Origin of the sequence: Streptomyces sp. NBC_00316, assembly GCF_036158715.1 — a bacterium.
Taxonomy (GTDB): domain Bacteria; phylum Actinomycetota; class Actinomycetes; order Streptomycetales; family Streptomycetaceae; genus Streptomyces.
Map to the genome: position 1 here is coordinate 804,217 of NZ_CP108023.1, position 57,488 is coordinate 861,704.

Here is a 57,488-nt window from a genome sequence, read left to right on the forward strand (position 1 = left end):
CTGACGATGGTGTTCTCCGCGTTCGCTTCGCCCGCGGTGTCGATGAAGACCGGGGTGCCCTGTGGGGCTGCGCCGGCGAAGGGGGCGGTGATGCCGAGGTCGCGTGCCTGCTTGACGATGAGTCCTGCTTCGACCTCTTCCGAGCCGAGGAAGATCGCGTCGGGCTTGGACTGGCGGATACGGGAGAGCGAGGCGCTGAAGTCCTTCTGGTCGGTGGTGACGACCTGGTCGGTGACCGGGGTGATGCCCTTCTCCTTGAGGGCCGCGGTGAACGCGTCGTGCTCACCCTTGCCGTAGGAGCCGTTGTTGGAAATCATCGCGATCTTCTTGAACTTCTTGGTCGTGACCAGGTACTCCGCGAGCGTGGAGTCGTACGTGGTGCTGGTCGGGCCGTTGAGGAAGAGGAAGGGGCTCTTCACCTCGACAAGGGCGGTGGCCTGCCCGGAGGTTATGTTGGGTATCCCGGCCGCCTTGAGGGTGGGTGCCATGGCCACGGTCACCGCGCTCTCGGCGGTGCCGATCATCGCGATGTAGTTCCCGCTGTCCAGCTTCCGGGCGATGTTGGTTCCGGTGGTCGGGTCGCCCTGGTCGTCGAAGACGGTCAGCTCGATCTTGCGGCCGTTGATACCGCCCTTCTTGTTCCACTCGCTGACGGCGAGTTTCGCGCCCTTGGCCTCCCAGTCTCCGAGCGAGGCGAGCTGGCCGCTCTGTGCATCCACGACAGCGATCTTGATGGGTCCGCTGTCGCTGCCCTTGTCGGATCCGGAGTCCCCGGGGGCGGAGCAGGCGGTGGCGGCGAGAAGCACCCCGAGGGCAGCAGCGGTCATGGTGGACGTGCTGCGGGTTCTGACGTTCATGGGAATCATCCTTCTTCGGGGAAGCGGCCGTTGTAGATGTCGGTGATGTTCCAGTGGCCGGGCGTGGGGACCGGTTCGTTGACCATGGGAATGTCGATGACGGCGGGGCGCCGCCGTTCGACGGCGGTGGAGAGCACCTTGGACAGGTCCTGCGCGGAGGTCACTTCGTAGCCGTCGGCTCCGCAGGACCTGCCGTACGCGGCGAAGTCCGGGCTGTAGGGCAGTCCATCGGGACCGGTGAAGTCACATCCGTAGCCCCGGCCGTAGTTGGAGCGCTGCAGGTCGGAAATGGTGCCGTGGGCACGGTTGTTCATTACGGCGAAGATGACAGGCAGTCCCTGCTCGACGGCCATCGGGACGGCCGGCAGCTGGGCGCTCATGCCGCCGTCGCCGATGAGGGCGACGACCGTGCGCTGCGGCTGGGCCATCTGGACGCCCACGGCGGCGGCTGGTCCGAAGCCCATGGTGGAGGCGCCGCCCGGGGTGATGAATCGTCCCTCTGGCGGCAGGTCGTAGGACTGCGCCACGCCGTTCTTGTTCCAGCCGACATCGGTGACCAGGATGGCGTCGGCCGGCAGGCTCGCCCGCAGATCGGCCAGAATGCGCTGGGGACGGAGCGGGAAGGTGTCGTCGGCGCCGTTCTCGATCGCGGTGTCGAACAATGCGGCCCGGTTCACCGCGATGGTCTCACGCAGTCCCGGACGGGTCACGGGCTCGGGGTGAGCGGCACGCACGGCCACCTCGATTGCGCGGACCGAGTGCTCGACATCGGCCACGGCGCCGATTTCGACGGGGTAGTTGCGGCCGATTTCGGCCGGATCGATGTCGATCTGGATGAGGTTGCTGAGCGGGAAGTTCCAGGTGTAAGCGGCTTCCCAGGAGCTGGCGTCGGTCTCGGCGAAACGAGTGGCCAGGGCCAGCACCACGTCGGCGTCCTTGGTGTGGGCGTGCGTCGAGTCCAGCCCCCAGAAGCCGGGCATGCCCAGCAGCAGGGGGTGCCGGTCGGGGATGGCGCCCTTGCCCATGAGGGAGTGGGCCAGCGGGATGTCGAGATGCTCGGCCAGGTTGAGGAGCGCCTGCTTGGCCGCCGGGGAGCGCAGTCCGCCGCCGAAGTAGATGAGGGGACGCTCGGCGTTCAGCAGTGCCTGGGCGATGCGTTCGGCCGTGGCCTCGGTCAGACCGGGCAGGGCGCTGTCGGGCACCGGGTGCGAGCCGGACTCATAGGGAGCGATCTGGCGGGAGAACAGGTCCATGGGCACGTTGACGAGCACGGCACCGGGGCGCCCGGAGGTAGCCGTCCAGAACGCGCGCTCCAGGGTGCGGTGGAGGTCGGACGTCCGCTGTACCGGCCAGGCACGCTTGCAGAACGGCCGGTAGATGGCGGTCTGGTCCGCGTCCGCATGGAGGTTGACCTCCTGGTGCGGGTGGCGACCGTAGTAATAGGAGGGGATGTCTCCGGAGATCACCACGAGAGGCACGGAGTCCATGGCGGCGGTGGCCACGCCGGTCACGGCATTCATCATGCCGGGTCCGACGTGGGTGAGCAGCACGCCGGGCTTGCCCGAGGCGCGGGCGTAGCCGTCCGCCGCGTGGGCTGCGGCCTGCTCGTGGCGGGCAATCACGAAATGTATGGAGCTTGGGCCGAGAGCATCGAGCAGAGCGATGTTGGTGTGGCCGCAGGTTCCGAAGACGTACTCGACGCCATACGACTCAAGTTGGGCAACGAGGGCTTCTGCCGCGGTAACGGTGGTCACTGGCTCTCTTTCGTGAGGTCCTGGCGCTCGCCCCAGATGGACAGGCCGCGGAGCATGAGGGTTTTGACGACGGTGTAGTCATCGATGAGCCAACGGGGCGATTCCCGCCCGAAACCTGAGTCCTTGACGCCGCCGAAGGGGACATGGTCCAGGCGGTAGTTGGAGGTTCCGTTGACGATGAGTCCGCCCACCTCCAGGCGGCGCCAGGCGGTGAAGATGCGGTTGATGTCGTGGGTGAACAGGCCCGCCTGCAGGCCGTAGCGGCTCGCGTTGCACTCGTTGATGACGGTGTCGAAGTCGTCGTACGGCATGACGGCGACCAGGGCACCGAAGACTTCATGGACCACGACCGAGGCGTGGGGCGGCGGTCCGGCGACGATGGTCGGGGTGGCGGTTGCGCCGTCACGGGTGCCGCCGCGCAGGACCTCGGCACCCAGCCCGGCTGCCTCCGCGGACCAGCGGACCACCCGTTCGGCCGCGTCCTCGTCGACCATCGAGCCGATGTCGGTGCCCGGGTCCAGCGGATCGCCGATCACGAGGGTGTCGACTGCCGCGGTGAACGCGTCGAGGAAGTCGGCATAGCGGCTGCGGTGCACGTAGACCCGCTGGACGGAGATGCAACTCTGTCCGGAATTGCTGTAACCGGTGCGGGCACAGGCCTTTGCCACGACGGGGATGTCGGCGTCCTCGCAGACGATGGTCGCCGCATTGCCGCCCAGTTCCAGCGCCAGGCGTTTGGCTCCCGCCGCCCGGGCGACGGCGGCGCCGGTGGCGGCACTGCCGGTGAAGCTGATCACGTCGACCTCTGGGGCCGCGCACAGAGCTGCCCCGACGTCGCCGCCGCCGTGGAGCAACTGCACGGCCTGATGGGGAAGTCCGCTGTCCAGCAGCAGCGCCACCAGCGCTGCCGAGATCCCGGGCGCCTGCGGGGGTGCCTTCACGAGGGTGGTGTTCCCCGCGGCGAAGGACGCCCCGAGCTTGTGCGCCAGCAGATTGGCCGGGGCGTTGAACGGGGTGATGGCGAGGGCGATTCCGGCCGGCGCGCGGTAGGTGAAGGCACTGTTGCCGACGCCGGTGTTCCAGCCCGCAATTGGCAGGGTCTCGCCGTCGATACGACGGGCCTCGGCGGCACATACCTCGAACGTCGAGGCCACCCGCTCGATTTCGATCCTGCTGTCATTGACCGGCTTGCCGAGCTCCAGGGCCAGCAGCATGGCCAGTTGGTCACGGTTGGCCAGGGCGGCGGCCGAGGCGCGCTGCAGGATGTCGGCGCGAGCTGCGGGTGCGAGTGAGGCCACCTGCGGTGCATACGTACGGGCTCGGGCAACCGCCCGTTCGATCTCGGCAGGCAGCGCGGTGGGGGCCCGACTGACCGTACGGCGCAGGTAGGGGCCGATGCGTTCCTCGGGCGGGCCCTCTCCGGACCAGGAGCCGGACAAGAAGGGAAGGACGTCGACGACTTCGGAGTCGGCAACGGATTTGAGGATGACTTCCAGCATCACGTCTCCAGACAAGCCATCTAGCGGTTTTCATAGACCGCCTTGTGGACTGGCGTGTAACGTACGGGCGCCGGTGAGGCTTGGCAATAGGCCGGGCGAAAGAAGTTGAAACCTTCAGGTTTCCCGCTGAATCGGAGCAGCTCGGCACAGTCGGTGCAGCTGCCGACAGTGCCGCCTGGCAGGCTCTTTCGACACACACGCGATCTACAGAGGAGAGAACATGGAATCCGAACAAGGACACGGCGGCGTCCGCAGTGTGCGCCGGGCGCTGGACATCCTGTCGCTACTGACCGAGGACCAGCCCGTCGTCTCACTGAGGACGATCGTGGAGGCGACCGGCCTGGCGAAGACGACGGTGGTCCGTCTCGTCCAGACCCTGGAGCAGTACGGTCTGCTGTGGTCGACCGAGGCGGGCTACACGGCCGGGCCGGGGTTGTGGCGCTGGGCCCATCTGGCCCATGGCAGCTGGGAGCTGCCGCCGGAGACACGGAAGCTGCTGCGCGAGCTGGCCGACCGCCGCGGCGAGACGGCGAACGTGATGATCCGGCGCGATATCCACCGCGTCTGCGTCGCCCAGCAGGAAAGCCCGCAGCCACTGCGGCATGTGGTGCGGGTGGGTGACGAACTACCGCTGTGGGCGGGCGCCTCGTCGAAGGTCCTGTTGAGCGGGGCCGGCGATGGCCTTCTGCAGCGGATCGCGCTGGCCTCGCCGCACGGAAGGCCGCATGCCGAGCGGCTGCGGGAGTGGGCCGACGAGGCGGCGGCCCGCGGCTACGCCGTAAGCCACGGCGAGCGCGACATCGGCCTGACAGCCGTGGCCGTGCCGATCACCACCACGTCCGGAGTCGTGGTCGCGGCCCTCTCCCTGAGCGGCCCCACCGCGCGCATCCCACAGAGCGCGGTCGAGGACTTCGCACAGGATCTGCTGCAGGTGGCGGCACAGATCATGACCCAGGGATTCGACCACCCCATGGGACCGCGGAGCTGACAACCATGCCGGACAGCGGTGCCGTCAACGGCACCGCGAAAGGAGTCATCATCTATGCATGCGCGACCGCTCGACGGTATACGTGTCCTGGACCTGACAAATGTGCTCGCCGGCCCCTATTGCAGTTATCACCTCATGCTTCTCGGGGCGGAAGTCATCAAGATCGAGCGCCCCGGGCAGGGGGACCTGGCGCGCAACCTGGGACCCGACCCCGATCTGAACCGGGCCGGGATCGGCGCCTCCTTCCTCGCTCAGAATGCGGGCAAGAAGTCCGTGGAGCTCGACCTCAAGGACACTGCCGATCGCACGGTGTTCGAGGACATGCTGAGCGGTGCGGACGTCCTGTTGGAGAACTTCCGCGCCGGGGTCCTCACGCGGATCGGATACGGCCAGGAACGGCTCGACCAGATCAATCCCCGCCTGGTGTGCTGCTCCATCTCGGGGTTCGGGCAGAGCGGGCCCATGAGCGACGCGCCGGCCTACGACCAGATCATCCAGGGACTGTCCGGGATGATGAGCGTCACCGGCACCGCCGGCACCGCGCCACTGCGGGTCGGCTTCCCGGTGTGCGACACCACCGGCGGCCTGGCCGCCGCAATGGCGGTCAGCGCCGCTCTGCTGCACCGGGAGCGCACCGGGCAGGGCAGCCGGCTGGACGTCTCCATGCTGGAGGCGTCCCTCTCGGCAATGGGCTGGGCGGTCTCCAATTACCTGGTCAGCGGCGTACCCCCGCAGCCGATGGGCGACCAGAACGCGACCGCGGCCCCATCCGGGACCTTCCATGCGGCCGACGGCCCGCTCAACATCGCGGCCAACCAGCAGCGGCAGTTCGAGACTCTGTGCCGACTGGTCGGAGCCCCCGAACTCATCACGGACCCCCGTTTCAACGAGCGCGAGCGGCGCAAGACGCACCGCGAGGAACTGAATGCAGCGCTCAACGACGCGCTCGGCGCGCGTCCGGCCGGCGAATGGGAACACGTACTGACCGCTGCCGGGGTACCCGCCGCCCGGGTCCTCACCGTCCCGCAGGCTCTGGCCCAACCGCAGCTGCGCCACCGCCGGTTCATCACTGATCTGGAGCGCCCGGACGGATCCGGACAGCCACTGCAGGTACTGGGCAGTGGCGTGCTGTTCGACGGTGAGGCATTCCTCCCCACCGCCCCACCGCCGCTACTGGGCGAACACAACCACCAACGGGAGCAGCTCGCCGCGCGCTGGTCGTCCGCCGCAGCCGAGGAGGCACCGACTCCATGACCACACCCGCCCATGACGAGGCCGCACAGTGGTGGGCCACCGCCGTCAGCCATATCGAACCGGGAAGCATCGAACTCCGCGACCGGCCCGTACAGGAGCTGATCGGGTCGGTGGGGCTGGTCGACATGGCATGGCTCCTGCTGCGCGGAGATCTTCCCTCATCGGGGCAGTCCGCGCTGCTGGAGGCCGCATTGGTGGCCGGCGTCGACCACGGCCCGCAAGCTCCGTCCATCGCAGCCGCACGCATGGCCGCGACCTGCGGAGTCGGCCTGAACAATGCGATCGCCACTGGCGTCAACATGCTCGGCGACGTGCACGGCGGGGCCGGGCAGCAGTGTGTAGAGATGCTCGGCGAGGTACGCGCCCGCCACGGCGCCGGCCAGGAATGGGACGACGCCGCCCGCGAGGTCATGGCCGTCTGGCAGAACCGTTCCCGCTATCTGCCCGGCTTCGGCCACCGCTTTCATCCGCTCGATCCGCGCCGCGATCCGCTGCTGGGACTGACGGAGCAGGCCGTTGCGGCAGGCGTGGTGTCGGGCGAGTACCTCAACGCGGCTCTCGCCATCGAGCGCGTGCTGCACAAACGCCGCGCCGGCGCGCGACCCGTTCCGATGAACATCGACGGGGCAACGGCTGTCATCTACGCCGAACTCGGTTTTCCCGCACCGCTGGCCAGAGGGCTCTTCGTCCTGAGCCGGTCGATCGGCATCCTCGCCCACGCCTGGGAGGAGACCGGGCAGGGCCGGCGGAACAAGGGCCCTCTCCCCCGCTCGGTACTGCCGGCCCGCCTGACCCCCACCGATTCGGCCCGCGTCAACGAATCCTCGTCATAACCCTTGTCAGGCCACTGCGACGTCCTTAACGTATGGAACCGCCTCCTGGCGACCATCGTGCGGATCCATCAAACCGCACAGCGGACCATGATCCGCACTCTCCCACTCTCTCTTCCCTCGTCCCGCTCAGGGGACCACCTGGTGGCCCTGCGCCCGGACGGGCCACGTCACGAAAGAGGGTTCATGGACAGACGCAGTTTTCTCGCAACTGCCGCGGCCGGCACGACCGGCACTGTTGCGTTGCTCAACACGCCGGCCCAGGCCACCGAATCCCATTCGCTGGGGCTACCGGTTCCCAAGCAGTCGTTCAAGGCCACCGAAGGCAGCTTCCCCAAGGCTGGTGGCAACCTGGCCAACCAGAACTACTCCGCCCTCAAGAAGATCACCACGCACAACGTCAAACAACTGAAGGGCGCGTGGCACATCAACCTGGAAGGCGGCGATACCGGCTCGGCCCAGCAGTGCGCCGTCGTCGCCCAGGACGGAGTGCTCTACCTCGCCACCACGCAGCAGAACATCTTCGCCCTCAACGGCCGTACCGGCGCCGTGAAATGGAAGACCAACGTCGGCCGCGAGACCACCAACATGCGCGGGGTGGCCCTGGGCGAAGGCCTGGCCTTCACCATCTCCGGCTCCAACACCGTCTACGCACTGGAGCAGAAGACCGGTGCCGTGGTCTGGAGCAAGGACATGCTCATCGAGGATCAGGGCGATCCCGGCTGCGATCCGGCCAGTGGGCAGTGCGGCGGCAGCAAGGGCGGCCTGGCCGGCGCCGTCGTCTACTGGGACGGTCTGATCTACGTCGGCACGCAGGGCAGCACCGCCGGTGCCCGGGGCCGCGGCTACGCCCTCAAGGCATCCACGGGTGAGCTCGTCTGGACGTTCTGGGGTACTCCCGGGCCCGGCGAGTTCGGACACGACACCTGGGAGGGGGACACCTGGAAGACCGGCGGTGCGGTGTGCTGGATCCACCCGGCCGTCGACCCCGAACTGGGTCTCGTCTACTGGACCTTCGGCAACCCCTATCCCCGTACCGACGGTTCGACGCGCGGCGGGGACAACCTCTTCGCCAACTGTCTGGTCGCCATCGACGCCAAGACCGGCAGGCGGCGCTGGCACTTCCAGTCCGTCCACCACGACATCTGGGACTACGACGGCGTGATGTCGCCGGTGCTGGCCGACGTCCTCATCGCGGGCCGGAAGCGCAAGGTCGTCGTCTACGGCAGCAAGACCGGCATGTACTACATCCTCGACCGCGAGACCGGCAACCCGATGCACGGGATGGAGGAGCGTCCGGTGCCGCAGCACGCGGCACAGAAAACCGCGCCGACCCAGCCGTTCCCCGGCGGCGAGCCCTTCGTGGAGACCGAGCCGCGGATCGACAAGGCAACTCGTCCGGTGCCGTTCTATGCGACTGGGGGACTCTTCGAGGTGCACTGGGACCGCCCCACCATCCTCTACCCCGGCGCGGGCGGCGGGGCCGACTGGTCGTTCCCGTCCTTCAGCCACCGGACGGGGCTCGTCTATGTGGGCTACGGCCTGATCAACTCGGCGTACTCCAACACCCATGGAGGACGCGTCAATACCGCCCGCCCGCTGGGAGAGTACTTCGCCGGCGGACTCGCGGCGGTCGACCCACGGACCAACACCGTCACCTGGCGGCAGGAGGGCGACTGGTCACTCGCGCACGGCAATGGCATCCTCAGCACGGCGGGAGGCCTCCTCTTCCAGGGGCGTCCCGACGGTGTGCTGACCGCCCTCGACGACAGCGACGGCAAGGAACTATGGACCTGGCAGTGCGGAGCGGGTGTCAACACCAGTCCACTGACGTACGAGATCGATGGTGAGCAGTACATCGCCGTGCTGGCCGGCGGAAACGGTCTCCCCTACCCGGACATCCCGCGCGGCGACCACCTGTGGGCGTTCAAGATCGGTGGAACCGTCGGTCCGGCCACGGCCCCCGTACCGCCCTCGCGGCGCAACCAGGTCCGCACCGCGGCCGTCACCGGCGAAACGGCGGGCAACACGATCACTCTCGGCCGGATCTGGGACAGTACCAAGAAGGCTCCCGGCGCCGCGGAGAACCTGGTCGCCCAGAACGCCATGTCACCGCAGCACCTGCACATCCCCAAGGGCACCACGGTGACGTTCACCAACCCGGCGGACAACCAGTCGGCCCACGGCGCGGTGTCCTTCTTCGAGGCCGAGTTCGACACCGGGCTGCTCATGCCGGGCCAGTCGTACACCTACACCTTCGGCACGCCGGGCGAGTTCTTCTACAACGACCCGATCGCCCCACAGAACACCGGCAAGATCGTCGTCGAGTAGAGCCCGCGGCGGCGCACCACGCGGGCCGCCCAGCGCACGCGTCGCGCCCATCCGCACCGCGCGGAGCCCGCGACGCGACAGAAGGCCGGACCACATCCGGGCGCTCGATCCGCGCCGATCCGCGCTCCCCGTACGCCGATGCAGTCCGGCATGCCCGGACCCTCCGGCCACCCCGTGTTTCTTGAACCTTCCGTGTACGGGCGCGGCCGTCGCGGCGGCGCGCCACCCAACCAGTGAAGGAAGCACACTCATGTCAGGAAGAACCCTCCGAGGAAGAACGCTGAGCGCCCGCTCGGCCGTCCTCACGACGCTGGGCACAGTCATGGCCCTGGTCGTGGCCCTCATCGCCACCGGCACGCTCAGTGTGGCCCAGGGCCGGGTCGGCACCGGCGCCCGGGATCTGGGCGACCCGGACTACGGCGTCTGCCGGGGAACCGACCCCGGCTGCTACCACGACTGGGACAACTTCGACACCAGCAAGGGCTACAGAGTCCTGCTGTACACACGCACCGCAGGCCCGCGCCACGCCAACCTGGGCCCGGCCCTGGCCCCCGGCATGAACCCACCGCTCACCGACGCCAACGTGGTGCAGAACGCCATACGCACGATGGGTGCGGCAAACGGTTTCCAGGTGGACTACACCGAGGACGTCGCGCAGCTCGCCTCCCCGGCGACCCTGTTCAAGTACAACGCCGTCATCTTCTTCTCCACGAGCCGCGACGCCCTGGACGACGCCGCACAGACCTCGCTGCGGCAGTACATCCGTGGCGGCGGTGGCTTCGTCGGCATCCATAACGCCTTCGGAACCGAGTACAACTGGCCTTGGTACGAAGGCCTGTTGGGTAACGCCAACTTCTACGACCACGGCGCCGCGCAGAGCGGCACGGTGAAGACGGTGGACCGCAAGGACGTCTCCACCAAGTCGCTGCCGGGCTCGTGGAACTTCACTGACGAGTGGTACAACCTGGTACCCGCTCCGACCAGGGTGCGCGTGCTGGCCAAGGTCGACGAGTCCACTCTGGCCAGGGGTGTCACCGGCAACTACAACCACCCCGGGCACGGTGACAACCACCCGGTCGCCTGGTGCCAGTACTACGACGGGGGCCGTTCCTGGGTCACCACCCTGGGCCATGATGCCAAGGCGTTCACCACCGACGGCTCCTTCGCCGGCGCGGCCGAGTACCAGCAGCTGATCCTGGGCGGCATCGAGTCGGCCATGGGCAAGGCGCCGTTCTGCAGGTAGGAGACGAGGACTGTCCTTCCGCCACCCCCCTGACGCTCTGTCATCGGGACCGGCCGCACCGGACGGGCCGGTCCCGCTCGTCGCAGGTCTTGTCAGCCCAGCACCTCGTGTCTAACGTATGGACCGGTTCAATGGGGTCCATCTCTCGGACCAAATAAACCACACAGCGGACCATTCCATGGTGGTCGGCTCCCAAAGAAAGGCAGTTGACCATGCTCAACTCCGCCAAGACCGAACAGCAGACCGAGTCAACGCAGCCCGCCTGCGACAGCACCTGGCAGTCGCCGGACTTCACGGTCGTCGATACGGCCATGGAAGTGACCGCCTACTCGCTCAGCACCCTCTAGCACCCCACCCATGCTGCTGCGAACTCTCGGCACGGCAGCGGGTGGAGGGGTTCCTCAATGGAACTGCGCGTGCCCCGGTTGCACCGGGGCACGCCGCCACCCGGACCGACGCAGAAGGCACGACTCCCTCGCCGTCCTGAGCGAAGGTGCCGCCACCTGGTGCCTCGTCAACGCCGGCCCCGACACGGCGGAGCAGATCGAGGCGCACCCCGAGCTGCGTCCCGGCTCGGGTCAACGGCGGACGCCGGTGGTGAGGATCATCCTCACCGATGCCGAACTTGACCACACATTGGGCCTGTTGAGGTTGCGCGAGGCCGAGCACCTGGAGATATTCGCAACCCGGCCGGTCAGGGAGGCGTTGCGCGAACGATTGGGTCTCGACCACGTGCTGACGCCGTACACGACGGCCACCTGGCGGGACCTCCCGCTGCCGGGCATGGCCCCGGCCACCGAGGTGGCCGGCCTCCGGATCAGCGCGATCCCGTTGTCCACCAAGCGTCCGCGCTATGCCTGTGATGCACCGGTGGACGATTGCTGGGTGGTCGCCGTACGCATCGAGGACCCGGGCCACCGCACGACCGCCCTGTACGCTCCTGCACTCGCGACATGGAGCGACGCCTTCGAAAAGGCAGTCGCGGAAGCCGACTGCGTCTTCCTCGACGGAACCTTCTGGGACAACGAGGAACCACGACACACCGGCATTTCCGGACGCACTGCCACCAGCATGGGGCATCTGCCCGTCGCCGGGGCGGAAGGCACGGCCGAACGGCTGGCACACGTCGCTGCCCGCTGCCTCTACACCCATCTCAACAATACGAATCCTCTGGTCGATCCCACCGCACCCCAGCACGCGCAACTCGCCGCACTGGGGCTGGAAGTGGCCCAGGACGGGATGCTGATCTCCCTATGACCACCGCACTCGCAGGGCATATCGCCGATCCCTTCGGTCCGGCTGAATTCGAATCACAACTCAGAGACTTGGCGCAGCGCCGCTACCACGACAGGCACCCGTTCAACATCCGCATGCATGAAGGTTCGCTGAAACCGGCGGAGTTGCGCACCTGGGTCGCCAACCGCTTCTACTACCAACGGCACATACCAGTGAAGGACGCCCTGATCCTCGCCAAGCTTCCAGAGCCCGCGATGCGGCGCGCATGGCTGCGCCGCATCCAGGACCACGACGGGCTGCGCGAGGGCGAGGGCGGCATCGAACGCTGGCTCCGGCTGGGCGAGGCGGTCGGTCTGGACCGCGCCGCGCTGCAGTCCGGCGACACCGTGCTTACGGGTGTGCGATTCGCCGTCGACGCCTATGTGAACTTCTGCCGGCTGCACTCACCTCTGGAGGCAGTGGCCTCCTCTCTGACCGAGCTGTGTGCGCCGGACATCATGACGACGCGTCTGGAGGCCTTCCCCCGTCATTACCCCTGGATCGAGGAATCCGGTCTCGCCTACTTCCGCAGCAGGGTGCCCCAGGGGCGCCGCGATGGGGCGGAGGCACTGAGCTGGGTAGTGGACTGGGCACGTACCCGTGCGGACCAGGAGAGGGCGCTGGCCGCGCTCTCCTTCAAATGCGATGTCCTGTGGGCCCTGCTGGACAGTGTGGAGCCGGCGGGGCGGACGGAGTCCGTCCGATGACCGCGCCCACCGACGAACAGTGGCGTCCGCGGCTGGCCCCGGCCCTGGTACTGCGCCACGACCGCACCCGGGGCAAGGACGTGCTGCTCCTGCCCGAGCGGGTGGTGGTTCTGCAGGGCGGCGCCGGCCCGATCATGGAACTGTGCGACGGTTCGCGCAGCGTGGCGCAGATCGTCGAGGAGCTCTCGGAGCGGTTTCCGGCCGCGCCCGTCCGCGACGAAGTGGGCCCCTTTCTCGACCGACTGCTGAAAGAAGGCTGGATACGGTGACCGGGACCGCGCCGCCCTGGGGCCTGCTGGCGGAGCTCACGCACGCCTGCCCCCTGCACTGCGGATACTGCTCCAACCCGCTTGAACTGACCCGGCGTTCGCAGGAGATGTCCGCCGCACAATGGGTGGATGTCTTCAGCCAGGCAGCGGACCTCGGTGTGCTGCAGACGCATCTGTCCGGTGGCGAACCCCTTCTGCGCAAGGACCTGGACTTCATTGTCGCGGGTGCGGACGCCGCCGGTGTGTACACCCAGTTGGTGACCAGTGGATCAGGCCTCACCGGCACTCGTCTCGACACACTGGCGGACGCCGGACTGCGCAGCGTCCAGCTGTCGGTGCAGCACTCCGACCCCGCCGCCTCCGACCGCCTGGCCGGCAGCCGCGCGTTTGCGGCCAAGGAGACGGCCGCCGCGCTCGTCGGGAAGGCCGGGCTGCCGCTGGGCGTCAACGTGGTGCTGCACCGACACAATCTGGACGCCCTGGACGACCTCGTGGAACTCGCGCTGCGCTGGGGGGCGGACCGTATCGAGCTCGCCAACACCCAGTTCTACGGATGGGGGCTGCTCAACCGCGATGCCCTGCTGCCCAGCCGCGACCAGCTCGGCCGGGCGGCCGAATCGGTATCCCGCTGGCGCGAGCGGCTGCAAGGACACATGGAGATCGTGTGGGTCGCTCCCGACTACTTCGACGGCACGGCCAAGCCCTGCATGGGCGGCTGGGGAGCGATCTCCCTCACCGTGACGCCCGACGGCACCGTCCTGCCTTGCCCCGCCGCCGCGACACTGCCCGGGCTGGACCCCGTCAACGTAAGGGACCACGCACTGCGCTGGATCTGGGAGGAGTCGAAGTCCTTCAACCTGTACCGCGGCACCGACTGGATGACATCGCCCTGTCGCAGCTGTGACCGGCGCGAACAGGATTTCGGCGGCTGCCGCTGCCAGGCCTTCGCACTGACCGGCGACGCCACCCGGACCGACCCGGCCTGCTCGCTCTCCCCCGACCACGGCGCCCTGACCGCCCTGACCCTGACCGGGCACGTACCCGGGAAACCGCTGGTTCCCCGGCGGCCGACGGTCAGGGCCACCACGGCGACGTCCCGTCCCTGACGGCCCGAGGCTACTGCGCCAGCTGTGCGGCCAGCCGGACATGGGCGCTCTGTTCCCCGAATCCCCGGTAGTCCTCGTCCCGCTGCACGATCTCGAAGAAGACGTTCCCGATCGTGCGGGTGTAGCAGTGCCGGAACTGGCCTTTCTCGTCACGGTCGTAGAGGATGCCCAGTTCCCGGTACGTCTCCAGCTCACCGGGGCCGAATTCGAACCGGGCGGCCAGATCGTCGTAGTAGTTGTCGGGGACCGGCAGCAGCTGGCCGGCGTCGCGCAGCCTCCGGGTGGCGGAGACGATGTCGTGCGTGGCGAGCGCGATGTGCTGGGAGGCGGCGGCGCTGTCGGTGGGCGCCGGTTCGATGCTCAGGGCGATACGGACGCCACCGTCCGGGGTGCTGACGGCGCGGCTGCGCCGGAGTCCGTACGGGTCGGGGACGTCCACGCTGTCGTGGGGCTGCAGCCCGATCACGCTGCGGTAGAACAGGATCGCCTCGTCGTACTGGTGCCAGGGCTGGGTGAGCGCGACATGGTCGACGCCGACGACGCACCCGCCGCCCGGCCGGTGGGGCACCTGCTGGAAGTCGTTCAGCCAGTTGGGCAGATTCGTCCGGTCGGTGGCGCAGAAGAACAGTTCGGTGCCGTCGGGGGCGGCGACCGTGTCGATGGGCGTGTCCTGACCGGACCCGACGCGGAAGGACCGGAGCACCCATGGACTCGGCGCGCTCGGCCGCGGCTGCCGGGTCCGGCGACTCCAGTCCGACCGCGGCCAGCGAGAGGCTGCCGCGCCCGGTGGCGGGGGCCGTATTGACGAGGATGCGGGCGACGCCCTGTTCCCACAGATCCACCGGCTTGGACGTGTGCTTTCGGGTGCGGGTGAAGCCGAGCGCGCCCAGCATGGTCGACACGCGTTCGGTGTCCGGGGTGACGAGTTCGGCGAAGGTGACCGCGGTGGGCGTGACCGGTGCGGGCGGATCGGTGATCCCGGCGGCCTCCTGGAGCGCGACGAGGGAACGCATCGCGTCGGCCGCGGTGCGCCCCGAATCGGCCTGCCGGAAGACATCGTTGAAGACTTCCAGTGAGAGCGGCCCCTGATAGCCGGCGCGCACCGTGGACCGTACCAAGCCGGCGAGGTCGAACTCGCCCTGTCCCGGGAAGCAGCGGTAGTGCCGGCTCCACTGCAGGACGTCCATGGTCATCAGCGGTGCGTCGGCAAGCTGCAGGAAGAAGATCTTCTCGCCGGGAATGGACTCGATGCCTCTGGGATCCGAACCGCGGGCGAGGATGTGAAAGCTGTCCAGACAGACGCCGAGGGACGGATGGTCCGCGGACTCGACCATGCGCCAGGCGTGGTCGTACGTGTTGACATGGCGCCCCCAGGCAAGTGCCTCGTAGGCGACGCGGATCTCGTACTCTGCGGCCAGGTCTGCGAGTTGGTGCAGCTGGTCGGCGGCGAGCGCGTCGTCGTCCATCGCCTGGGCCGAAACATTGGAGCACACCAACACGGTGTCGGCGCCGAGGCGGCGCATGACGCGGAACTTGTGCTCGGCACGACGCAGGTTGTGTGCGAAGGCGTCGGCGGGCAGTCCTTCCATGTCACGCATCGGCTGATAGAGGTAGACGCCCAGCCCGAGATCGGCGGCGCGGTCCTTGATCTGCTCGGGCCCGAGAGGACTGGCCAGCAGATCGTTCTCGAAGATTTCGACGCCGTCGAATCCGGCGCGGGCCACGGCATTGAGCTTCTCGGTCAATGTGCCGCTGATCGAGACGGTGGCGATGGACGTACGCATGGTGATCCTCTTCCTGACTTCAGATGCGGGGACCCGGGCCCTGGGCGAGTTCCGCGATGTCGGCGAGCATCCGCGCGGAGTCGGGTTCGCGGCCGGTGATCAGCCGGAAGGCGTCGGCGGCCTGGAACGCTGCCATGCCGGCACCGCTCAACGTGGTGCAGCCCAGAGCTCGGGCGGTCGTCAGTAGTTCCGTCTCCAGTGGCCGGTAGACCACTTCCGCGACCCATAGCGAGGGACGGAGGAGAGCAGCAGGGAGCGGGATCCCGGGATGAGCGGCCATTCCCATGGGAGTCGCGTGCACCAGGCCGTCGCAGTGAGCCATGGCCGCCGCAAGCTCGCGCGGGCCGGCTGCCACCACGCGCTCGGCGCCGAAGCGCTGGTTGAACGTGGCCGCGAGCGCTGTGGCCCGGGCGGGTTCGGTGTCCACAAGGGTCAGTTGCCCGGCGCCCAGGGTGAGCAGCGCATGGGCCACAGCGGCCCCGGCACCTCCCGCTCCCAGCTGAACGACCCGTTCCATCGGCACGTCGGGAAGTCCCCGGGCGAACGAGGCGGCGAATCCGGTGACATCCGTGTTGTGGCCCGTGGCACAGCCGTCCCGGAACACGACGGTGTTGACCGCGCCGAGCACCTCCGCCTGCGGGGCGAGTGCGTCCAGGTGTGGGACGACCAACTGCTTGCACGGATGCGTGATGTTCAGCCCGTCGTACCCGAGGTCACGCGCCGCCCGCACAATGTCCCCGACCTTTTCCGGAGCGACACCGAGGGTGTCCAGGTCGATGAGCCGGTACACGTAGCGCAGCCCCTGGCGATCCGCTTCCTGTTCGTGCAGGGCGGGACTGAGGGAAGGGCCTACACCTGCGCCGATCAGTCCGACGAGATACGTCCTCCGGTTCACCGGATCTCCTTGTTCACAAGCTGTGCGAGGTGGGCGAGCGCCAGCGCGTACCCATGGGATCCGGCGCCGCAGATCACCGCGTCGGCCACGGCCGAGACATGGCTGTGGTGACGGAACGGCTCCCTGCGATGGATGTTCGACAGGTGCACTTCGACCACAGGCCGGTGCACCGCGGCCAGCGCGTCCCGGATCGCAACCGAAGTGTGGCTGTAGGCACCCGGATTGATCACGATCCCGTGATGCGCGCCGCGGGCCTCGTGGATGGCATCGATCAGAACGCCTTCGTGGTTGCTCTGCCTGCAGTCCGCCTCGAGCCCGTGCGTGGCGGCGGCGTCGCGGCAGAGCGCATCCACTTCACCAAGTGTCTCCTTGCCGTAGATCGCGGGCTCGCGCGATCCGAGCAGGTTGAGGTTGGGGCCGTTGAGAACGAGCACGCGGTCGGTGACCGAGTCGGTGTCCTGGCTCATCGCACCTCCATCAATGTACGAACTAGTACGTTACTTATAGCAACAACGCTGCACGTCGAGAACCCCTGGTCCGGAACTCACACCCTGGCCTGCTCCTACAATCACGGGAGCATCCCGATCACCCCCAGCAGAGGAGCCGGATGGCCGCCGCCAACGAGCCGACAGGGGCCGCCGAGCGCACTCGCGACGCAGCTCGCACCCGAGCCGAGATCCTGGAGGTGGCAACCACGGAATTCGCCCGCGCCGGCTACGCGGGGGCCCGGGTCGACGAGATCGCCTCACTCACCCGCACCACGAAGCGGATGATCTATTACTACTTCGGCAGCAAGGAACGGCTGTTCACCGCGGTGCTCGAGCGGGCGTACACGGAAATCCGCGAAACGGAACGCTCCCTGGACGTGGAGCACCTGGATCCCGTCGCGGCAACCCGCAGGCTGGTCGAGCTGACCTTCGACCACCATGAGGCACACCCGGACTTCATCCGACTGGTCAGCATCGAGAACATCCACGAGGCCGAGCACATCATCGGCTCCGAGAGACTCAGCAAGCTCGGCTCGCCCGCCACCGAGGTGCTGCAGCGCATCCTTGACGCCGGCCGCTCGTCGGGTCTGTTCCATGCCGAGGCGGACGCCGTGGACGTCCACGCGATGATCAGCTCGTTCTGCTTCTTCCGCGTCTCCAACCGCCACACATTCGGCGCGCTGTTCGGCCGGGACCTGGTCGCGGCAGACCGGCGGGAGCACTACCGGAACATGCTCGCGGACATGATCATCGCCTACCTGACAGCGGAGCGGGCCAAGGGATGAGGCAGGGGCGTCTACAGCGCGCCCGACAGCGAAGCACCCTCTGCCCACCCTTGACAGCCACGTGGGGCTGCCGCAAGATCCCTAGCCAGCCCCTCAATGAACTATCTAGTGCGTTACCTGACGTCGCATTCACCTCGCGTCCACGGGCCGGATCCATCGTGGATTCCCCTCAGCACGTCCGCACCCGCACCCGCGCCCCGGCCAGTACGGAACGTCCACAAAGGAGTTCGACGTGACCGTCCACGAAGCAGCTGACTCTGCCCCTCCCCCTCAGGCCCAGCCCCGGCAAGCGGCACTGGGAGCCTGGATCGGCAGCGCCCTCGAGTACTACGACTTCTTCATCTATGGCAGCGCGGCAGCGTTGATCTTCCCGAAGGTCTTCTTCGACACGTCCGATCCGGCCAACGCCGCGCTGCTGTCGCTGGCCACCTTCGGAGTCGCCTACGCCGCCCGTCCCGTCGGAGCCCTCTTCCTCGGCCACCTGGGCGACCGCCTCGGGCGCAAAAAGATCATGCTCTCCACACTTGTCATGATGGGTGTGTCCACCTTTCTCATCGGCTGCCTCCCCACCCGGCACGAGATCGGTGCCGTTGCCCCGCTCCTGCTGGTCCTTCTCCGCGTCCTTCAGGGCATTTCGGCAGCCGGCGAGCAGGCCAGCGCCAGCTCCATGAGCCTGGAGCACGCGCCCGCCCACCACCGTGGTTACTTCTCGAGCTTCACCCTCAATGGCACGCAGGCGGGCCAGTTGATCGCCACTCTGGTCTTCATCCCCGTCACCCAGCTCCCGGACAGTCAGCTCCTCAGCTGGGGATGGCGCGTGCCTTTCTGGCTCAGTGCCGTTGTGGCCGTCGTGGGCTACTTCATCCGCCGCAATCTCAGGGAGACACCCGCCTTCGCGCAGCAGGCAGACGTCGAAGGCGTCGCGAAACTGCCCCTGGTCGTACTCTTCCGGGACCATTGGGCCGACGTACTACGGGTCGTTGCGGGCGCACTCGTGGCATCGGTCAGCACGCTCTTCACGGTCTGGGCGCTGGCGTACGCCACCAGCGATTCCGTCGGTCTCGGCCGCACGGGCATGCTGTGGACCGGGGCGCTCGCCAACGTCGTCGCTCTCGGTGCGATTCCGCTCTGGGCACGCCTCTCCGACCGCATCGGCCGCAAACCGGTCTACCTCATCGGCGCGGCCGGCAGCGCGGTCATGATGGCCCTGTATCTCTGGTCCATCTCCACCAGGCAGTTCCCGCTGGTTCTCGTGGTGGGTGTCCTCACGTTCGGCGTCGTATACAGCGCGGCGAACGGCATCTGGCCCGCCTTCTACGGCGAGATGTTCCCGACCAAGGTCCGGCTGTCCGGCATGGCGGTCGGCACTCAGACCGGGTTCGCTCTGTCCGGCTTCGCCGTGACGTACGCCGCGCACATCGCGGGCCCCGCAGGAGACGACTGGCCCGCGGTGGCCCTGTTCAGTGCCCTGTTGTGCATCCCTCCCGTCATCACGGGGATCACCGCGCGGGAGACGCACAGGACCCCGTCCGAGCAACTCGGCCTGCGCCCAGGCGCCCCGGCCGCCCGTGCCGCGGTTGCTCGGGGCGCGTCGGCACCCTTCGAACGGGAGCGTCAGCTGGGCCGCTGATCCCGGGCTGTTGAGAGCAGGCCCACCCCGTCGTACCTGGACGAGGGCTCGGGTCGCCTCGGACGGGCGGTGCGCCGTCACCGCCCGGTTTCGTGGAACGCCCGCCGCAGCGCCGGGAAGCCGCGGTCCTCGCGGGTGGGATGGACGCGGTTCGTCAGAAGGACCGCGTACCGGCCCGCTTCCGGGTCGATCCACAGGCTGGTGCCGGTGAATCCGGTGTGGCCGTAGGAGGCCGGGCCGAAGGCGTCGCCCACCGGGGAACCGACCGGGTCCTGGCCCTGCCAGGCGAGGGCGCGGCGCAGGTTCAGGCCGTCGGTGCGGGGCGCGGTCATCAGGGCGAGGGTGCCGGGCTCCAGCAGCCGCGGCCCGCCGCCGAGGAGCGAGCGGGCGATCCGTTCCATGTCCGCCAGGGTGGAGAACAGGCCCGCGTGCCCCGCGATGCCGCCGAGCACCACGGTGTTCTCGTCGTGCACCTCGCCGACGACGGTCCGGCCGCGCCAGGGGCAGTGCTCGGTCGCGACCGTCCGCGCCCGGTCGGCCGGCCCCGGCCTGAAACGGGTGTCGGTGAGCCCGAGCGGTGTGCAGACAAGGTCCGTCACCAGCCGGTCCAGGCTGTGGCCCGCGGCCTGTTCGGCAATGAGACCGAGCAGCATGAAGCCTTGGGAGGAGTACTGAACCCGGGTGCCAGGTGCGGCGGTGTGCGACAGTGTCCCGAGTGCGGTGAGGAGCGCCTCGCGCGTGGGATGGTCCCGGTACATCGGGACGCCACCGGGCAGGCCGGAAGTGTGGTCCAGCAACTGTGCCACGGTCAGCGACGCCTGGGGGCCGTCCCGGTAGCGGTCCACGTGGTGGCCGACGGTGTCGTCGAGGCGCAGGGCGCCGCGTTCGACGAGTGCCATGACCACCAGGCCCACGATCGGCTTGGTCACCGAGGCGAGGTCCCACAGATCGATGCCGTCCAGGGGCGCCCCGTCCTGGGCCCGGGTCCCCGACCAGCCGCGGTCGTAGGGCCCTTGGGTGGTGCCCAGCGACCAGGCGGCGCCCGAGTACAGGCCGCGTTCCCGGCCGTGGTCCAGCAGCCGGCGGCGCAGCGAGGCGGCTGTGCTGTCGATGCCGGGCGCTTCGGCAGCCGACTCGTGGCCTGCCGCACCGCCACCGCCCGCCGGGTGCCCCCGCGTCTCGGCGCGACCCCCGCTCATCGCGTCTCCCCCGCGCTGCGGCCCGCGTCCGTGACCAGGCCGAGCCGCACGCCCGCCTGCGCGGACAGGCTCGTCGAGACCGCGCCCGCCGCGGCCCGCACCATGGGGCCGTAGAGTTCCGCGGCCGCGTCGTCGAGAGTGAAGGCGAGGCCCGTCAGCACGATCACTCCGACGGGCCGTCCCGCACCGTCGCGTACCGCGGCGGCCAGTGCTCGCCGGTCCTGCCAGGCGTCCGTACCGTCGAAGGCGTATCCGCGCCGCACGATGTCGGCCAGTGCGGCGCGCGTGGCGTCGGTGGTATCGGAGTCGTCCACGCCGGCCAGGATGCGGTCGGTCTCGTCGAGCGGCAGGGCGGCCAGGAGCGCGAATCCCGCGCCGCCCGCGGTGAGGTGTTCTCGATATCCCGGGCGCAGGTCGAGGCCGAGTCCCTGGGCGGGCGCAAGGACGTCCAGGTGCACGAGGGTTCGGTCGTCACGCACCGCGTAGGAGGCGAACAGCCCGGTGCGGACGCGCAGTTCGGCGAGGACCGGGCGGGCCAGGGCCAGCGCGGCGTCGTCGTCGAGGACGCGCGCGGCGAGCCCGAGCAGCCGGGGGCCGGCCCGGTAGCTGCCCTGCTGCACGGGTTCGGCGAAGCCCTGCGCGGCGAGGGAGCGCAACAGGCGGTGCACGGTGGGTTTGGCGAGCCCGGTGTGTCGGGCCAGGTCGGCCAGGCGGTGCGGCGCCCCCGTCTCGACCAGCGCCGACAGCACCTCCATGGCCTTGTCCACCGGGCCGGGCGCGGGTGGTGCCGCGGCCGGGGCGGTGGAGTCCTGCGTCTGCGAACGGCTATTGACCGGTTTCCCCATGTCGCCTAGCTTACCCGTACTGCATTCCATTCACCGGAACGGGTGTGTTATCCAATGGAACGAATACGTGGAGGGGACGGAGGCCGCCGCACCGGTCTCTCCCGCCGCACAGCTCTGCGGTTCGGTGGTCTGGCGGTGCCCGCACTCGCCGCCCCGGCCCTGCTCACCGGGTGCGGCACGCAGCCCGCGGCCTCGGCGGGCAACGTCCTGCGCGTCTCACAGACCGGGGACCCGAAGACCATGGACCCCCACAAGCAGGGCGACATGACGTCGATGAACGCCCTGATAAACATCTTCGACACGCTCACCACGCGGGGCCGCGACAACACGTTGCGGCCACGGCTCGCCCTCTCGTGGAAGGCCGTCTCGCCCCGCGTGTGGCGCTTTCGCCTGCGCCCCGGTGTGACGTTCCACAACGGGGAGCCCTGCGACGCCGAGGCCGTCCGCTTCAGCCTGGAGCGCCTGCTGGCCCCCGCCACCAAGTCGCCCATCGTCGAGCTGCGTTACGTGGAAGGCGTCAGCGTCGTGGACCCGCACACCGTGGACGTCCACACCTCGGTCCACGACCCGATCCTGCCCGACAAGCTGTCCTTGTTCGGCGGCGTCGTGGTGCCCCCGCGCTACCTCGACAAGGTGGGCGACGAGGGCTTCGCCGCCCACCCGGTGGGCACCGGGCCGTTCGCCTTCCGCCACTGGCAGCGCGACCACGAACTACGGCTGCGCGCTTACGACCGTCACTGGCAGGGACGCCCGGAAATCGACGAGCTCGTCTTCGTCCCCGCCCCCAACTCGTCCTCCGCGCTCGCCGCCCTGCAGAGCGGTGGCGTCGACATCGTGGCGGGTCTGCCCCCCGACGCCGCCCAGCAACTCGACGGCTATCCCGGCGTCCGGATCGACCACCACACCGGGATCCGCACCTCGTACCTCTCCCTGGACACCCTCTCCGCCGGGCCGCTGCGCGACCGGCGGGTACGTCAGGCGCTCAACCACGCCGTGGACGTACCGCTGCTGATCAAGGCGGTGCTGGGCGGCAAGGCGACCGAGGTCCCGGCGATGATCCCGCGCGGCGCCTTCGGTTTCGACGAGTCCGTCAAGCCGTTCGAGCGTTCCGTCGCGAAGGCCCGCGCCCTGCTCGCCGAGTCCGGCCACCCGAACGGCATCACCACCACGCTGACGGCCTCCAATGTCGACGCGAACGTCGCCGAGGCCATCTCGGGGCTGCTGGCCCGCGCCGGTGTGCACGCAAAGGTCGACCTGCTCGACCCGGGCACCTATTCCCAGCGCCTCACCTCGAACAACCACGGGGCTCTCGGCCCGATGTACCTGGCCGCCTCGACGGTGTGGACCCTCGACGGCGAGAGCATGCTCCAGTCCAACGTGCGCAGCGACCGGCGCCAGAGCCGCTGGCACGACAAGCGGGCCGACCGCCTCGTCGACACCGAGGAGCTGTCCGTCGAACCGGCCGTGCGCCGCCGTGCCTTCTCCCGACTGCAGGAACTCATCAAGACCGAGGCGCCGTTCGTGCCGCTCTACCAGATCGACAACATCTACGTGCACAACAGCCGGCCGCGCTGGACGCCCGGTGCCGCCGGCGTCCTGGACATGGCGAGTGCGGAGGTCTCCGGCTCATGAGCGACTCCCTGACCGTTCCCGCACCCGACAACCACGGCGCCCCAGGACCGACGGCCGCCGCGCGTGCCGGGCGGGCCGCGGCCCTGCTGCGCCCGGTCGCCACGCGCCTAGGCACGGCGCTGCTCGTGCTGCTGTGCACCGCGACCGTCGTGTTCTTCCTGGTCCGGCTCTCCGGCGACCCCATCAAGGTCATTCTGCCGCCCGACGCGACGGCCGAGCAGGAGAGCGTGCTGCGGCACAACCTGGGGCTCGACCGGCCGCTGATCACGCAGTACCTCGACTACCTGTGGGGCCTGCCGCGTCTCGACTTCGGCACCTCGCTCTTCTACAACCAGCCGGTGCGGGAGGTTCTCGCCGACCGCGTCCCGGCCACCCTGCTGCTCGCCGCGGGCGCCCTCGTCGTCACGCTGCTGATCGCACTGCCCGCCGGCATCCTCGCGGCGATGCGCCGCGGACGGGCCGCCGACCGGAGCGTCATCACGGTCGTGCTGCTCGGCCAGTCCACGCCGCCGTTCTGGGTCGGCATCCTGCTCATCCTCGTGTTCGCCGTCGGACTCCACGCCCTGCCCGCTTCCGGCTACGGGACGTTCGCCCACCTCGTCCTGCCGTCCGTCACGCTCTCCATCTACTCGGTCGCCGTCGTCGCCCGGCTGCTGCGCTCGTCCCTCATCGACGTGCTCGGCTCCGACCACATCCGCACGGCACGCGCCCGCGGCCTCGGTCCGGTGCGCACCGTCCTCACCCACGGGCTGCGCAACGCCTCCCTGCCGGTCGTCACCGTCGTCGGCCTCGAGGTCGGCAGCCTGCTGGGCGGCGCCATCCTCACCGAGCAGGTGTTCTCCTGGCCCGGCATCGGACAGCTGACCGTGCAGGCCATCTCCAACCGCGACTTCCCCCTGGTGCAGGCCACGGTGCTGGTGTTCGCCGCCACGTTCGTCGTGGTGAACCTGCTCGTGGACCTGTCCTACGGCCTCCTCGACCCGAGGGTGAGGAACTCCCGATGACCACAACCACCGCTCCCGCGCCCGCCGTCGACGACACAGCGACCGCCGTACCGCGGCCCGCAGTGTGGCGCGCCCTGCTGCGCAACCGCCTCGCCCTGGCCGCGCTCGCCTTCCTCGCGGTGATCATCGTGTGCGCCGTGTGCGCGCCGCTGATCGCGCCCGCCGACCCGAACGCCCAGAATCTGCTGGGCCGGCTGCAACCGCCCGCGTGGCAGTCCGGGGGCAGCGCCGCACACCTCCTCGGCACGGACCAGCTCGGCCGCGATCTGCTGTCCCGCATCATCTACGGCACCCGCGTGTCCCTGCTCGTCGGCGCCGGCGCCGCCCTGCTCGCGGGCACCATCGGTACCACCGTCGGTCTCGCATCCGGGTACTTCGGCGGCTGGACGGACCGCGTCGCGATGCGTGTCGCCGACGTCCAACTCGCCTTCCCCGCCATCCTGCTGGCGCTCGCGGTGGTCGGCTTCGTCGGCTCCGGCCTGTGGTACGTGATCCTGGTCCTCGGCATCACCGGCTGGGTCTCGTACGCCCGCGTCGTACGGTCCGAAGTACTGTCGCTGCGCTCGCGGGACTTCGTCACCGAGGCCCATGCCATCGGCGTCGGACACCTGACGATCATGCGGCGGCATCTGCTGCCGAACGTGCTGGCCCCGCTGGCCACCATCGGCACCCTGCACATCGCCGCCGCCGTCGTCGCCGAGGCATCCCTCAGCTATCTCGGGCTCGGCGTGCCCAAGGAGACCGTGACCTGGGGCGGCATGCTCGCCGACGGACAGCTCTACCTCGGCACCTCGTGGTGGATCGCCGTGTTCCCCGGCGTCGCCCTCATGCTCACGTCCCTGGCCATCAACATCACCGGCGACGCCCTGCGCGACGTCGCGGACCCGAAGGCGTACCGCCGATGACCCCCACCTCAGAGACCTCGGCCGCCCCGGCCGCCACACCTGTTCTCGAGTTCCAGGACCTGCGCGTCGACTTCCGGCTCTCCGGATCCACCGTGCACGCCGTCCGGGGCGTGAACCTGTCCGTCGCGGCAGGCGAAACGCTCGCCGTCGTCGGTGAGTCCGGCAGCGGCAAGTCGGCGACGGCCCTGTCGGCGCTCCGCCTCAACCCCGAGCCGCCGTGCGTGTACGCGGGCGGCCGGATCCTGCTCGACGGCCGCGACGTTCTGACACTGACCGAACGGCAGCTGCGCCGGGTGCGCGGCGCCGAGATCTCCATGGTGTTCCAGGACCCGATGACCAGCCTCGACCCCCTGCAGCGGGTGGGCCACCAGATCACCGAAGTGCTGCGCCTGCACGGCGACCACACCCGGGCCGAAGCCCGCCGGGCCGCGCTCACCGCGCTCGACGAAGTCGGCGTCCCCGACCCCGAGCGCCGCTTCCGCCAGTACCCCCACGAGCTGTCCGGCGGCCTGCGCCAGCGCATCATGATCGCCTCGGCGCTTGTGGCACGCCCGCGCGTACTGATCGCCGACGAGCCCACCACGGCCCTCGACGTGACCGTCCAGCGGCAGATCCTCGACCTCCTCGTCCGGCTGCAGCACCGCCACGGGATGGCCGTGCTGCTGATCACCCACGACCTGGGTGTCGTCGCGGAGACCGCGGACCGCGTCGTCGTCATGCGCCGGGGCGAAGTGGTGGAGACCGGGGACGTGAAACAGGTCTTCGCCCGTCCCGCCGCGCCCTACACCCGCCGTCTGCTCGACGCCACCCCCCGACTGGAGCCCGTCGCATGACCAGCACGCGCACCGCCGCACCGCTCCTGGAAATCCGGGACCTGCGCAAGGAGTTCCCCGGGCAGCCGCCGAGCGTGGCGGTCGACGACGTCAGTCTGACCGTCGCGGAGGGGGAGACCTTCGCCCTCGTCGGGGAGTCCGGCTGCGGCAAGACGACCCTGACACGCCTGCTGCTGCGGCTGCTGCCGCCCACATCGGGCAGTGTGCGGTTCGCCGGGACGGATCTGCTGTCCCTGGACCACGCGGCCCTGCGCCCGTTCCGCCGCCAGATCCAGGTCGTGCTGCAGGACCCGTACTCCAGCATGAACCCGCGGCTGCGGATCGCGGACATCGTCGGTGAGCCGCTCGTCACCCATGAGGCATGGGCGCGCGGCCGTCGCGGCCGGGCCCGCACCCGCGAGCGGGTGTGCGAGCTGCTCGACGCCGTCGGCCTCGACGCCGACATCGTCGACCGCTACCCGCACGAGTTCTCCGGCGGGCAGCGGCAGCGCATCTCGATCGCCCGTGCACTGGCCCTCGAACCGCGGATGGTCGTGCTCGACGAGCCGACCAGCGCGCTCGACGTCTCCGTGCAGGCACGCGTCCTCGACCTGCTGGCCGACCTTCAACAGCGCCTGGGGCTCACGTACTTCTTCATCTCCCACAACCTGGCGGTCGTACGGCAGATCGCCGACCGGGTGGCGGTGATGCGCCAGGGCCGCATCGTCGAGACCGGCACCGCCCAGCAGGTGTTCAGCGCACCGGAACACCCCTACACGCGGCGCCTCCTGGACGCGGTGCCGGTGCCCGACCCGTCGCGGTCGCGGCGCACCGCCGTCGTGACGTCCGAGCGTGCGGAGAACACTCCCGCATGACCCCGTACTCCCTACCGCCCCGACAGGACGAGGCCCGCGGCGCCCAGCAGTGCCCCGGTGTCCGCGGCGTCCCCCAGCACCACGGTCGGTGTCGCGGTGCCGGTCAGGGCATCGGCCCGCAGGCGCGCCTCCACGAGTGCCCGGAACGGCTCGCCGCCGTCGAGGGCCTCCCCGTGCAGCACGAACAGGCCGCACGCGAACAGTTGCTGTACCGTCGCGAGGCCCAGCACCAGGTTCTCGGCGTACTGTGCCACCAGTTCCCGCGCGGCCGGTTCCCGCGACGCCGTGAGTGCGCCCAGCGAAGCGAGTTCAGGGGCCAGTCCGCGCTCTGCGGCCCGGCTCCGCAGCCAGCGGGTGGTGGCCACGGTCTTCCAGCAACCGCGCCGCCCGCACGTGCACTGCTCGCCGCTGGCCGTGACCGTCATGTGCGCGCCGCTGCGCCCTCCTGCGGGAGCCAGGACCTCACCGTCGTAGAGGATGCCCACCCCGAGCACCTCACCCGTGGCCACGGACGCGAAGGAGCGACGCCCGCGTCCCGCCCCGAACCAGCGGTCCCCCAGCACCTGGACCCTGGCCCGGTGCTCGACCCGCACCGGCGCGCGCACCAGCGCCGCCAGCCGGTCGGCGACGGGATAGCCGCGCAGCGCCGGGGCGTCGTTGACCTCGAGGATGCGTCCGGCGTCCGGATCCACCACACCGGCCGCGGCGACTCCCACACCCACCACAGCATGTCCGGCGAACACCGCCGCGACACGCTCCAGCGCCACGTCCACCCCGGCCGAGGACGCGTGGCGCACGTCGAAGAACGCTTCCGCCCGGTCCAGCACCACACCGGTGCGCGCGAGCAGCGCGGCCCGCACCTTGCCGGGCAGCACCTCGACGGCGCCGAGCACACCGACGTCCCGACCTGCCGTGGCATCCGGCGCCGGATCGGGAACCAACCGCAAAGGAAAACGTTCATGCACCATGCGCCGACTCTGTCATGCCGCCGATCCGGGCAGGCAGCGGCATGACCCACCGGAACCTGACCGAGACCACCTGGCGCGAGACGCGCGCGGCGGCACCCGATGCCATCGCGATCCTGCCGATCGGCTCGCAGGAGCAGCACGCCGGGCACCTGCCGATGGGCACGGACACGATGCTCGCCGACGCGGTGGTCGACCGCGCCCTGCGCCTGCTGGACGGGCAGGCGGGCGCCGGGAACGCCGTGCCCGACCTCGTCCGGCTGCCGACACTGCCGTACGGGCACAGCCCCCACCATCTCTTCGCCGCCGCGCTCACGCTGTCCGCGCCGGTGCTCGGTACGGTGCTGGACGAGTTGCTCGACTCCCTCGCGGCCTGCGGCCACCGCCGTGTCCTCGTCGTCAACGGGCACGGCGGCAACGACGAGATCGTGCGGCTCGCCGTCAAGCGCTTCGCGCTGCGCGCCGACGTGACCGCGGCCGCGTGTTCGTACTGGACACTCGTCGACACGGTCGAGGACGAGGGGGCGAGCGCCGCCGACGCTGACGGCGTCGCCGAACCGGCGCACGAGGCGGCGGACCGGGCGGCGCTGGTACCCGGGCACGCGGGTTGGTTCGAGACCTCGCTGATGCTCGCCGCGCGCCCGGAGCTGGTGCGGGCCGAGCGTCCCGCTCAGCCGCCGGTCGAACCCCCACCGCTGTTCGACCGGCCTCCGTACCCGGGCCTGACCGTCGAGCGGCACGGCGAGTGGGAGCGGGTCGGCGGTGCCACCGACGACGCCGCGGGCGCCGACGCCCATGACGGCGCGCGCCTCCTGGACCGCTGCGCCCGCGGCCTCGCCCGCGCCGTGCTCGCCTTCGACGCCGCCACCCGCCCCACCGCGTGACCCATCCCGCGTCGCCCCAGGCGGCCGTGACCCTGAGGAACAAGAACCGCATGAAGATCACCGACGTCGAAGTCCACGTCGTCAACCTGCCCCTGCTCAACCCGTTCACCAGCTCCTTCGAGACGAAGACCGGCGAGACCCGCACGGTGGTACGCATCCGCACCGACGCCGGCGTCGAGGGCTGGGGCGAGACGATGTGGGGCCGCCCCGTGGCCGCGATCGTCCGCAACCTCGCCGAGGACCTGATCGGAACCAGTCCGTTCGCCCTCGAGGCCTTCCATCGCAGGCACCACATGGTGCCGTTCTTCTACGGCTACCTCGGCTACGCGGCGCTCGCCGCTCTCGACGTGGCCTGCTGGGACGTCATGGGCAAGGCCACCGGCCAGTCGGTCACCGACCTGCTGGGCGGTCCCGTGCGCGACGAGGTCCCGCTGACCGCGCTGATCACCCGGGCCGACGCCCCCGGCGCCGGCCCGGCAGACCTGCCCCGCGCCCTCGCCGAGCACACGGAGCGGGTGGTACGCGAAGGCGGCTTCCAGGCCGTCAAGCTCAAAGGCACCACGGATGTGCAGGGCGACGTGGCGATCCTGCGGGCGCTGCGCGCGGCCCTCCCCGAGGTGAGCCTGCGCGTCGACCCGAACGCGGCGTGGTCCGTACCCGACTCGGTGCGCGCCGGCATCGCGCTGGAGGAGCTGGATCTGGAGTACCTGGAGGATCCGTGCTCCGGGATCGAGGGCATGAGCCAGGTCCGCTCCAAGGTCCGCATCCCGCTGTGCACCAACATGTGCGTGGTCCGGTTCGAGGACTTCGCACCCGCGATCCGGCTCGGAGCCGTCGATGTGATCCACGGTGACGTCTACAAGTGGGGCGGCATCGCGCCGACCAAGGCGCTGGCGGCCCACTGCGAGACTTTCGGCCTGGGCATGAACCTGCACAGCGGCGGGGAGCTCGGCATCGCCACCGCCGCCCATCTCGCCGTGGTCGCCAGCACCCCGGTGCTGTCGCGCGCCATCGACTCCATGTACTACCTGCACGCCGACGACATCATCGAGCCGCTGACGCTGCGCGACGGACGCCTGACGGTCCCCACGGGCCCGGGGCTCGGCGTCACCGTCGACGAGGACAAGCTGCGCCACTACGCCGACGTCAACGAGCGCGAGGGAGACCTGACGCGATGACCACCCACGCCACAGCGCGCCGCGCTGTCACCACCGAGCGGGCGCCCGCTCCCGTCGGCGGGTACAGCCAGGCGATCGTCGCGGGCCCGTACGTGTTCACCTCGGGTCTCGGCCCCCAGGACCCGGAGACCGGCGCGGTGGCCGGAACCGTGGAGGAGCAGACCCGTCAGGTGCTGCGCAATCTGGGCGCCGTACTGGAGGCTACCGGGCTCGGCCTGGATGACGTGGTGAAGGCCACGGTCCATCTCCAGCACGTGCACCGCGACTTCGCCGGCTTCGACCGGATCTACCGCGAGCACTTCGGCGACCCCCGCCCGGTGCGCACGACCGTCGGGTCCGATCTCATGGACATCCTGGTGGAGATCGACGTCGTCGCTCTGCGGCCGGCGCCGGACCCGGCCGCCTGAACAGCCGAGGGCCCGCACAGCACCGAGTGCTGTGCGGGCCCTTCTCACGTACGAGGGCGAACGGTCCTCGCGGATCAGTCCGGGCCAAGTCGACTGTCTCGTGGCACTTCTGATGGTACATCAAACAATGATCAGTCAGCCGGGCAGGGGAGTTGAACAAACAACGGCGGACAGCATGGTCTGTGAGCGCCGGTGAGCACGGCAGGACCGGGCACCTCGCGACGGCATGGCCACCCTCGCCTCGATCCGGCTCCGCCACCGGCTTCACTCACGATCCGCCGAACTCCGCTCCATCCCAAGGGAGATGGCCTCAGTCCGTCAGGGCAAGGCGCAGAGCGAAGGCAGCGATGACGGTGCCGGTGACGCGGTCGAGGATCTTGCGGGCTCGGGGCTTGCGCAGCCAGGCACCCAGGGCGGTCGCGCCGGCGATAAGGATGCCGGACCAGATCATGCCCAAGGTGATGTGGACGGCGGTCAGCAGCAGTCCCATCGAGAAGTGAGGCGCACCCTCGGGGATGAACTGGGGCAGGACCGCGACGTAGAAGACGCCCATTTTGGGGTTGAGGAGGTTGGTCAGGGTTCCCTGGCGCCAGCCGCCGGACAGGGTGTCGGCGCCGGTGAGGTTCTGGGCCGGTTCGAGGCCGGCATACCGGCCGCGGAAGGTGTCCCGGAGTATGCGGGCGGCCATCCACAGCAGATAGGCCGCGCCGACCCAGCGCAGGATCTCGTAGCCGAGGTGCGAGGCGGTCAGGAGGGCGGTCACGCCGAGCGACGTCAGGGTGCCCCAGATCAGGGTGCCGGTCTGGATGCCCAGGACCACACCCCAGGCCCGGGTGCGCCGGCCCAGAGCGGCGGTGCGCAGGATGAGGGCCGTGTCGAGGCCGGGAGTGAGAGTGAGGAGTCCTACCACCAGGGCGAAGGACCACAGCGCGGTGCTTGTCGCCATGGAAGGCCAGCCTATACACGAAACCGCATGTCGTAGGCCGGAAGCAGCTGTTCCGCGCATCACTGCGCACCGGCACCGCGCCCGGACCCGCTGTTCCCGGCGCTGAAAACCGCAGGGGGCCTTCCTGTGCCCCACGGTCGGGAATCGTCTCGGCTGCGGGCCGGTTGGATCCACGGGGCATCGTCCCCGGACGACGGCGTCTCCCGGTCGCTCTCCGCCGATGCCGGCTGCGCCACAGGCGCGGTCCTGCGTGCGGCCGGGGCCACCGTTGCCGGCCGCACGGACGGGCGGACCCTGCCCGTTGCCGTTGCGCTCCGGGTGCCGGTCGTGCGCCACGGCGAGCAAAAAGTGTCGCGAACCGATCAACCGAAAACTATTGCCTTGGCGGTCCGGCTCTGCTTAGAGTCACGCCAATTCATCGAATCGATTCGATGAATCGACGATGGCAACGGACGGGCTACCGGACCGGGGCCCCGGAGAACACGGGCGGGCAGACATGGCCACGATCAAGGACGTCGCTGAGCGGGCAGGTGTGGCGCCGAGCACCGTCTCGTACGTCCTGAGCGGCTCCCGCAAGATCTCCGAGGACACCCGGTGCGCGGTGCAGACGGCGATCGACGAGCTCGGCTACCACCCGCGCGCCAGTGCGCGCACCCTGCGCAGTTCCCGCACCAACGTGCTCGCCCTGGCGGTGCCGCGCACGCCGGGCACGTACCGGGCCATCGACGGCCGGTTCGCCATCGACGTCACCGACGCCGCCCGCTGCCACGGCTACGACGTGCTGCTCATGACCGATCCGGACGGTGTCGACGGGCTGCGCCGGGTGGCCCGCAGCCGGCTCGCGGACGCGGCTGTGCTGATGGCCGTCGAGGAGCGCGACCCGCGTATCGACGTCCTGCGCAAGCTCGGTTTCCCCGCGGCGCTGCTGGGCCATGACGACCACGCGGCGCTGCCCTGGACCGACCTCGACTGGGAGGCTGCCGTCGCCCTGGCCGTTCGCGAGACCGCGGCGGCGGGCCACCGGCGGATCGTCTTCCTCTCCTCCGCGGAACACGAGATCGCCGCCCGGCGCGGCTATGCGCTGCGCGGTCTCGACGGCGCCCGGCGGGCCACCGCCGAGACCGGGGCCGAGGTGCGGGTACTCCCGTCGCATCGCGACCCGGACGTTCTCGGCCGGCGGCTGCACGAGGCACTGACCGCGCACCCCGCACCGACCGCACTGGTCGTCCAGCACCTGATTCTGCTCCCGCATCTGCTGGACACGGTCGCCGCGGCCGGACTGCGGGTGCCCGACGACCTCTCCGTCGTTCTCGTCGGCAGCCTCCCGGACGAGCCTTCCCTGCGAAACCTGCCGCGGATCGAGCTGCCGGTCGCCGAGATGTCCACGGCCGTGGCCCGGCTGGCGGTCGAGGCGATCGTCGCCGACTCCCCTGCCCCGGTGCCGCCTTCGGCCGGGACTCCCCCAGCCCCCCACCGTCTGATTCAGCCCCGGATGGCTGCGTCCGGCCCCGCCATCGCCCCGTCGGCGGTGCACAACTGAACCGCCCACCGACCGCGCGGCCCGCGCGCACCCCACCCCCCACATGTTCAGAGCCGCACATGTAATGGAGAACCGATCATGCCGTCCCGCACAGGGCGCAAACCCATCGCGATACTCGTCGCGACAATCGCCTGCAGCACCCTCGCGCTGGGGCTGACCGGATGCGCCGCCGAACCCGAGCCCGGGACCGTCACCGTGCTCAACTCCGCGACCGACACCGCCGAGCACAGCGCCAATCAGCGGTTCTTCGACCGCTGCGGCACGCCTCTCGGACTGAAGGTCGAGCAGATCAGCGTGCCCGCCGACCAGGTCGCCTCCAAGGCACTGCGCATGGCGTCGTCCCACTCGCTCACCGACATTCTCGAGCTCGACGGATCGGAGCTGCCGCAGTTCGCGCAGACCGAGGGCCTGCGGCCGCTCGCGGACGCCGGGGTCGACACCTCCGGTTTCTCGGCGAGCGCCACCTCCCTCGGCTCGTACCAGGGCACCCAGTACGGGATCGCCCGCTCGGTCAACTCCCTCGCCCTGATCTACAACACGAAGCTGCTGAAGCAGGCGGGCATCGAGCCGCCCACCACGTGGGACGAGCTGCGGACCGCCGCGAAGAAGCTGACTGCCGGGGATACGTACGGAATGGCCTTCAGCGCAAGCCCCAACGCGGACGGGGTGTACCAGTTCCTGCCGTTCTTCTGGTCCGGCGGTGGTGACGAGGCCCGGCTCGACAACGGCAAGGGCGAGGCAGCCCTTCAGCTGTGGAAGGACCTGGTGGCGGACGGCTCCAGCTCGAAGTCCGTCGTCAACTGGAACCAGCAGGACGTCAACGACCAGTTCATCGCCGGCCGCGCCGCCATGATGATCAACGGACCGTGGCAGGTGCCGGTGCTCAGCGCCCAGAAGAACGTGGACTGGGCAGTGGCGAGCATCCCGGTGCCCGAGGCGGGCAAGGCCGCGGTGCCTCCCATCGGCGGAACCGTCATGGCCGTGCCGAAGAACGACGACCCGGCCCGCGAGAAGAACGCGGGGAAGCTCCTCAACTGCCTCAACACGGAGAAGAACCAGCTCCAGTGGGGCGAGTCCGTCAACAACGTGCCCACCCGCGCGGACGCCGCGAAGGCGTACGCGACCCAGAACCCCAAGCTCGCCGCCTTCGCCGACCTGGTCACCACGGCCCGCTCCCGCACCGCCAAGGTCGGCACGGGATGGCCGGTTGTGGGAGACGCGCTCGCGGGCGCCTTCCAGTCGGTGCTCACGGGACAGACCAGTCCCGAACGGGCCCTGCACCGGGCCCAGCAGCAGGCTTCGGCGGGGAAGTGAGGAACCGGCCATGACCACGATCACCTCGACCGCGCCCGTCGCGCCCGCCACCGGAGCACCGGCCGCCGCCGGCCGGACACCGATGCGCCGCAGCCTGCTCCGCTGGCTGTTCGTAGCCCCCGCACTCGCCTACATGGCGCTCTTCTTCGGCTACCCGCTCGTCCGCAACATCGTGATGAGCTTCCAGCACTTCACGCCGAAGACCTACTTCACCGGCGAGGCCCCGTTCAACGGCCTGGACAACTGGCGGGCCGTGTTCGCCAACCAGCTGTTCACGGATGCGCTCTGGCACACCGCCCTGTTCACCGTGGGCTCGCTGCTCGGCCAGTTCACCATCGGCCTGGCCCTCGCCGTCTTCTTCTCCCGCCGCTTCCGGCTCTCCGGATTCGTGCGCGCCCTCCTGCTGCTGCCCTGGCTGGTGCCCATGGTGGTCTCCGCGGTCGTCTGGCGGCGCATCCTCGACCAGGACCACGGGATGCTCAACAGCGCCCTGCACGCGGTCGGCCTGGTCTCCCAGGACGGTGTGCCCTGGCTCAGCAGCCCGAGCGTGGCGCTGCTCTCGGCGATCCTGGTCAACATCTGGATCGGCATCCCGTTCAACATGGTCATCCTCTACGGCGGTCTCCAGGAGATTCCCCGCGAGCTGTACGAGGCCGCGTCCCTGGACGGCTCCGGCGCATGGCGTACCTTCCGCAGCATCACTCTGCCGATGCTGCGCCCGGTGGTCACCGTCGTGCTCGTGCTGGGCTTCATGTCGACGGTGAAGATCCTCGATCTGATCCTGGCGCTGACGTCGGGCGGGCCCGCGGACTCCACCCAGACCCTGGGCACCGCCACGTACCAGCTGTCCTTCCTCCAGCTCGACTTCGGCCAGGGCGCCGTCGTGGGCAATGTCCTGATCCTCATCAGTGCGGTCTTCGCCGTGCTCTACCTGCGGGCCAACCGCGCCGACTTCGGCAAGGGGAAGTGATCCGAGTGATCCCGACGAACCGTCTCCGCCTCCGCTCGGCGTGGAACACCACCGCCGCGCTGCTGATCCTCGCCGTGCTGCTCTTCCCGGTCTACTGGATGCTGAACACCGCACTCCAGCCCGAGTCGAGCATCGCCGCCACCCAGTGGATCCCCACCTCGCCGAGCCTGAAGAACTTCGACGCGGCGATCAGCACCCAGGGTGGTTCGCTGCTCACCAGTTTCGTCGTCGCGCTGGGCGCCGTCGTCGTCTGTCTGGCGCTCGCCGCGCCCGCCGCGTACGGGCTCGCCCAGTTCGGGCTCCGCGGCGGCCAGGGCATCGTCTTCACCACGCTCATCACGCAGATGGTGCCGGGCATCGTCATCGCCAACGCCCTCTACAGCGCTTACGCGGAACTCGGCCTGGTCAACTCCTATCTGGGGCTGATCCTCGCGGACGCCTCGCTCGGCCTTCCGTTCGCGATCGTCCTGCTGCGGGCGTTCATGGTGTCCATCCCGGGCGAGGTCATCGAGGCCGCACTGGTGGACGGGGCGAACCGCTTCACCGCGTTCGTCCGCATCGTGCTGCCGATGAGCCGCAACGCCCTCATCACGGCCGGGCTGTTCACGTTCCTGTTCGCCTGGTCGGACTTCATGTTCGCGCTGACGCTGAACACCACGGACGACGTCAAGCCGATCACGCTCGGCATCTACCAGTTCGTCGGCGCGCACGTCAGCGACTGGGGTGCGGTCATGGCGACCGCCGTGCTCTCCGCAGTACCGGCCGCAATTCTGCTGGTCGTCGCCCAGAAGTACATCGCGGCCGGAATCACCGGCGGATCGATCAAGTAAGGCCTGGCCCATGAGTCTTCCCCAGTTCCCCGACGGCTTCTTCTTCGGAACCGCCACCGCGAGCTACCAGATCGAAGGCGCGTACGACGAGGACGGCAGAGGGATGTCCATATGGGACACCTACTGCCGTGAGCCCGGGCGGGTCGCCGACGGCGCCACCGGCGACATCGCCTGCGACCACTACCACCGTTACCGCGAGGACGTCGCGCTGCTGCGCGACCTTGGCGTGGACAGCTACCGCTTCTCGGTCGCCTGGCCGCGCATCCAGCCCGACGGAACGGGCCCTGCCAACGCGGCGGGCCTGGACTTCTACGACCGGCTGGTCGACGAACTGCTGGCATCCGGCATCTCCCCCGCCGCCACCCTGTACCACTGGGACCTCCCCCAGGCGCTCGAGGACCGGGGCGGCTGGCGGGTGCGCGATACGGCGGAACGCTTCGGCGAGTACGCCGGACTGGTCGCCGACCGGCTCGGTGACCGGGTGGACCGCTGGATCACCCTCAACGAACCGTTCTGCAGCGCCTTCGTCGGCTACGCGGCGGGGGGCCATGCCCCGGGCGCCCGCGAGGGCCGCGGCGCTCTGGCCGCCGCCCACCACCTGCTCGTCGGCCACGGCCTGGCCGTACGAGCGCTGCGGGAGGCGGGTGCCCGGGAGGTCGGGATCACTCTCAACCCCGACCGGCTGCTGCCCGCCACCGGTTCGCCGGCCGACCTGGCTGCCGTACGCCGTGTCGAGACGCTGCACAACGACGTCTGGTTCGAGCCGCTGTTCGCCGGACGCTATCCGCAGCACGAGGCGGAGACGTGGGGCGAGCTCGCCGACGGCTCCTACCGGCGCGAGGGCGACCTCGAGCTCATCGCCGCTCCGCTCGACTTCACCGGCATCAACTACTACCGGCCGATCACCGTCGCCGATGCCCCGTACCGCGACCCGGACCCGGCGAGCCGCACGGCGGTCGACGTCCGGGCCGAGGAGACCTGGCGCGACGACGTCCGGCACACCACCATGGGCTGGCCCGTCGTCCCGCACACCTTCACGGACCTGCTGGTCGACCTGGCCAAGCGCTACCCCGGCCTGCCGCCGTTGCTGATCACCGAGAACGGCTCGGCGGAGGCCGACACCGTCGACGCCGACGGCCGGGTCCGCGACACCGACCGGATCGACTACCTCCACAGCCATCTGGACGCCCTCGCCGCCGCCATCGACGCGGGCGTCGACGTACGCGGCTACTACGTGTGGTCGCTGCTGGACAACTTCGAATGGGCCCGTGGCTACGGCCAGCGCTTCGGCATCGTCCGCGTCGACTACGACACCCAGGAGCGCATCCCCAAGGACAGCTACCACTGGTACCGGCAGCTGATCTCCGCCCACCGCGACCGCACCACCACCGGTGGCGCCACCGGCGCCACCCCCCGTACGACCCCTGGTAAGGACCCCCGATGAAGTTCACCGACGGCTACTGGCTGATGCGCGAGGGCGTCCAGGCGTCGTACGCCGCCGAGGTCGCCGAGGCGCAGGTCGACGACGGCCGCGTCACCCTCTACGCCCCCGTGCGGCGCGTAGAGACCCGCGGCCAGACCCTCAACAGCCCGCTGCTGACCGTCGAATGCTGGTCCCCCGCCGACGGCGTGATCGGCGTCCGCTCCACCCACCACGCGGGCGCGGCCGAGCGCGGCCCGGACTTCGCGCTGCGTACCGACCCGGGTCACACCGCCAAGGTCACCCGGGAAGGCTCGTTGCTGGAGCTGACGGCCGGGGAACTGTCCCTGCGCGTGGACACCGCGGCTCCCTGGCGGCTCGACTTCACCGCCGACGGACGCACACTCACCTCGGCCGATGCCCGCGGCACAGGCTTCGCGGTCACCGGCGACGGAAGTCACCACTCAGTGGCCCAGCTCTCCCTCGGTGTGGGCGAGTTGGTGTACGGACTCGGCGAGCGCTTCACCCCGTTCACCAGGAACGGCCAGACCGTGGACATCTGGCAGGCCGACGGCGGCACCGCCAGCGAGCAGGCGTACAAGAACGTGCCCTTCCACCTCACCAACCGGGGCTACGGCGTCTTCGTCAACCACCCCGGCAAGGTCAGCTACGAGATCGGCTCGGAGTCCGTCGGCCGGGTGCAGTTCAGCGTCGAGGACCAGTCGCTCGAGTACTTCGTGGTGTACGGCCCCACGCCGAAAGACATCCTGGACCGCTACACGGCCCTGACCGGCCGCCCGGCGCTGCCGCCGGCGTGGTCGTTCGGCCTGTGGCTGTCGACCTCCTTCACCACCTCGTACGACGAGGCGACGGTGAACCGGTTCGTCCGCGGCATGGCGGAGCGCGACATCCCGCTGGGTGTCTTCCACTTCGACTGCTTCTGGATGCGCGAGTACCAGTGGTGCGACTTCACCTGGGACCCGGACGTCTTCCCGGACCCGGAAGGTATGCTGCGCCGGCTCAAGGACCAGGGCCTTCGCATCTCGCTGTGGATCAACCCCTACATCGCCCAGAAGTCCGCCCTGTTCGCCGAGGCCAAACGGAACGGCTACCTGGTGCGCAAGGCGAACGGCGACGTCTGGCAGTGGGACCTGTGGCAGGCGGGCATGGCCCTGGTGGACTTCACCAATCCGGACGCCCGGGAGTGGTACGCGGACAAGCTCCGCGCGCTCACCGCGCAGGGTGTCGACTGCTTCAAGACCGACTTCGGTGAGCGCATCCCCACCGATGTCGTGTGGCACGACGGTTCCGACCCGGAACGCATGCACAACTACTACACACAGCTCTACAACGAGACGGTCTTCGAGGTGCTGAGCGAGGCCCGGGGCGCCGGTGAGGCCGTGCTGTTCGCGCGCTCGGCGACGGCGGGCGGCCAGCAGTTCCCCGTGCACTGGGGCGGCGACTGCGAGTCCCACTTCGGCGCGATGGCCGAGTCGCTGCGTGGCGGTCTCTCCCTCGGTCTGTCCGGTTTCGGCTTCTGGAGCCATGACATCGGCGGCTTCGAGGGCACACCCACGCCCGAGGTGTTCAAGCGGTGGGTGCAGTTCGGCCTGCTGTCGTCGCACAGCCGGCTGCACGGCAGCAAGTCGTACCGCGTGCCGTGGGACTACGACGAGGAGGCGGTGGCGGTCACCCGCGACTTCACCCGCCTCAAGCACCGGCTGATGCCGTACCTGTTCCGCGCCGCCCAGCAGGCGGCCGAGCGCGGCACACCGGTCATGCGTGCCATGGTGCTGGAGTTCCCCGACGACCCGGCCTGTCACACCCTCGACCGGCAGTACATGCTCGGCGACGATCTGCTCGTCGCCCCCGTCTTCTCCGAGGACGGCGTCGTGGACTACTACGTGCCGGACGGCACCTGGACCCATCTGCTCTCGGGCGAACGGATCCAGGGGCCCGGCTGGCGGCGCGAGCGGTACGGCTTCGACAGTCTGCCGCTGCTCGCCCGGCCCGGCTCGGTGATCCCGTTCGGGGAGAGCGACGACGCGGCGGTCTACGACTGGGCGCACGGTGTGACGCTGCGCGTCCACGCACCGGCCGACGGCGCCACGACGGTCACGCGGATCCCGGCCCGGGACGGCTCGGCGGCCGACGCAACGGCCGCGGTCTTCCGTACGCGGCGGGAGGGCGACGCCATCACCATCGAGGCGCAGGGGGCGCCCGGGCCCTGGCGGGTGCTGCTGGTGGGAACAGAGGCGGAGCTCGCCGACGACTCGTCCGCGACCACGTCCGTGTCCGTGGAGCGGACCGGGCTCGGCACGCTGCTGGCCTGCCCGGCAGGCGCGGACCGGGTCGCGGCACTTCTCACCGGGAGTTAACGCCGCTCTCACAGCACGCGCAGTCAGGGTCCCTAGCCTCGCCGGCATGGGCGAGGACATACCTGAACAGGACAGCACCCGGGGATCGCACCGGGTCGCTCTCCGACTGAGGCGCGCGGTGATCGTCACCACCGCGCTGATGGGCTGCACGGTGGTGACGACGGGGTGCGGAGTGGCGCGCGCAGGGGACGGTCCCGGCCGTGAGGCCGGGACCGGGAGCCTGGCTGTATCCCCGTCCGCGCCGGCGTCCCCCTCCCCGTCCACCTCCCCACCCGCGGAGAAGGTGACGACGGAATCCGTGGCCGGGCCCGGGACCGAGGTCATGGACCTGGACACGGCGCTCGCCTCCGAAGTCGCCGAGGCGGACGGCGGCCTGTCGGTCGCCGTCCAGGACACCGAGAGCGACGTGAGCGCCGTGTTCGGCAAGGGGACATTCGACACCGCCAGCATCGTCAAGGTCGACATCCTGGCAGCGCTGCTCCTCCAAGCCCAGGACCGTGGGCGGGAGTTGACCGCTCTTGAGCAGTCCCGGGCAACCACGATGATCGAGAACAGCGACAACGCCGCCGCGCTGGCACTGTGGCGGTCCATCGGCAGGGCGGACGGCCTGGAGGCGGCCAACGGGCGCTTCGGAATGACTGCCACGCAGGGCGGGTCCAATGATCTGTGGGGGCTGACGCAGACCACGGCCGCCGACCAGCTGACCCTGCTCGAAGCGGTGTTCGGCGACGACTCGCCGTTGACGGACGGCTCACGGGCGTACGCGGCGGACCTCATGGAGCACGTGTCCTCGGACCAGGACTGGGGTGTCTCGGCCGCGGCATCGAGCGGGTCCCCCGGGCGTGAGAACCGCCCTCAAGAACGGCTGGCTGCCGAGAACCGCCACCGGCCTGTGGGACATCAACAGCATCGGCCGTGTCTCGTCCGGCGGCCGCACCTACTACGTCGCCGTCCTCTCCGACGGCAATCGTACGAGGGCGGCAGGCATCGAAACGGTGGAGGACGCGGCCCGGGCGGCGGTGGCGGCGTTCAGCGGCACGAACTGAACGTTCGCCGGCCCCTGCCGGTGGTCGAAGTGCGCCGCGTGGTTCCGGCCGCCGCGGAACCACTGGACACAGGGACGTGGATGTCGCCCCGCTCGATGGCGAATTCCCTGTCCTGCGCGTACGTCCGGCGCGTACGTCCGGAAGCCGAGGCCTCCCGTACTGCGCGGCGCCCCCGGAGAAACCGTGAGCCCCATGGTGTCCAGGGGTGCGCATGCCGTCGTCGGCCCCTCGGCACGAGGCGGCGTCCGCATGCGAAGAGGCGGTCACCGGAAATCCCGGTGACCGCCTCCGACGCGTGGCGGATGCTACTCGCAGGTGCCTGCGAACGTCCCGCGCGTCACCACGTCCGTCGTCGCGGCCGTGGTGTCCAGCCAGACGATCCGCTGCCCGTCACCCAGCGACGGGGCCAGCTGCGAACCGGAGGAGCAGGAAGCGAGGCTGAAGTTGTTCTTCCCGGCCAGCGCGTCCGCTGTCGTGGAGACCTTCACCTTGGTCGGACCGCTCCAGGAGCCGAGAGCGCCCCAGATGTCGTACGTCGAGTAGGCGAGGTACTCGTCGCTGACCGAGAACTGGGCAACGTACAAGCTCTTCGGGAAGGTCAATTTCTTCATCTGGGTCACGTCGGCGGCCGGCGTCGACACGATGGTGGTGCTCGGGATCAGGAACCCGCCGCTGGTGCGGTAGAAGACGCGGTCCGAGGTGAGCTGGATGTCCGAGATCCAGTCGAAAAGGAATCCAGCGATCCGCTTGTTCTGGGTCTTCCCCGTGGCGATGTCGTAGACGAAGAGGTACGTCCCGTCGCCACCGGCCCAGGCGATGGTGCCGTTCTTCATGGCGAGGCGCGAGGCCTTGGTGCCGGCTTCGGGCGTCACGTCGACCGTGGTGCCGTCGGCCTTGCGGAGCATCACGTCCTGCTCGCCGTCGTCAGTCGTGCTGATGTAGGCGAGGGCGCCGTTCTCGGTGACCGGTTCGGTCTCGTCGGCATCCGGGGTGTCCACCAGTTGCTTGATCGCGCCCTGGCCCTTGTCACCGGCCTGGTAGATGCCGACGCCATCGGCGGAGATCCGGGTGAAGACGACACGCTGGTCGTCGAGGGACGGGTCCATCAGGTAGGCGTCCGACTGCGCCAGCTCGTGCCGAGGCTCCTTACCGAAGCGACCGACCGTGATACCGAAGGCTGCGCCGCCCTGGTCCCAGGCGATCGCGTCACCGTGGCCGATGGCGTAGACATCGCCGCTGATCTGGGCGGCCTGCTCGTCGATGCCGCTGTACACCTCGTAGGCGGGCAGGACATCGGCGCCGATGGTGGTGCCATCATGGGTGCCGGACTTCTGCTCCCAGCCCTGCTCGATGCCGTGGGCGTCGAAGGCCCGGCCGATGGTGTCGAGGTCGGCAGCGGAGACCTTCAAGGACTTCGCGGCCAGGGTGACCGCATTTCGCATGTCGGTGTAGCCGGACAGCGGGGTGAGATAGTTCTGGCTCGCCCGGTAAATGATCCGGTCGGCGAGATCCGCGTCGATGTTCTTGCGGATGTCCCACAGTGCGCCACCGACAATGGTGGAGTTGTAGTGCACACCGCCGTTGTCGATGTCGAGCGTGATGGGCTCGTAGTCCTTCTGCGCGTTGCGGCCGTCGTTGAGGTCGCGCAGCGCACACTCCTCCAGCGGCTTGGTGCCGTTGCAGAGGTACTCGCCGATGAGGCCGGACGTCGGGTCGCTCATCGCGATGCCCTTGTCGGCGGTTTCCATGGCATTGCCGAAATAGTCGGAGATCGCCTCGTTGAGCGCGCCCGACTGGTTCAGGTAGACGAGGCCCGCGGTGTGCTCGGTGACGCCGTGGGTCATCTCGTGGCCGACCACGTCCAGGCCGACGGACAGCGGTACGCCGTCCATGTGGCCGTAGACCATCTTGGAACCGTCCCAGAAGGCGTTTGCGTAGTCCTTTCCGTTGTTCGCCACGTTGACGACGGAGTAGATCGTGCCACCCTTGCCGTCGACGCCGTCACGGCCGAGCTTGTCCTTGAGATATTCATAGACCTTCGAGGCGTTCAAGTGTGCGTCGACGGCGCCGGACGACGTGTTGACGCCGTCGAACCGGTCGCTCGCGGAGGTCGCCAGCGCAATGTCCTCGGTGACCGGGCCGCCCGCCACGAGCGCGTAGCTCTTGCGCTGGGCGTCGTAGGTGCGTATCTGACCCCCGGTCCGCGCGTACATGTCCCGGGTGGAGTCGACGAGCGTGTACGAACCGCCCGTCTCCTTGTTGACGTTCAGCTCCGTCTCGGAGCCGTCCACTCGCACGCCCGTACCCATGGCCGGTACGGCGTCCGCGGCGTCGATGTTGTTGTACGAGAGGGCGATGCCGCCGATGTTCGCGTCGACGTACACCTCCTGGCGCACCGGGCTGCCGTTGGCCTCGGCGCCCGTGATGGTGAAGTGCCAGGCCAGCTTGCCGCCTTGGGCGTCCGGCAGGACGATGAGGCCGTGGCGCTCGGTCTTGGCACCCTTGACCCGCGACAGCTTCCCGTCGAGGGAGAACATCCGCTTCTCGGCTGCGGCCTCGGTAACACCGGGTGCGGTGGAGACCGACAGGTCCGTGTACAGGGTGCCCGTGGCCGAGGTGACGTTCTGACCTCCGTCCGCCGCCTCGGTCTGCACGGCATACTCGGCGCCGAAGACCGGCACCCCGTCGTGCTTCTGCTGGAAGCGGACGGAGGACTGCTTGCCGTCCTTGCTGGTGCTCACGGTCTGAAGGTCCGTCACCGGAACCTTGTACGTGTCCTGGTGGGCCTTCAGGTGCGCTCGTGCGGCCTCGGCCGGAGTGCCCTCGCGGACCGTGTCATCGAGGCGCTGAGTCATGGCGGGCGCAACGGGCACCCTGTCTCCGGCCACGGCCGTGGCCGGCGGCGCATCCTCCTCGGCCCAGGCCGGTGACGTCAGCAACGTCGAGCCGGTGGCCGCGGCCACCACTGCGGCAGCCAGGACGCGGCGGAGCCGTCTTTGTCGTGTCGGAAACACGTGAACCCTCCCCTATCGCACAGATGCGTGAACTCGCCCACCTGCAAGAGGTATGAGGGCCCCCTGCGGTCGGTGCCTAGATGGTTCGGCACGCTCGGTGGGGTGTACAAGGGATGTTCCTGGCGTGAACACGCCGAGGCGTAAATACGCCTCAGACGGCGCTGTCTTCAATCCGGTTCGAGGGGCTTTGCGCGTCCGCCTCCTCCAGCCAGCCGCTGCGCGCCGCACGCCAGCCGAGCTGGAAGCGGGTGGCCGCCCCCACCTCGACCATGAGGGACTGCAGGCGCCGCTGGACGGTGCGGTGCCCCATGCCGAGCTGACGGGCGATGGCGGCGTCGGTGAGTCCCACGTACAGCAGAGAGACGATCTGGCGGTCCACGGCCTCGAGTTCGGCTCCGTCGGTGCGCCCGGCCCTCGGCTCCGTCTCGGAGGGCAGCAGACGCCAGCCCCTCTCGAAATGCGCTTCGAAGAGCGAACTGAGCGCGGTGAGCAGTCCGGTACCGTGCACGGCCAGCGCGACGGGATCGACGTCGTCGCGCTCCGGGGCGAGCGGCAACAGGGCCATCCGCCGGTCGACGATGATCAACTTGATCGGAAGTTCGTCGACCACGGAGATGTGCTGGCCCTGAGCCACGTAGGCGGCTGTGATCGCTGCCATGTCGGGACGTTCGAGCCAGTCGCGTTCGATGACGCTCCGGAGGGCGACCCCGCGCCGCATCAGTACTTCTTCGATCTCGTCGTGGTTGTCCTCGACGGTGATCACGGTGTGAACCTCACGCAGAGGCATCATGGTGCACACCTCGATGGTGGCTTGCCCCTGCATCAGCAGGAGCCTCCGCCGGATCGCAGCGGCCCCCGTCAGCACCTCGATCGGCGCTCCCGAGGCGTGGGCCTGGGCGGACCTGTGCCGTTCGGCCAGGGTTGTCACGATCGACTCGACGCGCCGCAAGGTCGCCCGGCGGGATTCCAGCAAGGGACCGAGCGCGAGCGCGGGAGAGGCGGCCCGGTAGTGGAGGACGGCGTCGCCGGCCGGTTGGACGCTGGCCAGACCGCGTTCCACCAGAACGTCGAGGGCGCGCGCGACCTCCTCGGCACACCCCGTCGACTCGCTCGCGAGTGCTGCGGGTTCACTGTCGGGCCGGTCGACGAGGAGCCGGTACACAGCGTCCTCCAACGGCTCCAGACCGAGGAACGTGAGCAGGGATGCCTCTGCCTCATCCGACGTGACGTGGGCGTCGCCGGACGCGCGAGGGCTGTCGGCGTTCAGCGCGGCCCCTCGACGCAGTGGTACCGAAGAACGCCGGGCGCCGGAGTCGGACGCGCGCCACGACACCGGAATATCCCGGTTTCTGTCGTACCGTCAACCACTGTCCCCGCCCCCTTGTCGTCGTACGGCATCGCCGCGGCGATCACCTTATCCGGCCGTCTCCGCACACCGAACGGCTTTGGCGAGGGGCGGGCGCGGGCGCCCGGCCGCAGCTCCTCGAACCCGCCCGGGCGATCCCTGCGTTCTTCCGCGGAGGGACCGCGCCATGCCGTGGCTGCTGTCACCCCGCCGTCGCCGGGCATGGTTGAAGTGCCGGTGCTCATGAAACAGAGGACGGGAGCAATCATTGTTCTCGCCCATGGTTGTCCGGATCCAGGTTCTACGACATGCTCGCCCGGTGAGTGACGCCTCCCCGATACGCGGGCTGCACGCCGACACCGGCTACCTGTTGTACCGACTCGGCCTGCGCTCCGGCAGCTTGTTCAACTCCGGCCTGGAACGGCACGGGCTGCGGCTGCGGCACTACGCGATCCTGCGCCACCTCGCGACCGTCGAGGGCGCCCGGCAGCGGGAGCTGAGCGAGCGGCTCGGCTACGACCCGAGTGCCATCGTCAGCCTGGTGGACGACCTCCAGCGCCTCGACCTGGCGGAGCGCCGGCCCGATCCCCATGACCGGCGCAACCGCATCGTCGTCCTCACCGACGCCGGCCGCGCCCTGCTGCGCGACAGCGACAAGGACGGTCCCCGGGTCACCGAGTGCCTTCTCGCCCCGCTCGGTTCCGAGGAGCGCGCGACGCTGCACGCACTGCTGCTGCGCATCGCCGAACCCTGCGCCGGGGACCGACGGCCGTGACCGCCCGCTCCGCCGCGGACCGCCTGCTCGACGTCCTGGGCGCGTTCGAGCAGGAACATCCCGCCCTGACGCTCACCCAGATCGCCCAGCGGGCCGGGTTGCCGTTGCCCACCGCGCACCGGCTCGTCGGCGCACTCGCGGAATGGGGCGCGCTGGAACGCGACGCCTCCGGGCGCTACCACGTCGGCCTGCGACTGTGGGAGATCGCCACCCTCGCGCCGCGCGGAGTGGTGCTGCGCCAGGCGGCGATGCCGTTCCTGGAAGACCTCTACGAAGCCACCCACGAGAACGTGCAGCTCGCGGTCCGCGACGGGCTCGAGGTCGTCTACATCGAGCGGATCTCCGGCCGCTCCGCGGTCAGCGTCCACTCCCAGGTCGGCGCCCGCTGGCCGCTGCACGCCACCGGCGTCGGTCTGGTGCTGCTCGCGCACGGCGCCCCTGCCCTCCAGGAGCGCTACTGCGCCCACGGGCTGGCCTCCTTCACGCCGTTCACCGTCACCGACCCGGCCGTGCTGCGCCGCATGCTGGCCGAGGTGCGCCGCACCGGCTGCGCGGTGAGCGACCGGCAGATCACCGACGACGCCCTGTCCGTGGCCGCGCCGGTGCGCGGGCCGGGCGGCGACGTGGTCGCCGCGGTTTCGGTGGTGGTACCGGTCGCGGGCGCGCAGACATCCGCACTCGTCCCGGCCGTCCGGGTGGCCGGACTGGGCATCTCGCGCGCGCTGGGCCGACAACCCGGATCGGATTAGGCGCGGGCTTCCGCCAGACGGAAGTCCCGTTGTCCGGGCCGAACCGCAGCGAGCAACCTGTCTGCCACGCGGGGCAGCGAGGCCCCGCGGTACCGGGACACGCGGTACGGAACTCAGGGACGGGACTTCCTGCCATGACCGAATTCGCCCGCAACCAGTGGTACGTCGCCGCCTGGTCCGCCGAGGTCGGCCGCAACCTGCTGGGGCGCACGATCCTCGGCGAGCCGATCGCCTTCTATCGGACCGAGGACGGCGCGGCCGTCGCCCTCGCGGACCGATGTGTGCACCGCCGCTTCCCGCTCTCGGAGAGCCGCCTCGACGGGGACCGGGTCGTCTGCGGCTACCACGGCTTCACGTACGACACGACCGGCACCTGCGTCTACGTCCCCGGCCAGAAGCGTATCCCCCGTACCGCGCGGGTGAGTTCGTACCCGGTGGTGGAACAGGATTCCTTCGTCTGGGTCTGGATCGGCGACCCCGACATGGCGGACGCCACCGCCGTCCCGCGGGCGCCGCACCTCGTGGAGGAGGGCTGGGTCACCGTCAACGGCATGGAGCCGATCGACAGCGACTTCGGCCTGCTGGTCGACAACCTGATGGACCTCTCCCACGAGACCTATCTCCACGGCGGCTACATCGGCACCCCCGAGGTGGCCGAGACCCCGATCACCACGGAGGTCGACGAGGAGGCCGGCGTCGTCCGGGTGTCCCGGCACATGCCGAACGCCGAATGCCCGCCCTTCTACGCCCGCTCGACCGGCATCGAAGGACGCATCCAGCGCCTGCAGGACATCGAATACCACGCGCCCTGCCTGTACTTGCTGCACAGCCGGATCAGCCCCTCCGGGCAGGACGCCCCGCTGTACCGCACCGAGATCACCTACGCCATCACGCCCTCCGCTCCGGGCAAGGTGTACGACTTCTGGGCGGTCTCCCGGAACTTCGCGACCGACGACGAGGAAGTCACCGCCTTCCTGCGGGACTTCAACCACACCGTCGTGATGCAGGACGTCGACGCGCTCAACGTGCTGCAGCGCTGCCTGGACCAGGAACCGGACGGCTACCAGGAGCTCAGCATCAACATCGACACCGGCGGCCTGGCCGCACGCCGCATCCTCGCCAAGCTCGCCACCCGATGAGCAGCGTCGTCCGCATCCACTGGCTCCCGGGCACCGACCGGCTCCTCGGCACCTGCCACTGCGGCGCGCAGCACGGCAGCGAGGACCCGGTCGAGATGTGGGAGTGGATGCTCGCCCACCCGGACCATCCCCGCCCCGAAGAGGACCCCGCCCCGTGAACGACCTGCTCGACCTCGTCGTCGCCGACCGCCGCCAGGAGGCGGTCGGCGTCGTCTCCCTCACCCTCCGTCACCCCGATGGCCTGCCTCTCCCGTCCTGGGAGCCGGGCGCCCACATCGACCTGTTTCTGGCGGACGGGCTGGAACGCCAGTACTCCCTCTGCGGCCCGCCCGGGTCCGCCTCGTGGCGGATAGCCGTCCTGCTCGAACCGGACGGCCGCGGCGGCTCGGCCCACGTCCACTCCGCACTCCGGCCGGGCACCCGGCTCCAGGCCCGAGGACCCCGCAACCACTTCCCGCTGGAGCCCGCCCCCGCCTACCGCTTCGTCGCCGGAGGCATCGGCATCACCCCGGTCCTGCCGATGCTCACCGCCGCGGCCTCGGCGGACTGGTCCCTGCTCTACGGTGGCCGCTCCCTCAGCACGATGGCCTTCACCGAGGAGCTGAGCGCCGGTCACCCCGCCGACCGGGTCCGCCTCCACGAGGGCCGGCTCGACCTTGGCGGCTACCTCACCGGCCTTCGCCCCGGCGAGCTCGTCTACGCCTGCGGGCCGGCCTCCCTGCTGACCGCCGTCGAAGCCCTCGTCCCATTGGAGTCCCTCCGTTTGGAACGCTTCACTCCGCCGGTCGCGGACACCTCCTCGGACGCCCCGTTCGAGCTCGAACTCGCCCGTACAGGAAAGGTGCTGACCGTACCCGCCGACCGGTCGATCCTGCAGACCCTGCAGTCCGCCGGTGTCGACGTGCTCTACTCCTGCACCGAGGGCACCTGCGGTACCTGCGAGACCGACCTCCTCGCCGGTGAGGCCGACCACCGCGACAGCGTCCTCACCCCGGACGAACGCGCCTGCAACGAGACCCTCATGGTCTGCGTCTCCCGCGCGAGGAGCGCCCGCCTCACGCTCGACCTCTGACCCCTCCGCCACGCGGTTCGTCCCACACGGCCCTGCGACGACACGGGGCGTCGGGCGACGCCGCACGGGCCTCCCGTGCGACCGCAACCGCCCACGTGCGGTGGAGCACGCACCGGGCGGTCCGGCCGCATCGGCGGAATCGGCCCGCACCGCTGCCGATGCGGGCGTCACGTCCGAGGGCAACTCCTCGTGGCGCAGGCGCGGATGAGGAGAGCTTCGCGGCACGCGAGCCCTCAGGCCAGCATCTCCTCCGGTACCGCCGCCAGTGCCTCCTGGATCGCCGCGACCAACTGCCGCGCCGACTCCGCGGTCAGCTCCAGGGCGACGCGGGTCGCCGGGTCCTTGGCCTGGTCGGTGAAGTCGATGTTGAGTGTGTGCTCCGCCATCGCATGCACCGGATGGTCGAAGTACACCGTCGCGTCGGCGACATGGAACCACGCACCGCCCGGCCCCTTCGCGCTGCCGTCCACCTTGGCCTTCACCGTCGTGTAAGTGCACACCGTCAGGCTCCCAAGTGCTTCGCGTAGAACGCCGTGATCTTCTCCCAGCCGTCGTTGGCCGCCGCGACGTCGTAGGAGGGACGGTCCACTGCGAAGAACGCGTGCCCGGCGCCCTCGTAACTGTGGAACTCGAAGTCCTTGCCGTGCTCGGTGAGGATCTGCTCCAGCTCGGCAACCTGCTCCTGGCTGGGGAACTTGTCCTCCTCGCCGAACAGCCCCAGCAGCGGCGCGCGCAGCTGCGGCAGCTGGTCGACCAGGTTGACCACCTTCAGCGGGAAGCCCTCCGGCACGATGCCGGTGACGAAGGCTCCGTAGCAGTCCACCGCCGCGTCCAGGTCGAGGTGACAGGCCGCGAGTACGGCCTGCCGTCCGCCGGAGCAGTGGCCGATCGCGCCGGCCCTGCCGTTGGAGGTCGGCAGCGCGCGCAGGTATGCGACGGCCGCACCGACGTCACCGACCAGCCGGTCGTCGGGCACACCGCCGTTGGCACGGGCGACCGCGGCCGCGTCGTCCGGCGCGGCACCCGGCGCCTCGCGGGTGTAAAGGTTCGGGCAGATGGCGTCGTAGCCGAGTTCGGCGAAGCGACGGACCATCTCCTTGGTCGCCCGGTCGTACCCCGGCATGTGATGGATCACCACCACGCCACCGCGCCGCTGCTCGCCGTCCGGGCGGGCCACATAGGCCTCGACCTCGTCACCACCGTGACCGGTGATCCGGACGGTCGTCGCACTCAGGGAATCGTTCATGAGTCACCTATATCATAAGGCGTAACTACTAAGTTTATACTGAGAATTGTGACCTCCACCAGAAGTGATCCGGCCGTGCTCGCCACGGACCTGCGTGCCTGCCTCGGGCCTCTGATGCGGCGGCTGCGCCAGGTGAAACCGGACGACGAGCTCACGCCCTCGCAGACGTCGGTACTGGTGCGCCTGGACCGCGAGGGGCCCGCCACACCCAGCAGGCTCGCGGCCGGCGAGGGGATCCGGCCGCAGTCCATGAGCGCCATCGTCGCCGCCCTGCAGGACCGCGGGCTCGTCGACCGCACGCCCGACCCCAACGACGGCCGCCGCGTCGTCGTCTCGCTGTCCGAGGACGGACTGAAGGGCCTGCGAGGGGCCCGGCGGGAACGGTCGCGGCGGCTGACCGCGGCGATCACCGACGAGCTGACCCCGGCCGAGCGCGCGCAGCTGGCCGCCGCCGTTCCGCTGCTGGAAAGGATCACCCGGCGCATCTGAAGGCCCCGGCACATTCCGCCCGGCCGACCCCGTGCCGGGCAGCGCGAACGGGAGCGCACACGGCAGCGAGCAAGCGGGACGGACCCGGCAGGCCCGAACGCGGCGAGCGGCGGCAGGGCCACCCGCCGAGGCGCTCCTCAAGGCGGACGGGCAGTTGGCCGCGCGATGAGCAGAGCCACGTCGTCGTGGTGCTCCGGGTCACGCAGTGCGCCGAGGAGCCGTTCGCATATCTCCTCCAAGCGGTGCTGGGGGCCCTCCAGCAACCGGAGCAGTCTGTTCAGGCGCTCGTCGATGGGATGTTCCCGGGTTTCGACCAGGCCGTCGGTGTAGAGGACGAGCAGATCGCCCTCCTCCAGTTGGAGGGTCGTGGCTTCGAAGGGAACACCGCCGACCCCGAGCGGGATTCCGGTGGGCAGATCGAGCAGTTCCGGGGGGCGGCCGGCGCGAACGAGGACGGGAGGCATGTGTCCTGCCGTGGCTATGTGGCACTCCGCCCGGTGAGGGTCGTAGACGGCGTAGACGCAGGTTGCGATGTAGTGCTCCAGACGTGCGGTGGTCTTGTCGAGCTGTCGGAGCACCCGCGCCGGCTCGAGGTCGAGATCGGCCAGGGTGCACGTCGCGGTGCGCAGTCTGCCCATGGTCGCGGCGGCGTCGATGCCGCTGCCCATCACGTCGCCCACCACCAGGGCGGTCTTGTCGCCCTCCAGGGAGATGACGTCGAACCAATCCCCGCCGACCTCACTGGCAGTTCCTGCGGGCTCGTAGCGGGAGGCGACCTCGAGGCCCTCATGGTGCGGAGGGTGGTCAGGGAGCAGACTGCGCTGGAGGGTGACCGCGATGTTGCGCACGCTCTGGAACCAGCGCGCATTGTCGATACACACCGCGGCTCGGGCAGCGAGCTCGCAGGCCAGGGTGGCGTCGTCGTCGTCGAAGGGCAGCGGGTTGCGGGCACGGATGAGGTCCACGGCGCCCAGGACCTCGCCGCGGGCGATCAGGGGGACCGCGAGATACGAGTGGACGCCGGCCTTGGCCAGAAGAGCGGCAGCGGCCGGATCGCGAGCGATGCGGGGCAGATCCTCATCGGCCACATGCGGCAGCAGCACCGGCCGACCCGTGTGTACGCACTGCGTGACCAGGCGGTCAGCGCCGTACGTGGCCAGGTCTCCGGGCGTGTCGGCGGCTTGGACGACCTCGTTGGGATAGGCGGCGGCGACGGCGAGGGCGCGGAAGAGTTCCTGGCCGGTCGTGGGCGCGGCCGAGCGGCGCAGGGCCAGGACGGAGTCGAGCACGTCCACCGCTACCACGTCGGCGAGGTCCGGCACCGCGGCCTCGGCGAGCTCGCGGGCCGTACGGCCCACCTCCAGGGTGGTGCCGACGCGAGCGGAGGCGTTGGCGATGAGGGCAAGACGCCGCCGGGCCCGTGCGGCCTCGGTGGCCGCACGGTGCCGCTCGGTGATGTCCACGACCGAGGCAGCCACGCCGAGCACGCGCCCGGCGCGGTCCTCCAGCCGGAAATACGAGGTGGACCACGCACGTTCGGTCCCGGGTTCGGATGGGGTGCGGCCGACGACATGCCGGTCCAGGACGGGGACGCCGGTGGCCAGAACCCGGCGCATGACCGACTCGATCGCCTCGGTGTCCAGAAAGGGCAGGGCCTCATGAATGTTCCGGCCGATGTGGTCGGCGGCGGGCAGGCCATTGATGCGGGCCAGGGCCGGGTTGACGGTCACGTACCGCAGGTCGGTGTCCATGACCTTGAGCCCGATCGGGGACTGCGAGACCAGCCGCTCGGACAGCGCGAGCTCGGTTTCGACCTGCTGGAGGGCGGTGTGGTCCGCCGCGATGCTCAAGGCGTACACGTCGCCGAGGGCGTCGAGCAGCCGCATGTTGCGGAACTCGACCAGCCGGGTGCCTCCGTCCTTGTGCCGTACGGGGAAAGCACCGGCCCAGCTACGGCCCGTGTCCATCACCTCGGCGAACAGCTTGATCACCAGATCCAGCTGCTCCTCGTACACCAACAGGTGCGCCGCGTACTGGCCGAGAGCCTCCTGGGCGGTGTAGCCGAACAGCTCCTCGGCCTGCGGGCTCCAGAAAACGATCTGTCCGTCGGCATCCAGCACCACCGCGGCGACGGTGAGCAGATCCAGCAGCCCACCCGGAAGCGAGCGCGTGGGGCCCAGCCGACCGATGTCGGCCCGGAAGGATTCGACGCTGTTCATGCAGGGCACTCCCTCCGCCTGCCGACCGACGCGGGGCCTCCCGCCGGCCGTCGGATGCGCCGGCCTCCGTTCTGCTCCGGATAACCCCATCCTCCCCCGGACCCTGCCGCCCTGCCGGTCATCGCCACCGTGTGTGACAGCCGGTACGGCCACCGTCGCCGCGGTCGTACGCGCCGGGTCACTCAGCTGATTCATCACGCCTGCCGACGGCATCGCCGCGGTCCCGCCGGACGTGGCGCCCGGCAGTCCGGTGCCACGGGTTCTGCCGACCACGGCGTAGATCATCCGGCCGGTCTCCCGTGGCAGGCCTCCTCGCCTGCGACGAAAATGGTGACCTGAAGGCGAATTGAGAGGTTGGCATCCGGTGTGAAGCTCCCCCGTAGCCGTGCTGCGTCCGACGCGCGGCTCGCGTGCGGCTCGGGCGCGGGCAGGAAAGGGCTCAAATCCGGTGCCCTGGGGCTGTGGTCCTCCGTTGCCATCGGCCTGGCGTCCACCGCCCCGGCGTACAGCCTCGCGGCCACGCTCGGCATCATCGTGGCAGGCGTCGGCCTGCAAGCCCCGGTGGTCACCATGCTGGCCTTCATCCCGATGCTGCTGATCGCGTACGCCTACAAGGAGCTCAACGCGAGCAACGCCGACTGCGGAACCACCTTCGTCTGGGCGACCCGTGCCTTCGGCCCGCGCACCGGCTGGATGGGCGGCTGGGGCATCATCGTCGCCGACATCCTCGTCATGTCCAACCTCGCCGAGATCGCAGGCATCTACGGCTTCCGGCTCCTGGGCTACGACTCACTCGCCGAGAACAGGTTGTGGACCACCGTCGCGGGCGTCGCCTGGATCATCGTGATGACCGCGATCTGCTACATCGGCATCGAGCTCTCGGCCGCCGTCCAGCGCTGGCTCCTGTTCATCGAGGTGGCCGTACTGGTGCTGTTCGCGGTCACCGCCCTGGTCAGGGTCTACACCGGCAGCGCCGAGATGGCGATCCATGTCTCCGCCTCCTGGTTCAACCCCTTCCGCGTACCGTCGTTCGAAGCGCTGACCTCGGGCGTTCTCGCCGCCGTCTTCATCTACTGGGGCTGGGACACCGCCGTCACGGTCAACGAGGAGACCACGGACAGCACGCGCACGCCCGGGCGGGCCGCCGTCATCTCCGTGGTGCTGCTGCTCGTCCTCTACGCCCTGGTCACCACCTCGGCGCAAGCCTTCGCCGGAGTCGGCTCCACCGGCATCGGGCTGGGCAACAGGGCCAGCGCGGGCGACGTCCTGTCAGGCCTGGGCAACGCCGCCTTCGGCAGTGAGGGTCTGGGGGCCCTTCTCGCCAAGCTGCTGATCCTCATGGTGCTCAGCTCCGCGGTGGCATCCACCCAGACCACCATCCTCCCGATGGCCCGGACCGTCTTCTCCATGGCCGCGCACAAGGCCGTCCCCTCCCGATTCGCCCGCCTGCACCGCAGATTCCTCACCCCGACCTGGTCGACGATCAGCTTGGGTCTGGCCTCCATCGGCTTCTTCGTCCTCCTGACGGCGATCAGCCGCAATGTCCTGGCCGACTCCGTCGAGTCGGTCGGCCTCGCAATCGCCTTCTACTACGGGCTCACCGGCTTCGCCTGTGTCTGGTACTTCCGCAGGGTGCTCACCCGCAGCCGCAAGGACTTCCTGTTCAAGGGCCTGCTGCCGGGTCTGGGCGGCCTGACGATGCTCTTCCTCTTCTGCTACGCCGCCTTCGGCGTCTACGCCGCCCCCGGCTACGGCGAGACCTCAATCGAACTGCCGTTCGTCGGACGTACGGGCGGGGTGACGGTCATGGGCCTCGGAGCACTCCTGCTCGGCGTCGTGCTGATGCTGGTCGTCACGCGCGAGCACACCGCGGCCCTCAGACTTCAGCGCAGCATGCTGCCTCACCGGCTGCCGCAGCGCACCGCTGTCGAGATGGCGAGCCGCTATGTGCCATCGGACAGCCGGTCCGGGGTGGGCGGTGACTGGTTCGACGTCATCCCACTGTCGGGGACGCGTGTCGGCCTGGTTGTCGGGGAGGTGACCGGTTACGGACTGCTCGCCGCCGCCACCATGGGGCGACTGCGCACCGGCGTACGCGTCCTCGCCCGCCTCGATCTCGCCCCGGACGAGCTCCTCTCGCGCCTGGCCGACCTGGTCGAGCAGACCGCCGAGGAGCAGGCGGCCGTTCATGGTGCAGGCGGCGCGGGGCCCGGGCAGGACGCAGCCCTGGGGTTGACCTGCCTGTATGCGGTGTACGACCCGGTGTCGGGCCTGTGCAGCATGGCGCGTGCCGGGCACTCGCTGGCCGCGATCGTCCTGCCGGACAGCGGTGTCACCACCTACCCGGAGCTCCCGGCCGGCCCCCCGCTGGGACTGGGTGGCCTGCCCTACGAGACCGCGGAATTCCAGCTGCCGCCGGGCAGCCTCGTCGCGCTCTTCAGCGACGGACTCGTCCAGGCGGCCGCCGACGACGCCGACATCGGCCTCGGCCTGCTCGCGGAAACCCTCGCGCAGCAGCGGCGTCCCCTGGAAGAACTCTGTGACCGCGCAATCGCCACCCTGGTGCCGGGGCCGGCGAACGACGACGCCGTCCTGCTCCTCGTGCGCACACGGATCCTCGGCGAGCACCAGGTGGCTGCGTGGGAACTGACGGCGGAACCGGCGATGGTCGGCAAGGCCCGTGCCATGGCGTTGGGGCAACTCGGAGCATGGGGACTCGACGAGCTGTCGTTCACCACCGAACTGGTCGTGAGTGAACTGGTCACCAACGCCGTCCGCTACGCCGCGGGGCCGATCCACGTCCGGCTCATCCGCGACCAGACCCTCATCTGCGAAGTCGCCGACGCCGGGCACACCTCACCCCATCTGCGCCACGCCGCCGCCGACGACGAGAGCGGTCGCGGCCTGTTCATCGTCTCCCAGATCGCACAGCAGTGGGGCACGCGCTACACCCCGACCGGCAAGACCATTTGGGTGGAGCAGGCCCTGCCGGCGGTCCCTGGGGCAGGTGAGTCGCCCTGAAGGAGCATGTCGACCCGCAAGTGGTGCGGGGGGCGCTCCTGGTGGTGAGACGGCCGGCGGCCAGGAATCCGGAACGGGGGGCACCCCGGCGATCCGGTGGTCCCCCGCGCTGTGACGGTGCGTCGACGAGCGACCGACGTCACATGCGCACGTAGTGCTCGATGTCCTCACTGAATTCGGTGAGGGCCTGAGCAGTGAGTGTGGGACGCGTGTCGGCGATGGCGGCCAGGTAATCCTCGACGCTGGGCTGCGCGCCGTGGCGATCGGCCACTTCTCGTTCGAACGCGGCATGGGCGCCCTTGCGGGCGGCGAACTCGATGTCGGCCGGGGTGAACATCTCGCTGGTCTCGATCAGCGGGGACAACTCGATGCTGTCGGCGGCGGGGCCGAGGTAACGCTGCCAGATCGCCGACCGGGCGACGGGGTCGGGGGGACCGACCGGAATGACGTAGTCGAAGCGACCGGGGCGCAGGAACGCCGGGTCGAGGGAGCGGATGGAGTTGGTCGCGCAGATCAGCAGACGGTCGTCGTGGTCGCGGAAGCCGGGGATCAGTTTGAGCAGTTCATTGGTGACTCCGTGGCCGGGGCCCGCGTTCGGGCCGGAGCGGATGCCGGCGATCTCCTCGACTTCGTCGATGAAGAGCACGACCGTCTCCAGTCCGGCCAGCTCGGCGAACGTGTCCCGTAGCGCGGTGGCCAGGCCGCCCGGGCCCTCTGACGCGAGCCGGGAGGGGAAGAGTTCCACGAAGGGCCATTCCAGCCGGGAGGCGACGGCTTTGGCGAAGCTGGTCTTGCCGGTGCCCGGCGGGCCGAAGAGGATGACCGCCTTGGGCGGCGTCACCCCGTACCGGTCGGCCAGCACGGGCTCGGACAGGGGCAGCACGATGTGCCGCTCGATCGCTTCCTTCTCCTTCTCCATGCCCGCCAGCGCATCCCAGAGCCCGGGCGGCAGTATCCTGCCGCCGAGCTCGGCGAGCAGACCCGCCTCGCTCGCGCCGAGATGCTCGAGCTTCTCGTAGAGCGTCAATCCGGTGCGCGGGCGGTAGCCGGAGTTCTCCAGGGCTGTGGTTCCGGTGGCCCCCGGTGCGAGCAGCGCGGTGATGCGGCGTACGCCCTGCGGTCGCAGCCGCCGCTCGAGCTCGCCGATCAGGGCGCTGCCGATCCCGCGATTGCGCCACGCCCCGGACAGAGCGACCAGCGTGATCCAGGCACGATCGCCATGGCACTGGGCCACCGCCATGCCCACCATGTCGTCGCCCACCACGGCGACCACGGCGGGTTCACCGGTGCGGGCCGCGGCCATGACCTCGGAGACGGGGAACGCGGGAGGTGAATCGTCCGCCTGCCGGTCCTGGTCCCATATCTGGATGGCACGGTCCAGATCGTCGTCGCGGAAGTCCCGCAACCGCCACGTCCGCATCGTCACCACCTTGCAGGCGGGTCACCACCGCCTCACCGGTGCCCGGCCGCTCGCCGTCCCGGGCCTGCTCACTCCATTCTCCGCTCGCCTCCCACACCCAGCGAGCGGGCGCTGCTCCGTGCGCCGCCTTCCGGCAGGGCGGACCGGCGTGTGC

At 69.8% G+C, this 57,488-nt stretch carries 49 protein-coding genes and 1 pseudogene (1 of these 50 running past the window's edge); 34 read left to right on the forward strand and 16 right to left on the reverse strand.

The features are described 5' to 3' along the window. The 3 genes in view from OG878_RS03710 to OG878_RS03720 are tightly spaced (at most 5 nt apart) and all read right to left on the reverse strand, a layout consistent with a single transcriptional unit that may run on beyond the window. On the reverse strand, positions 1–857 hold the 5' portion of the coding sequence (locus OG878_RS03710; protein ID WP_328885394.1) for an ABC transporter substrate-binding protein. Its footprint begins 298 nt before the window's first position; only the first 857 of its 1,155 coding nucleotides appear in the window; its start codon is at positions 855–857; the stop codon falls past the left edge of the window. Positions 858–862: 5 nt separating this feature from the next. After that, a complete protein-coding gene (locus tag OG878_RS03715; RefSeq protein ID WP_328885395.1) occupies positions 863–2,611 on the reverse strand; it encodes a thiamine pyrophosphate-binding protein in 1,749 nt (582 codons plus the stop codon). Further along, entirely contained in the window at positions 2,608–4,110 is a 1,503-nt protein-coding gene (locus tag OG878_RS03720) for an aldehyde dehydrogenase family protein (protein WP_328885396.1), read from the reverse strand. The genes OG878_RS03715 and OG878_RS03720 overlap by 4 nt, the downstream gene beginning before the upstream one ends. Before the next feature lie 220 nt (positions 4,111–4,330). Here OG878_RS03720 and OG878_RS03725 point away from each other — a divergent pair, with 220 nt between their 5' ends. The 10 genes from OG878_RS03725 to pqqE all read left to right on the forward strand — a co-directional run bounded on the left by OG878_RS03725 (position 4,331) and on the right by pqqE (position 14,113). After that, positions 4,331–5,098, forward strand: a complete 768-nt coding sequence (locus tag OG878_RS03725) for an IclR family transcriptional regulator (protein ID WP_328885397.1) — start codon at positions 4,331–4,333, stop codon at positions 5,096–5,098. 54 nt (positions 5,099–5,152) lie between these two features. Next, positions 5,153–6,352, forward strand: a complete 1,200-nt coding sequence (locus OG878_RS03730; RefSeq protein WP_328885398.1) for a CaiB/BaiF CoA transferase family protein — start codon at positions 5,153–5,155, stop codon at positions 6,350–6,352. Beyond that, positions 6,349–7,185, forward strand: a complete 837-nt coding sequence (locus OG878_RS03735) for a citryl-CoA lyase (protein WP_328885399.1) — start codon at positions 6,349–6,351, stop codon at positions 7,183–7,185. Before OG878_RS03730 ends, OG878_RS03735 begins: the two co-directional genes overlap by 4 nt. 183 nt (positions 7,186–7,368) lie before the next feature. Continuing rightward, the gene (locus OG878_RS03740) at positions 7,369–9,513 is read left to right on the forward strand and encodes an outer membrane protein assembly factor BamB family protein (RefSeq protein ID WP_328885400.1); all 2,145 of its coding nucleotides are present in this window, start codon (positions 7,369–7,371) and stop codon (positions 9,511–9,513) included. 250 nt (positions 9,514–9,763) lie between these two features. Further along, a complete protein-coding gene (locus OG878_RS03745) occupies positions 9,764–10,756 on the forward strand; it encodes a ThuA domain-containing protein (protein WP_328885401.1) in 993 nt (330 codons plus the stop codon). Between the two features lie 206 nt (positions 10,757–10,962). Beyond that, the gene (gene pqqA, locus OG878_RS03750) at positions 10,963–11,103 is read left to right on the forward strand and encodes a pyrroloquinoline quinone precursor peptide PqqA (RefSeq protein WP_328885402.1); all 141 of its coding nucleotides are present in this window, start codon (positions 10,963–10,965) and stop codon (positions 11,101–11,103) included. A 10-nt stretch (positions 11,104–11,113) separates the two neighbouring features. After that, positions 11,114–12,013 carry a pyrroloquinoline quinone biosynthesis protein PqqB gene (gene pqqB, locus OG878_RS03755; RefSeq protein WP_328885403.1) on the forward strand — a complete coding sequence of 300 codons (900 nt, stop codon included), beginning with the start codon at positions 11,114–11,116 and terminating at the stop codon, positions 12,011–12,013. Beyond that, positions 12,010–12,738, forward strand: a complete 729-nt coding sequence (pqqC, locus tag OG878_RS03760; RefSeq protein ID WP_328885404.1) for a pyrroloquinoline-quinone synthase PqqC — start codon at positions 12,010–12,012, stop codon at positions 12,736–12,738. Before pqqB ends, pqqC begins: the two co-directional genes overlap by 4 nt. Beyond that, positions 12,735–13,007, forward strand: coding sequence for a pyrroloquinoline quinone biosynthesis peptide chaperone PqqD (gene pqqD, locus OG878_RS03765; protein ID WP_328885405.1), 273 nt, complete (start codon positions 12,735–12,737; stop codon positions 13,005–13,007). Before pqqC ends, pqqD begins: the two co-directional genes overlap by 4 nt. Next, entirely contained in the window at positions 13,004–14,113 is a 1,110-nt protein-coding gene (gene pqqE / locus OG878_RS03770; RefSeq protein ID WP_328885406.1) for a pyrroloquinoline quinone biosynthesis protein PqqE, read from the forward strand. The genes pqqD and pqqE overlap by 4 nt, the downstream gene beginning before the upstream one ends. A 10-nt stretch (positions 14,114–14,123) precedes the next feature. Here pqqE and OG878_RS03775 read toward each other — a convergent pair. The 3 genes and pseudogenes from OG878_RS03775 to aroQ form a co-directional block, all read right to left on the reverse strand. Then, positions 14,124–15,897, reverse strand: a pseudogene (locus tag OG878_RS03775) (bifunctional sugar phosphate isomerase/epimerase/4-hydroxyphenylpyruvate dioxygenase family protein). A gap of 19 nt (positions 15,898–15,916) precedes the next feature. Further along, the gene (locus OG878_RS03780) at positions 15,917–16,792 is read right to left on the reverse strand and encodes a shikimate dehydrogenase (RefSeq protein WP_328885407.1); all 876 of its coding nucleotides are present in this window, start codon (positions 16,790–16,792) and stop codon (positions 15,917–15,919) included. Next, positions 16,789–17,259: a type II 3-dehydroquinate dehydratase gene (gene aroQ, locus OG878_RS03785; RefSeq protein WP_328885408.1), complete on the reverse strand. Its 471-nt coding sequence runs from the start codon at positions 17,257–17,259 to the stop codon at positions 16,789–16,791. Before aroQ ends, OG878_RS03780 begins: the two co-directional genes overlap by 4 nt. Before the next feature lie 140 nt (positions 17,260–17,399). Here aroQ and OG878_RS03790 point away from each other — a divergent pair, with 140 nt between their 5' ends. Together OG878_RS03790 and OG878_RS03795 are read left to right on the forward strand one after the other, a co-directional pair. Next, positions 17,400–18,065, forward strand: coding sequence for a TetR family transcriptional regulator (locus OG878_RS03790; protein WP_328885409.1), 666 nt, complete (start codon positions 17,400–17,402; stop codon positions 18,063–18,065). A 232-nt stretch (positions 18,066–18,297) separates the two neighbouring features. Next, on the forward strand, positions 18,298–19,695 hold the full coding sequence (locus OG878_RS03795; protein WP_328885410.1) for an MFS transporter: 1,398 nt from the start codon (positions 18,298–18,300) through the stop codon (positions 19,693–19,695). 77 nt (positions 19,696–19,772) lie between these two features. Here OG878_RS03795 and OG878_RS03800 read toward each other — a convergent pair whose 3' ends face one another. Together OG878_RS03800 and OG878_RS03805 are read right to left on the reverse strand one after the other, a co-directional pair. Continuing rightward, positions 19,773–20,894 carry a serine hydrolase domain-containing protein gene (locus tag OG878_RS03800; protein WP_328885411.1) on the reverse strand — a complete coding sequence of 374 codons (1,122 nt, stop codon included), beginning with the start codon at positions 20,892–20,894 and terminating at the stop codon, positions 19,773–19,775. After that, a complete protein-coding gene (locus OG878_RS03805; protein WP_328885412.1) occupies positions 20,891–21,739 on the reverse strand; it encodes an IclR family transcriptional regulator in 849 nt (282 codons plus the stop codon). The genes OG878_RS03800 and OG878_RS03805 overlap by 4 nt, the downstream gene beginning before the upstream one ends. A 54-nt stretch (positions 21,740–21,793) precedes the next feature. On the opposite strand from OG878_RS03805, the gene OG878_RS03810 reads away from it, so the two are divergent. Genes OG878_RS03810 through OG878_RS03830 form a run of 5 tightly spaced genes read left to right on the forward strand, consistent with a single transcriptional unit; the run spans position 21,794 to position 26,967 of the window. Then, positions 21,794–23,371, forward strand: coding sequence for an ABC transporter substrate-binding protein (locus OG878_RS03810; protein ID WP_328885413.1), 1,578 nt, complete (start codon positions 21,794–21,796; stop codon positions 23,369–23,371). Next, positions 23,368–24,375, forward strand: coding sequence for an ABC transporter permease (locus OG878_RS03815; protein WP_328885414.1), 1,008 nt, complete (start codon positions 23,368–23,370; stop codon positions 24,373–24,375). The genes OG878_RS03810 and OG878_RS03815 overlap by 4 nt, the downstream gene beginning before the upstream one ends. Continuing rightward, positions 24,372–25,280, forward strand: coding sequence for an ABC transporter permease (locus tag OG878_RS03820; RefSeq protein WP_328885415.1), 909 nt, complete (start codon positions 24,372–24,374; stop codon positions 25,278–25,280). Before OG878_RS03815 ends, OG878_RS03820 begins: the two co-directional genes overlap by 4 nt. Further along, positions 25,277–26,113 (forward strand): ABC transporter ATP-binding protein, encoded by an 837-nt coding sequence (locus tag OG878_RS03825; RefSeq protein ID WP_328885416.1) that lies wholly within the window; start codon positions 25,277–25,279, stop codon positions 26,111–26,113. The genes OG878_RS03820 and OG878_RS03825 overlap by 4 nt, the downstream gene beginning before the upstream one ends. Beyond that, entirely contained in the window at positions 26,110–26,967 is an 858-nt protein-coding gene (locus tag OG878_RS03830) for an ATP-binding cassette domain-containing protein (protein ID WP_328885417.1), read from the forward strand. The genes OG878_RS03825 and OG878_RS03830 overlap by 4 nt, the downstream gene beginning before the upstream one ends. An 11-nt stretch (positions 26,968–26,978) precedes the next feature. On the opposite strand, the gene OG878_RS03835 is transcribed toward OG878_RS03830, so the two are convergent. Next, on the reverse strand, positions 26,979–27,935 hold the full coding sequence (locus OG878_RS03835) for an ROK family protein (RefSeq protein WP_328885418.1): 957 nt from the start codon (positions 27,933–27,935) through the stop codon (positions 26,979–26,981). Positions 27,936–27,976: 41 nt separating this feature from the next. On the opposite strand from OG878_RS03835, the gene OG878_RS03840 reads away from it, so the two are divergent. Genes OG878_RS03840 through OG878_RS03850 form a run of 3 tightly spaced genes read left to right on the forward strand, consistent with a single transcriptional unit; the run spans position 27,977 to position 30,401 of the window. After that, positions 27,977–28,816 carry a creatininase family protein gene (locus tag OG878_RS03840; protein ID WP_328885419.1) on the forward strand — a complete coding sequence of 280 codons (840 nt, stop codon included), beginning with the start codon at positions 27,977–27,979 and terminating at the stop codon, positions 28,814–28,816. A 50-nt stretch (positions 28,817–28,866) separates the two neighbouring features. Further along, positions 28,867–29,994, forward strand: a complete 1,128-nt coding sequence (locus OG878_RS03845) for a mandelate racemase/muconate lactonizing enzyme family protein (protein WP_328885420.1) — start codon at positions 28,867–28,869, stop codon at positions 29,992–29,994. After that, positions 29,991–30,401, forward strand: a complete 411-nt coding sequence (locus OG878_RS03850; protein WP_328885421.1) for a RidA family protein — start codon at positions 29,991–29,993, stop codon at positions 30,399–30,401. Before OG878_RS03845 ends, OG878_RS03850 begins: the two co-directional genes overlap by 4 nt. A gap of 310 nt (positions 30,402–30,711) precedes the next feature. Here OG878_RS03850 and OG878_RS03855 read toward each other — a convergent pair whose 3' ends face one another. Then, the gene (locus OG878_RS03855) at positions 30,712–31,347 is read right to left on the reverse strand and encodes a LysE family translocator (protein ID WP_328885422.1); all 636 of its coding nucleotides are present in this window, start codon (positions 31,345–31,347) and stop codon (positions 30,712–30,714) included. A 496-nt stretch (positions 31,348–31,843) separates the two neighbouring features. On the opposite strand from OG878_RS03855, the gene OG878_RS03860 reads away from it, so the two are divergent. The 7 genes from OG878_RS03860 (at position 31,844) to OG878_RS03890 (ending at position 40,845) form a co-directional block, all read left to right on the forward strand. After that, entirely contained in the window at positions 31,844–32,887 is a 1,044-nt protein-coding gene (locus tag OG878_RS03860) for a LacI family DNA-binding transcriptional regulator (RefSeq protein ID WP_328885423.1), read from the forward strand. Positions 32,888–32,965: 78 nt separating this feature from the next. After that, positions 32,966–34,201: a sugar ABC transporter substrate-binding protein gene (locus OG878_RS03865; protein WP_328885424.1), complete on the forward strand. Its 1,236-nt coding sequence runs from the start codon at positions 32,966–32,968 to the stop codon at positions 34,199–34,201. Between the two features lie 10 nt (positions 34,202–34,211). Next, on the forward strand, positions 34,212–35,171 hold the full coding sequence (locus OG878_RS03870) for a carbohydrate ABC transporter permease (protein WP_328885425.1): 960 nt from the start codon (positions 34,212–34,214) through the stop codon (positions 35,169–35,171). Between the two features lie 5 nt (positions 35,172–35,176). Next, the gene (locus OG878_RS03875; protein WP_443049053.1) at positions 35,177–36,001 is read left to right on the forward strand and encodes a carbohydrate ABC transporter permease; all 825 of its coding nucleotides are present in this window, start codon (positions 35,177–35,179) and stop codon (positions 35,999–36,001) included. Positions 36,002–36,011: 10 nt separating this feature from the next. After that, positions 36,012–37,445, forward strand: a complete 1,434-nt coding sequence (locus tag OG878_RS03880) for a GH1 family beta-glucosidase (protein WP_328885426.1) — start codon at positions 36,012–36,014, stop codon at positions 37,443–37,445. Beyond that, entirely contained in the window at positions 37,442–39,799 is a 2,358-nt protein-coding gene (gene yicI / locus OG878_RS03885; protein ID WP_328885427.1) for an alpha-xylosidase, read from the forward strand. The genes OG878_RS03880 and yicI overlap by 4 nt, the downstream gene beginning before the upstream one ends. A gap of 842 nt (positions 39,800–40,641) precedes the next feature. After that, entirely contained in the window at positions 40,642–40,845 is a 204-nt protein-coding gene (locus tag OG878_RS03890) for a hypothetical protein (protein WP_328885428.1), read from the forward strand. Between the two features lie 305 nt (positions 40,846–41,150). On the opposite strand, the gene OG878_RS03895 is transcribed toward OG878_RS03890, so the two are convergent. Both OG878_RS03895 and OG878_RS03900 read right to left on the reverse strand, forming a co-directional pair. Beyond that, complete coding sequence (locus OG878_RS03895) at positions 41,151–43,859, reverse strand: M4 family metallopeptidase (RefSeq protein ID WP_328885429.1); 2,709 nt, start codon at positions 43,857–43,859, stop codon at positions 41,151–41,153. A gap of 151 nt (positions 43,860–44,010) precedes the next feature. Continuing rightward, positions 44,011–45,192: a hypothetical protein gene (locus OG878_RS03900; RefSeq protein ID WP_328885430.1), complete on the reverse strand. Its 1,182-nt coding sequence runs from the start codon at positions 45,190–45,192 to the stop codon at positions 44,011–44,013. Between the two features lie 349 nt (positions 45,193–45,541). Between OG878_RS03900 and OG878_RS03905 the strand changes: the two genes are divergently transcribed. The 5 genes from OG878_RS03905 to OG878_RS03925 all read left to right on the forward strand — a co-directional run bounded on the left by OG878_RS03905 (position 45,542) and on the right by OG878_RS03925 (position 48,939). Then, complete coding sequence (locus OG878_RS03905; RefSeq protein ID WP_328891121.1) at positions 45,542–45,979, forward strand: MarR family winged helix-turn-helix transcriptional regulator; 438 nt, start codon at positions 45,542–45,544, stop codon at positions 45,977–45,979. Continuing rightward, positions 45,976–46,728 (forward strand): IclR family transcriptional regulator, encoded by a 753-nt coding sequence (locus OG878_RS03910; protein ID WP_328885431.1) that lies wholly within the window; start codon positions 45,976–45,978, stop codon positions 46,726–46,728. The genes OG878_RS03905 and OG878_RS03910 overlap by 4 nt, the downstream gene beginning before the upstream one ends. Positions 46,729–46,862: 134 nt before the next feature. Then, the gene (locus tag OG878_RS03915; RefSeq protein ID WP_328885432.1) at positions 46,863–47,867 is read left to right on the forward strand and encodes an aromatic ring-hydroxylating dioxygenase subunit alpha; all 1,005 of its coding nucleotides are present in this window, start codon (positions 46,863–46,865) and stop codon (positions 47,865–47,867) included. Continuing rightward, positions 47,864–48,025: a hypothetical protein gene (locus OG878_RS03920; protein ID WP_328885433.1), complete on the forward strand. Its 162-nt coding sequence runs from the start codon at positions 47,864–47,866 to the stop codon at positions 48,023–48,025. The genes OG878_RS03915 and OG878_RS03920 overlap by 4 nt, the downstream gene beginning before the upstream one ends. After that, positions 48,022–48,939: a PDR/VanB family oxidoreductase gene (locus OG878_RS03925; RefSeq protein ID WP_328885434.1), complete on the forward strand. Its 918-nt coding sequence runs from the start codon at positions 48,022–48,024 to the stop codon at positions 48,937–48,939. Before OG878_RS03920 ends, OG878_RS03925 begins: the two co-directional genes overlap by 4 nt. A gap of 233 nt (positions 48,940–49,172) precedes the next feature. Here the strand turns inward: OG878_RS03925 and OG878_RS03930 are convergent, their stop codons facing one another. Both OG878_RS03930 and OG878_RS03935 read right to left on the reverse strand, forming a co-directional pair. After that, entirely contained in the window at positions 49,173–49,439 is a 267-nt protein-coding gene (locus tag OG878_RS03930; RefSeq protein ID WP_328885435.1) for a DUF6295 family protein, read from the reverse strand. 2 nt (positions 49,440–49,441) lie between these two features. After that, on the reverse strand, positions 49,442–50,185 hold the full coding sequence (locus tag OG878_RS03935) for a dienelactone hydrolase family protein (protein WP_328885436.1): 744 nt from the start codon (positions 50,183–50,185) through the stop codon (positions 49,442–49,444). Between the two features lie 48 nt (positions 50,186–50,233). Between OG878_RS03935 and OG878_RS03940 the strand changes: the two genes are divergently transcribed. After that, positions 50,234–50,674 carry a MarR family winged helix-turn-helix transcriptional regulator gene (locus OG878_RS03940; protein ID WP_328885437.1) on the forward strand — a complete coding sequence of 147 codons (441 nt, stop codon included), beginning with the start codon at positions 50,234–50,236 and terminating at the stop codon, positions 50,672–50,674. Positions 50,675–50,811: 137 nt separating this feature from the next. On the opposite strand, the gene OG878_RS03945 is transcribed toward OG878_RS03940, so the two are convergent. Continuing rightward, positions 50,812–52,893 carry a SpoIIE family protein phosphatase gene (locus OG878_RS03945; protein WP_328885438.1) on the reverse strand — a complete coding sequence of 694 codons (2,082 nt, stop codon included), beginning with the start codon at positions 52,891–52,893 and terminating at the stop codon, positions 50,812–50,814. Positions 52,894–53,259: 366 nt separating this feature from the next. Here OG878_RS03945 and OG878_RS03950 point away from each other — a divergent pair, with 366 nt between their 5' ends. Next, complete coding sequence (locus OG878_RS03950; RefSeq protein ID WP_328885439.1) at positions 53,260–55,914, forward strand: SpoIIE family protein phosphatase; 2,655 nt, start codon at positions 53,260–53,262, stop codon at positions 55,912–55,914. A 139-nt stretch (positions 55,915–56,053) separates the two neighbouring features. Here OG878_RS03950 and OG878_RS03955 read toward each other — a convergent pair whose 3' ends face one another. Continuing rightward, the gene (locus tag OG878_RS03955; protein WP_328885440.1) at positions 56,054–57,334 is read right to left on the reverse strand and encodes an ATP-binding protein; all 1,281 of its coding nucleotides are present in this window, start codon (positions 57,332–57,334) and stop codon (positions 56,054–56,056) included. Positions 57,335–57,488: the final 154 nt, after the last annotated feature.

Coding starts and splice junctions, on each gene's coding strand:
- OG878_RS03720 (WP_328885396.1), bottom strand. CDS start 4,110: ATGCTGGAAGTCATCCTCAAATCCGTTGCCGACTCCGAAGTCGTCGAC.
- OG878_RS03725 (WP_328885397.1), top strand. CDS start 4,331: ATGGAATCCGAACAAGGACACGGCGGCGTCCGCAGTGTGCGCCGGGCG.
- OG878_RS03730 (WP_328885398.1), top strand. CDS start 5,153: ATGCATGCGCGACCGCTCGACGGTATACGTGTCCTGGACCTGACAAAT.
- OG878_RS03735 (WP_328885399.1), top strand. CDS start 6,349: ATGACCACACCCGCCCATGACGAGGCCGCACAGTGGTGGGCCACCGCC.
- OG878_RS03740 (WP_328885400.1), top strand. CDS start 7,369: ATGGACAGACGCAGTTTTCTCGCAACTGCCGCGGCCGGCACGACCGGC.
- OG878_RS03745 (WP_328885401.1), top strand. CDS start 9,764: ATGTCAGGAAGAACCCTCCGAGGAAGAACGCTGAGCGCCCGCTCGGCC.
- pqqB (WP_328885403.1), top strand. CDS start 11,114: ATGCTGCTGCGAACTCTCGGCACGGCAGCGGGTGGAGGGGTTCCTCAA.
- pqqC (WP_328885404.1), top strand. CDS start 12,010: ATGACCACCGCACTCGCAGGGCATATCGCCGATCCCTTCGGTCCGGCT.
- pqqD (WP_328885405.1), top strand. CDS start 12,735: ATGACCGCGCCCACCGACGAACAGTGGCGTCCGCGGCTGGCCCCGGCC.
- aroQ (WP_328885408.1), bottom strand. CDS start 17,259: ATGAGCCAGGACACCGACTCGGTCACCGACCGCGTGCTCGTTCTCAAC.
- OG878_RS03790 (WP_328885409.1), top strand. CDS start 17,400: ATGGCCGCCGCCAACGAGCCGACAGGGGCCGCCGAGCGCACTCGCGAC.
- OG878_RS03800 (WP_328885411.1), bottom strand. CDS start 20,894: ATGAGCGGGGGTCGCGCCGAGACGCGGGGGCACCCGGCGGGCGGTGGC.
- OG878_RS03805 (WP_328885412.1), bottom strand. CDS start 21,739: ATGGGGAAACCGGTCAATAGCCGTTCGCAGACGCAGGACTCCACCGCC.
- OG878_RS03810 (WP_328885413.1), top strand. CDS start 21,794: ATGGAACGAATACGTGGAGGGGACGGAGGCCGCCGCACCGGTCTCTCC.
- OG878_RS03815 (WP_328885414.1), top strand. CDS start 23,368: ATGAGCGACTCCCTGACCGTTCCCGCACCCGACAACCACGGCGCCCCA.
- OG878_RS03820 (WP_328885415.1), top strand. CDS start 24,372: ATGACCACAACCACCGCTCCCGCGCCCGCCGTCGACGACACAGCGACC.
- OG878_RS03825 (WP_328885416.1), top strand. CDS start 25,277: ATGACCCCCACCTCAGAGACCTCGGCCGCCCCGGCCGCCACACCTGTT.
- OG878_RS03830 (WP_328885417.1), top strand. CDS start 26,110: ATGACCAGCACGCGCACCGCCGCACCGCTCCTGGAAATCCGGGACCTG.
- OG878_RS03835 (WP_328885418.1), bottom strand. CDS start 27,935: ATGGTGCATGAACGTTTTCCTTTGCGGTTGGTTCCCGATCCGGCGCCG.
- OG878_RS03840 (WP_328885419.1), top strand. CDS start 27,977: ATGACCCACCGGAACCTGACCGAGACCACCTGGCGCGAGACGCGCGCG.
- OG878_RS03845 (WP_328885420.1), top strand. CDS start 28,867: ATGAAGATCACCGACGTCGAAGTCCACGTCGTCAACCTGCCCCTGCTC.
- OG878_RS03850 (WP_328885421.1), top strand. CDS start 29,991: ATGACCACCCACGCCACAGCGCGCCGCGCTGTCACCACCGAGCGGGCG.
- OG878_RS03855 (WP_328885422.1), bottom strand. CDS start 31,347: ATGGCGACAAGCACCGCGCTGTGGTCCTTCGCCCTGGTGGTAGGACTC.
- OG878_RS03860 (WP_328885423.1), top strand. CDS start 31,844: ATGGCCACGATCAAGGACGTCGCTGAGCGGGCAGGTGTGGCGCCGAGC.
- OG878_RS03865 (WP_328885424.1), top strand. CDS start 32,966: ATGCCGTCCCGCACAGGGCGCAAACCCATCGCGATACTCGTCGCGACA.
- OG878_RS03870 (WP_328885425.1), top strand. CDS start 34,212: ATGACCACGATCACCTCGACCGCGCCCGTCGCGCCCGCCACCGGAGCA.
- OG878_RS03880 (WP_328885426.1), top strand. CDS start 36,012: ATGAGTCTTCCCCAGTTCCCCGACGGCTTCTTCTTCGGAACCGCCACC.
- yicI (WP_328885427.1), top strand. CDS start 37,442: ATGAAGTTCACCGACGGCTACTGGCTGATGCGCGAGGGCGTCCAGGCG.
- OG878_RS03915 (WP_328885432.1), top strand. CDS start 46,863: ATGACCGAATTCGCCCGCAACCAGTGGTACGTCGCCGCCTGGTCCGCC.
- OG878_RS03920 (WP_328885433.1), top strand. CDS start 47,864: ATGAGCAGCGTCGTCCGCATCCACTGGCTCCCGGGCACCGACCGGCTC.
- OG878_RS03935 (WP_328885436.1), bottom strand. CDS start 50,185: ATGAACGATTCCCTGAGTGCGACGACCGTCCGGATCACCGGTCACGGT.
- OG878_RS03945 (WP_328885438.1), bottom strand. CDS start 52,893: ATGAACAGCGTCGAATCCTTCCGGGCCGACATCGGTCGGCTGGGCCCC.
- OG878_RS03955 (WP_328885440.1), bottom strand. CDS start 57,334: ATGCGGACGTGGCGGTTGCGGGACTTCCGCGACGACGATCTGGACCGT.